The sequence below is a fragment of the Pseudomonas sp. St290 genome, assembly GCF_018325805.1.
GTDB classification, from domain to species: Bacteria; Pseudomonadota; Gammaproteobacteria; order Pseudomonadales; family Pseudomonadaceae; genus Aquipseudomonas; species Aquipseudomonas bijieensis.
The window spans coordinates 6,349,231-6,404,331 of sequence record NZ_AP014703.1; the positions used below are offsets into that span (position 1 = coordinate 6,349,231).

Sequence of the window (55,101 nt, forward strand, 5' to 3'; positions counted from 1 at the left end):
CTGATCCCGTTGCAGGAAAAGTACCGGTTGCAGCAGCACATCGGCGTGGTGTTCCTCAAGGCCAAGGAGCGGGATCCGAACCTCCTGGCGTTGTTGGCCGAATGCCGGATGTATGCCAATCGCCAGGCTTGAAACCGAGTCGCCCCCATCGCGAGCAGGCTCGCTCCCACAAGGGATTTGTGAACACCGATCCAATGTGGGAGCGAGCCTGCTCGCGATAGCGTCAGAACAGGCGATACAAATTCGGAACCTAGCCGACAATCCCGCGCACAATGAAGTACAGCAACGAAGGCCCCAGCAAACAGCCAAGCCCGGTATGGAACGTCGCCGTCAACGCGCCATACGGCACCAACCGCCGGTCCGTCGCGGCCAGGCCGGCAGTCACGCCGCTCACGGTCCCGGCCAGGCCGCCGAAGACCATGGCCGAGCGCGGATTGTCCAGGCCCATCCAGCGCGCCGCCATGGGCGTGCCGACCATCACGATGATCGCCTTGATCAAGCCGGTGGCAATCGACAACGCCATCACATCGGACGTGGCGCCAATCGCCGCCCCGGTCACGGGGCCGACGATATAGGTCACCGCACCCGCGCCAATGGTGGTCATGCTCACCGCATCGCGATAACCGAACACCCAGGCAATGCTCGCACCGACGATGAAGGGCAGGATCGTGCCCAGCAGCAACGCGATGGCGCCAATCATCCCGGCCTTTTTCGCTTCGGTGGCCTGCACCTCGAACGCCGTGGCCACGATGGCGAAGTCACGCAGCATGGCGCCGCCCATCAAACCGATGCCGGAAAACAGCGACAGGTCCGCCAGGCCTTTTTGCCCGCCGGTCATGGTGCCGCCCACCCAGGCCAGCACCAGGCCGATGACGATGGCAATCGCCGAACCGTGGACCCGCCCATAGGTCAGGCGCTTGGACAATATCACCGACACCCACATGATCACGCCGACGAACGCGAACGCCGTGATCAAACCGTTATGTTCCAGGCCTTTCTCGATGAGATCCCACATATCAGCGGCCTCCTACTGGGGTGCCGAGGGGCGTGACTTCCGCCGGCTCATCGGGCAAGGGTTCGCCTTTGTGGGTCCGGCTGATCAGCGTAATGGTGCAGCCGCAGAGCACCACCGAACCAATGGCCGCCAACACCGCCACCGGGCCGCCGTGCAAGGCCGTGACCACGTTCTGTTGCGCGGCCATCGCGACCACCACCGGAATGTACATGGCGCCCCAGAAGCCGACGCCCATTTCGCATTCCTTGGTCATGCCGCCGCGTTTTTGCATCCACAGCCGCGCACAGATCAGCAGGATCATCGCAATGCCGACCCCGCCGACGTTGGATTTGACGCCGAGCAACACGCCGAGCAGGTCGCCCATGATCACCCCTGCCAGCGTACAGATCGCCAACAGCGCCACACCGTAAATAATCATTGTTGTAGTCCTCAAAGTGCATCGTCGAAATTGTTGTTTTTGTAATTCGCAGCCTGAGTCGGGGGTCTAGGGTTGGCGGCTTCCCTCCTCACGTAACAGCGCCTGCAGGGTATCGAGCCGGGCACCGTCGAAGGCCATGACCGTGCCTTGCTCGAACACTCGGCGCGCCAGCCCGGTCAGCACCGCACCGGGCGGCAGTTCGATTTGCAGCCTTACGCCGCGTTCATAGGCGCTTTGCACCGTGCCGCGCCAATCGACGACACGGCACATGTTGAACGCCAGGTCGTCGCGTAGGGCCTCGGGGCTGATCACCGGTCGAGCGCGGCTGCCGCTGAGATAGCCCAGGGTGGGCGCTTTCAACGTCACATCGGCAAACGCTTGGGCCAATGCTTGCGCCGGAGCCTCCAGCAACGGGCAATGGGACGGCACGCTCACCGCCAGCCGACAGGCCTTCCCGGCACCCAGGCTTCGCGCCTGTTTGGCAACGCTGCTCATGGCCTCGTCGCTGCCGGCAATGACCACCTGATTATCGGCATTGATATTGGCCAGGTAGACCGGTGTGCGGTCGCTGTGTACCTGTGCCAGCAACGCTTCCACTGCCGCGAGATCGAGGCCGATGATCGCGGTCATGCCGTAGCCTTGCGGATACGCCCGCTGCATCAACTCGCCGCGCAGGCTGACCAGTCGCAACGCCTCGTCAAACCCCAGCGCACCGGCCACCACCGCCGCCGGGTAGGCACCGATGGATAGTCCTGCCACATAGTCCGGCGCAGGCGCCTGTTCCAGCAAACGACGGGCCGCCGCCACGCCAGCGATCAGCAGGCATAGCTGCACGGCGCGGGTCGATTGCAAGGCCTCGGCGCTGTCCAGTAGCAGGACGTCCTCGCCGAGCACGTCGTTCGCCTCGTCCAGAATGTGCGGCGCAAGGCCATGGAGCATGCCTGCTCGCTGCGCACCCTGGCCGGGAAAGACCAAGAGGCTGCTCACGCGACCTGCTCCACTGAAGATTGCCAAGGATCGCTCACCAACCGGGCCTGAAGATCATCCTTGAGCAAGACCCGGCGCGACAAACCCGCCCATTCGCGCAGGGCCACGGCGCCGCAAGGCGTTTGCAACTGCATGTCCACGGCGCATACCGAAGCATCCAGATGCGCCAGCAACTCCCTGGCCTGGAGACGATCCAGACAGTGCGGCGTGCGCAGGATCAAATCCAGGTCACTGCGTTCATGTAGCGCCTCGATCCCCGTGGCGAGCTCGAACCCGGCGCTACCGCTGACGCCCCAAGTCCAGCCGCTGGCGTCGAGCAGCGGGCGCAGTCGGGACAGCGCTCGCAGGGCTGGCAAGTCGCGAGTCGACGCAACGTGACAAAGGTCTTCTGGCCTGACGCGACGGGCAATCGCCGTGATCGCCATCGACGCTGCATAACGCTGCTCGCGCAAGCGCCCACGCACGCCGACCGCGATTCGATCCGGCGTCGTCAGCGCACGCCGAACCACCACAGGTTGACCGGCGGTGATCGACTCGACCACCCAGGCCGGCGCATCCGCTGGCAACTGCTGCGAGGTCATCCCCCACAGCAGGTCATGGGCCAGAAACGTACTCACCACTGCTCTCTCAGCAGTTGGCGAACCCGGCTCGACGCGATGCGGTTGAACGCACCCAGACGTCCACTCAGATCCCGCGGCCCCGCCTCTACATCGTCAATCGCCTGGAGCAGACACGCCGTCACCCGCTCCAGATCCTCCGCCAACGGCTGTTCAACCTGCTCCACCGACAAGGTTTCCCAAAGCAATCCCAGGCTGGCGAAGCTGTCGATGTCATAGGCCATCGGCGGCACGCTGGCGGCCAGGGCTTCAAGCTCCTCGACGCTGCGCAGGGTCACCCGCGCCGCCGAGGCCTTGCCCATGGCGTGGACCATCACGCCCGGGTCGCGCAGGGCAATCAGTCGGTTGGCCTGGTAGCCGTGGGCCAGAAACGCCCCCGACATGGCCTTGCCCACCAGCAAACCGATCACCGGATGCCCGGCCAACCGCGCCCGGGCATAACTGTCCGCCGCGCCGGCCAAGGCCTGATGAATGCCCAGGGCTTCTTCGCGTCGGCCATAGGCCTGGCTCGGCACATCGACGATGGCTATCAGCGCCCGCTTGTGGGAAGCATCGCGGTCGGCGTCGATCGCATCATCCACGGCTTTGGCCAGGCCCCAACCCTCCAGCAAACCGACTTCGCCGTTGCGCGCCCGGGGGAAACGGTTGTCGGGATCGGCCACCACCGCCAGCAAGCGCACGCTTTGCTCGCCCAGTCTGACGTCGGCGACTTTCAACGAAGCCGGCAAGCCTTCCAGCGGTTTGGCCTCGCCACTCAGGGCCTCGAACCAGCGCAAGCCTCTCAATGAATACGAACTCATGGGCGTTCTCCCTGATACAGCTGACGAACCGCTGCCGGTTCGATTTGCACGTCAGTGTCCAAGCGGGCCAGGCGTTGCAGGAACAACTCGGCTTGGCCGCTGCGGTGTTGCGCGGGCACGCCCAGGTGCAGCAACTGGCTGACTTGTTGACGGATCTGCGCCACATCGTCGGCCGCATAACGATCCACCAATCCCGTGGCAAAACGCTGCTCGCCACCGGTCAGGCTCCAGATAAACGGCCGGTCGCGGGAGTCGTATTCGTCGAGGCCGGCTTCCTGTTCGATCACTTGGGGACCGTTCAGGCCCAGCCGTGCTTCCCGGGTCACCAGCAGATAACTGCACAGCCCGGCGGCAATGGACATGCCGCCAAAGCAACCGACGCTGCCGGCCACCACACCCACCACCGGCTGATACTGACGCAGATCGACTATCGCCGAATGAATCTCGGCAATCGCCGCCAACCCGAGGTTGGCCTCCTGCAAACGCACGCCACCGGTTTCCAGCAGCAATACGGCGCGGGTCGGGATGCCCTTGCGGTTGTCTTCGGCGGCCAGCTCCAAGGCACCGGCAATCTTCGCCCCGCCGACTTCGCCGAGGCTGCCACCCTGAAACGCGCCTTCGATGGCGGCGATCACCACCGACAGGCCATCGAGCGAACCCTTGGCGATCACCACGCCGTCATCGCTTTGCGGCACCACGCCCTGGCGCAACAGCCAGGGCGACATGATTCGCTGGAACGGGTCGAGCAGTTCGCGGAAGGTACCGTCATCGAGCAAGGCCTTGGCCCGTTGCCGGGCGCCGAGTTCGACGAAGCTGTGTTTGTCGAGCAGCGCTGCGCTGTCAGTCATGGCCGATCTCCTCGAAGCCTTGTTCCAGGCGCAGGCGCACCACGCCGGGGGTGGCGCCGAAATCGTGGATGTCGATGGACAGGGCCGGTGGCGTCTGGCCGTCGAACATGCGAGCGAACAGGTGCTGCCAGCGTTGTTCGCTGCCGTTGACCGAGGTCTGCACCTGAATCGTCAGCTTGCCCGCCAGCCCCGGCTCGATCAGCACTTCCAGATCGCCCGAGCCGACGCAGCCCACCAGTGCCCGGCCCCGTGGCGGCTGCCCGGCGGGGAATTCAAAGGATAAGGTTTCCATCAGCACACTCCAGGGAAGAGGCCATCGCCGCGTTCGATACGGTCGAGGAACAGGCAGGCGGCGAGCAAGTCGGCAGCGCCGCCGGGCGAGGCGTTCAAGGCAATCAGTTGTTGGTCGAGCGCGTGCAACTGGCGGCGACCGCCCAGGCTCGCACTGCCACCGGCATCGAGAACCGCTTTGGCGCCGTGCTGCATGGCTTGCAGGCCCTTTTCACCGGCACGGTAGAGCACGCAGGTGTCGGCCAGCGTGGTCATGATCGCCAGCAAGGCATCGAGCCGGGCGTTCTGCTCACCCGCCCCCGCCGCGCGACTGCGCTTGAGTTGCGGCAAGCCCAGACCGGTGACGGCCGGAAACGCCAATTGCGCTTCTTCCCGGGCACCGCGTACGCCGTAGCGTTGGGCGACCTGGGCGCCGTGGCTCAAAGATTGAGGCGCGTAGCGGTCATTGAGCAGGGCCAGGCGGGCGGCCCGTAGCGTAACGGCACTGGCAACGCTGGATTCAGGCTCCAGCGCCGCCGCCGCGACCAGCAAGCCCAGGGCCCAGATCGCACCCCGGTGGGTGTTCACGCCGTTGGTGGTCGCGAGCATCGCCGCTTCACCCTCACGGCCGATCCGCCCAAGGGCTTCACGCAACGGCACGCCGATCTCGCCACAGCCAAGAGCGGCGTCGGCCATTTCCTTGAATGCGGGCCACAGCGACAGCGCCGAGGCATGCATCAGGCCCAGGTGCAGATCGGTGTGGGCGCCATTGCCGCGCCGGTCCACCAAGGCCGGTTTAGGCGACAGGTCGGCTTCGTCGATCAGCGCATCCACCGCCATATCCGCCAGGCGCTCGGCCAAGGAGAGTTTTTTCGGTTGCAGGTTGAAGGCGTGCATTTACCAGCTCCTGAACTTGGCGGGCGGGTTGTAGAGGCCACCGGACCACTCCACCAGATCGGCCACGCTCTTGGCCGCGAGCAGCTCACGAGTGGCGTCGGTGCGGCGGATACCGAGGTCTTCGGGCAAGGCGACCAGCCCTTCGCGGCGCATGCGCGCAGTGTCTTTCGGGTTGTGGCGCAGGCCGATGGCGGTGACCCCGGCCACGGCGGCGATCATCGCCTGGCGCTCCTCAAGGGAGCGGGCCTTGTACAGGTAGGCGATGCCTTCCTCGGTGAGCAGGTGGGTGACGTCGTCGCCATAGATCATGATCGGCGCCAGAGGCATGCCGGCTTTTTTTGCCACGTCCACCGCGTCGAGGGTCTCGACGAACGTCGGTTTGCCGCCCTCCTGGAACGTCTCGACCATCTGCACCACCAGCTTCTTGCCGCGTTCGAGCAACGGCGCCTCGCCGTCGCCGTGACGCATGTCGAGCCAGGCCGGCGTACCGTGACGACGACCGCGCGGGTCGTGGCCCATGTTCGGCGCCCCGCCGAAACCGGCCAGGCGACCACGGGTCACGGTGGAGGAATGACCGTCGCCATCCACTTGCAGAGTGGCGCCGATGAACAGGTCCACCGCGTACTGCCCGGCCAGTTGGCAGACCATGCGGTTGGAGCGCAGCGAGCCGTCGCGTCCGGTGAAGAACACGTCGGGACGGGCGGCGATGTAGTTTTCCATGCCCAACTCAGTGCCGAAGCAATGCACGCTTTCGACCCAGCCGCTTTCGATGGCGGGGATCAGGGTCGGGTGCGGATTGAGGGTCCAGTTGCGACAGATCTTGCCCTTCAGGCCGAGGGACTCGCCGTATGTCGGTAGGATCAGCTCGATGGCGGCGGTATTGAAACCGATGCCGTGATTGAGGGACTGGACGTTGTGTTTTTCGTAGATCCCACGAATCGCCATCATCGCCATCAGCACGTGCACAGGCTTGATGTGGCGCGGGTCGCGGGTGAACAACGGCTCGATGTAGAAGGGCTTGTCGGCCACCACCACGAAATCGACCCAGGAGGCCGGGATATCCACCCGAGGCAGGTCACTGACGTCATCCACCAACTGGTTGACCTGGACAATGACGATACCGTCACTGAAGGCCGCCGGTTCGATCAGCGCCGGCGTGTCTTCGGTGCTGGGGCCGGTGTAGATATTGCCGGCGCGGTCGGCCATGAAACCGGCCGAGAGCACCACGTTGGGGATCAGGTCCACCACCAGTCGGGCATAGAGCTCGATGTAGGTGTGGATCGCGCCGATCTCCAGCAGACCGTCTTCGAGCAACTGGCTGATGCGCAGGCTCTGGGTGCCGGCGAAGGAAAAATCCAGCTTGCGGGCGATGCCGCGTTCGAAAAGATCCAGGTGCTCGGAGCGGCCGACGCTGGGCATGATCATGTGCAGATCGTGCAGCTTCGCAGGGTCGACTTTGGCCAGTGAGCGCGACAGAAAATCCGCCTGCTTCTGGTTGTTCCCCTCCAGCACCACACGGTCGCCAGGCAGGATCAACGCCTCCAACGCCGCAACGATTTTGTCGGTGGGCAACACCACACCGTCGGCAAGCCCCTTCACCAGCTCGAGACGCCGCTGCTTTTCGCCGCGCCGCCGCGTCCAGCGCGAGTCGGGGGATATTGTTGTTGTCATGACCACTCCACGGGTTCGCTGTCGTGGGGGTCACATTAGGAGTGTTGGGGCGAGGGTATCAATCAAGCTTAGCGGCGGATCATTACGGTTGGAGTAATGGTTTGCGATAAACACAAATCAAAATGTGGGAGCTTGCTCGCGATAGCGGTGGGTCAGGCCACATCAACGCTGACTGTTCTGCTTCCATCGCGAGCAGGCTCGCTCCCACAGGGGGTAGGGGTGGATTCGAATTCTGTGGCGAGGGGGTTTGTCCCTTCGCCACAAGAGTGCGCTCGACTTTAGCGCGGGTCGACAATGTCCAGCGCCCGATGGGCCAGCAACTCGCTGAGTTCGATCATCTGCTGGATGCCGGGGCGAACCTTCAAGGTCGAAAGCCAGCTCGTTGAGCATGACATTGGCGGAGGCGAGGGTTTCGCTGAGGTTGGACAGGAGGCATTCGCTGTCGAGGTCATCCACGACAGTGAACAGTTGGCCTGGGGGTTATTTCTTTTTGGTTTGAGGTTTGGGGTCGAGATAGAAACTGAGGGCGCGCTCGGCCGCTTCATCAAGCTTTTGCGAAGCTTGGCCGGCATGGCTGAGGTGGGATCGATTTCGGGAGGATTGGGTGTGGCTTTGAACATAGGGTGACACTCCGTTTACTGGTTGGAGCTGCCACGTTCGTTTCCAAGCGAGGGGGTGGCAGCCGTACGCAGGTTGGAAAACCGGGGTAAACGAGCCCGGCAGACCCGAAGGTCTCCCGCGCACAGCTGCCATAACGAAAGCATGGTCAAAAAACGACCGCAAGCATACGTTATGAAGGGCGCTTTCGCGCCGTCTACTTATCGGATTTCCAAGCCCGGCCGCTGAATTTGCAACGACGGGAAAAGCCTAGCGACAGCCCTTCCCACCCGGCAACCGCCAGAGCTCGTCGGAAAAATCAACCTGAGTCAGGAAGTGTGTCCGACCATTCCCACAACGCTTGGTCGGCTGTCAGGCCGCCATCGCGAGCAGGCTCACTCCCACACTGGTTTCGGTCGTTTATAAGATCAGTGCCCACCGCCAATCTTGTGGGAGCAAAGCTTGCTCGCGATAGCGGTGGGTCTAATTGCATCAATGCTGAATGTGCCGCCGCCTTCGCGAGCAAGCTTTGCTCCCACAGGTCCTGCTCAAACAGGTCTATATGTACTCAGCCAACAAAATCCTGCTCCCACCGGATCGTCGGCTACAGGCCTTCGCCGATCAGCAGGAGATCCATGTCACTGGGATGCGTTGGCCTGGCCTTTGGCAATGGAGCCGTAGACGAACGCCCAGCTCAGTTGTCTGGAAAACGGCTCCAAGGCTTAGCGCTGGTATAGAAGCTTTGATCGGGCTGACCGAAACCGCTTGTCGGTTAACCGCTTCGACCTGTCAACCCTGACAGTAGCCAAGCAGTCCTCCCCGACGCCTACTAAACCCTGCTGCGATTGTTTATGTCCGGTTTCAAGGGCTGGTCGACAGCGCAAATGACCGGAGACATCAATATGAAATTTCCTGATGAAACTGACTTCGAATCGAATGGGCGAAATGGGTGGGAAAATGGCGAAGAAATCACAGGAGAACTTATTACCGTAGATGGGAATACTTTCTGGAAAGGTGAACTGAAGCCCCTAGTCTCCTTTCCGACCTTCAGAGCATCTCTGAAGAAAAAATTCACGTTTCAGACCAAAGAAGAAAGAACCGATTTGTACTGTATATCCTTTAATTATCGTGTCCATAAACTCGAAGATGACGAGGCAAGACTCCTTGTTCTTGCGATCGCCATGGGGAACCCAAGAACCTCCTTCAATTTAGATAACGATTTGGATGAGAACACTGAAGTAGACAAATGGCTGCTGGCGACGACGGAGACGACCCCCAACCAGTGGTTCGCGCGGTCAAACGAAATAATTCAGATTGGCACGCGTGGCGGTATATCCGAGACAAGATCCCGTCGAATAGATATCGATAATATCTATGTTTGGAAACAGACCTAGTGCAGATAAATCTGGGCCCCCCTCAAGGTAACTCGCGATGGCGGCACACTTCGCCTTCGCGAGCAGGCTCGCTCCCGCAAAGCGTCATGTGATTGCATTCGAATGAGCGAAGCGGCCCTCAGGCAGCTCTTCCCATACGCAGCCGTTTGTCGGATTGCAGCTCTAACCTGTCAACCCTGACAGTAGCCAACCCACCGGCCTCAGCGCCGAATAGGTTGCGCCGCGATCTTCAATGCCCGGACTCCTCGGGCAGGATCACAAGCGCTGTGGCGGGAGAAACAGCATGAACCACGACAAGTATGGGCACGACTTTCAAGATGGAAAACGCAACGGCTGGGAAAATGACATTGGGTCCCCGGATGGGGTACTCAAATCGGAAGAAGGCCCAGGGGGCAAGAATACTTTCTGGTCCGGCAAGCTGGAGTACAGGCCTCCAAACATATTCCTGCCCTCTCTCGCCAAGATGTTTACCTTTCCGGGCCCAAGGCAGGATGACCCAAAACCGGAGAAAGGTTTTCTTTTTACCTCCTTCAGATACAGAGTTCACCCACCGGAGGCGGGGGAAGCCACAACGATCAGGGTCATTGTTACAGCGAACGTATCGCTGGGTTATAACGCCTTCTATATAGATCCGAACACGCCAACCGGTGTGTGGCTCCAAACTGATCCCATCGGCGTTCGCTACTCTGGTACCAAGGCCCATATCGTGATCGGTACGAATGCCGCAGAGCCCGGAGTGTCCCGTAAGTTTGACCTCGATAACATCGAGGTTGTGCGAGTTCCCGATAAATAGAAACTCAAGAACGGTCGCCTGGTTTGCGGAGGTTTTTACCCAGCGGAGCCAATTCCCTCGCCGCGGGCTTTCGGCACCCCGAGTTTCAAGTTGAAATACCCTCCCACAGGAGGAACGCGGTCGCCCAAAACCAGGTCGGCTATTAGGCCGCCTCGCAGTGGACATAGATTTTGGCGCTCCATTAACCACGCTGGCCGAACGCAGGCATTGTGGAGTGGGCAACCCGGCATGGATGCCGGGTTAGCCGCGCTGGGCCATGGATGGCCCTTCGCGGCAGCCCACGGAGCAATGCCGGAATGAGGCACACCGAGCCTAGGCGAGGTGCCGAGTGGTGGGGCAAAAGCGCTTTGGTTACTTTCGCCTGGGCCGGCATTCCGGCTTTTCGAAAGTGACCCGCCGTCAGGGCGGCCCCCTAAGTCGCCGTTACCGCAGCAATGGATATGTACTCAATCAACAAAACCCTAGCCGACTGCCAGGCCGCCATCGCGAGCAAGCTCGCTCCCACAGGGGAGATATGCATGGCTCAGGTTGTGTGAGGTTGAATCAAGCCCGCAGCCATCACCAACTCTTCCAACGCCAACAAATCCGGCACTTTCGCCACATGCTCCCCCACTTGCACCGCCGCCTGTTCCAACCCGCACAACGGCACGTCGACGTAGCTCAACTGACTGTCGAGCTTGTAGGAACGCGGGATGCCTTGCACCAACAGCGCAATGAACCGCAACTCCGGGCGCCCGCCGAGGGCGTTGAGCACGACGATGCGTGCTCGCTCGCCCACCACGGTTTTCTGGCCGCAGGCCGACTCGAAGCTCAGCAGCGGGATTTGCCGTTCGCGCCAGCTCACCCAGCCCAGGAACCATGGCGGGGTGTCCATATCGAATGCGCTGCTCTGGTAGTCGATCAGTTCGGCCACGGCCACGTTGGGCAACACCAGGTGCCGGTCGGCCAATGGCAGCAGCAGGCCGGTAAGTGGGCTGGTGCGCTGATGAAGATGCAAATCATGCATGGGTCTTGCTCCAGTGCGCGATGCTGTCGAGCAGCACCGATTCCTGGTACGGCTTGCCCAGGTAGTCGTTGACGCCGATGGCCATGGCGCGATCGCGGTGTTTCTGGCCGGTGCGGGAGGTGATCATGATGATCGGCAGGTGCGCCAGACGCGGGTCGTTGCGTACTTGGGTGGCCACTTCGAAGCCGTCCATGCGCGGCATTTCGATGTCCAGCAGCATCAGGTCCGGGGAGTGTTCGGCCAGCAGCGCCATGGCGTCCACGCCATCCTTGGCGGTGAGCACGTGCATGCCATGACGCTCCAACAAGCGGCTGGTGACCTTGCGTACCGTCACCGAGTCGTCCACCACCAGCACCAGCAACGGTCGCTGATGTTCGCCCTCGCCTTGCGTCGCTGTCGGGCGGCGCGGGACCTGGTGGGGCAAGGCACGGATGGGCGCCAGCAGGTCGAGGATCAATACCACCCGGCCGTCTCCCAGGATCGTCGCCCCGGACAGGCCCTGCACCGCCGAGAATTGCGGACCCAGGCTCTTGACCACGATCTCCCGGGTCCCGGCGGTCGCGTCCACTTGCACGGCGACGTGCCGCTCGTTGCACTGCACCAGCAGCACCGGCAACGGCTGGCTCTGGCCTAACAGTTTCGGGCGGGCGCCGGTTTTCAACAGCTCGCCGAGGTAGCACAACTCATAACGTTGCCCGGCGTAGGTGTAGGTCGGCGAATCGAGCTGGTAATAGCCGTCCAGTTCGGCGGGCAACACCCGGACGATGCTTTCGATGGTGTTCAGCGGAATCGCGTACTGGTCTTCATGGCACTGCACCATCAGCGCCCGGTTGACCGCCACGGTAAACGGCAGGCGAATGCGAAAGTGCACGCCCTGCCCCGGCGTGGAATCGATGCCCATGCTGCCGCCCAGTTGCCGCACCTCTTCGTGGACCACGTCCATGCCAACGCCGCGCCCGGAGATCTGGGTGATTTTTTCCGCGGTGGAAAACCCCGGTTGCAGGATGAACTGCAACACGTCGCGGTCGCTGATGTCACTGTCCGGCGCCAACAGGCCACGCTTGATCGCCTTGCTCCGCACCGCCTCCAGCGGCACGCCGGCGCCATCGTCACGGATGTCGAAAATGATGTCGCCGCCTTCCCGGGACAGGTCGAGGCTGATGCGCCCCCGGGCCGGTTTACCAGCGGCAATGCGCACATCGGCCGGCTCCAGGCCATGGTCGACGGCGTTGCGCAGCATGTGCTCCAAAGGCGCGGCCATGCGCTCCAACACGTTGCGGTCCATCTCGCCATCGGCGTTGCCGACCACGAACTCCACGTCCTTGCCCAGTTCCTGCGCCACTTGCCGCACGATGCGCTTGAGCCGTGGCAACATTCGCTCGAACGGCACCATGCGCGTACGCATCAGGCCTTCCTGGAGTTCGGTGTTGATGCGCCCCTGCTGTTGCAGCAGGACCTCGGCATCGTGATTGCTGCGATCAAGGGTTTCCTTGAGTTCGAGCAAGTCCGAGGCGGACTCGAACAGCGCCCGGGACAGCTGCTGCAACTGGGAATGGCGGTCCATTTCCAGCGGGTCGAATTCTTCGTAGCCCAGGCGCTCGGCCTCCACCTGCTGACGGCTGAGGATTCGCCCCTGGGTTTCGGTATCCAGGCGCCGCAACTGATCGCGCATGCGCTCGATGGTGGTTTCCATTTCGCCGAGGGCCACGCGCGCGTCGTTGACCTGCTGTTCGATGCGCCCACGGAAGATCGACGTTTCGCCGGCCAGGTTCACCAGGTCGTCGAGCAGTTCGGCGGAGACCTTGACCATGTCCGCCCCGTCGCCCGGGGCACCAGGGTCAGGTCTTGCGGGCGCCGCCGGCGGGCTCACGATGGGATTGGAGACGGGGGCCGGCTCCGGCGCCGCGACAGCCTGCGGCGCAGCATTCTCCTGGGGATGATTCACCGCCTGGATCTGCGCGATCAGCCGGTCGGCCAGCGGGCACGGGTGGCCGGCGCGCACCGCGTCGAGCATCTGCGCCAGACGGTCATGGCTGCTCTGCAGCAAGGTGAACAACGCCGGTGTCGGCTGAAGCAGGCCCGCCGACAAGCCTTCGTAGAGGTTTTCCAGCTCGTGGGCCAAGTCGCCGATGGGGACGATTTCCACCATGCGCGCACCGCCCTTGAGGGTGTGCAAGTCCCGCAGCAGGGTTTCCACTGCCTGGCGGTTCGACGGTTCTTCTTGCCAACGCAGCAGCGCCGCGCCTGAGCTGTCGAGGATATCGAAACCTTCTTCAAGGAAGATTTCCAGCAGCTCGGGATCATGACCAGCACCGTCGGCCGGGTTCGCTGCGCTCGTCTCGATGGCGTTAGGCTTGTCCTGGCGGAACCGTCGTATGGCGTCGATCAGCGCCACGGGATCGCCCAACGGCTGGCCCTGCTGCAACTGCCCAAGCAACAGGTCGAGGCGTTCGTGGCTGCTTTCGAGCAGTTGCGCCAGTTCCTCGCTGTAACTGTAACGGCGGTCCACCAGCCCTTCGTAGAGATTTTCCAGTTCCTGGGCCAGGTCGCTCACCGGCCGGATGTCGGCCATGCGCGCACCGCCTTTGAGGGTGTGCAAATCACGTTGCAGCGAGGACAGCGGCGCGCCGTTATCCGGATCGGCCAACCAGCGCTGCAAGGCCTGGGCAGCGCTTTCGAGGATGTCCTGGGCTTCTTCGAGGAAAATCGACGCCAGCTCATCCTCCACCGAGGTATCGGCGGGCGCGGCGCGTTCCATTTCCGCTGTTGCTTGGCCCAGCTCACGGATGCTCAGGGTCCGGCTACCATCGCTACGGATCAGGCCGGTGGCCGACGGGTCGAGGCTCTCCTGGAGCAAGCGGCGCAGGGCTTGGACCCGTTCCGGCTGCGCATGCACATGCTGCCCGGCCGCCAGTTGATCGAGCATGTCGATCAGTGCTTCGTGGGCGAGCTGCGCTTGCCGGAAAAACTCATCGCTGACCGCCAGGCTGCTTTCTTCTACCGCACCATAGAGGTCCAGCAAGGCTTCACAGAGTTCGTCGACCGGACGCAGGTCGGCCAGGTGCGCGCCTTCGCCGAGAGTGGTCAGCTCATCGAGCAGCGCACTCAGCTCCTGGCCCTCGCCAGGGTGCTGCTGCCAGCGCTGCAAGAGGCTTTCGGCATCCAGCAGGATGTCCATGCCCTGGGCGAGGAAGTTGTTGATCAGTTGTGGGTCGCGTTTGGTCCGTAGCGCCTGGTCCGGCGCACTGTTGGCGGCGCGCAAGCGCTCGGCCAGCAGGGCTTGGGCGCGCTGGATCAGATCCGTTGCACCGGGAATCGCCGCCAGCGGCTCGCTGTGCAACTGGCGCAAGCCCCGGCGTAGCAGCCCTTCGGCTTCCATCAGCAACTCGACCTCATCCAGGTCCAGGGCAATCAGGTGCGCCCGGTATTCCCGGGCCAGCTCATCCATCGCACCGGCCAGCTCGGCGATAGGCAGCACGCCGGCCATGGACGCGCTGCCCTTGAGGGTGTGCAAGGCCCGCTGCAATTCATCGCTGGCCTGCAACGGCAAGTGGTCGGCCGCCTGATCGAGAAAGCGATTGAGGCTAGCGAGGTGGCCCTGGGCTTCGTTGTCGAAGATCTTCAACAGCAACGGATCGAGGGCGGCCACGTCCTGCTCGTCTTCATCGTCCTCATCGCCGCCCTTGGCCAGGACATGGGCGCGGGCGGCCAAACGGTCGACATCGTCGCGCTGGCGCTGGCGATTGGCGGCGAATTCGGTCACCAGGTCCGGTAACAATTGCACCGTGGCTTCGATCAACTGACGCACCGAAGCCTGCGGCTCGACGCTGCGCTCCAGCACCCGGTTGAGCAGGTTTTCCACAGCCCAGGCCAGTTCACCGAGCACCAGCGCCCGGACCATCCGGCCACTGCCCTTGAGGGTGTGGAAGGCCCGTCGCAGTTCACCCAGGGCAACAGGGTCGTCGGGATGCGCACTCCAACGCGGCAGGTACTCACGCAGAACATCGAGCACCTCGTCGGCTTCTTCGAGGAAGACCTCGCGCAACTCGTCGTCCACCGGATTTTCATCCATCGGTGGCGGTAACAGGCTGCCCGGGGTGCTCCTGGCCGGCGGATTGACCGCCGAGACCGGGCTGGCCAGCACCTCGGCCAAGGACTGCACAGTCTGCGGGTCATCCAGTTCCTGCAAGTCCTGCATGACCTGGGCTTCGTTGGGGCTCAACACATCATCGAGCACCGGCACCCGTGCTTCGTCAGGGAAATAGCCGAGCGCGGCCAGGCTCCGTTCGACCCCGTCCAGCAAGGGCTCGCCAGGGGTTTCCGGGTCCTCGCTCAAGCGTTCCAGATAGTATTCGAGGCCGGTGATCACGTCGGCCAGGTGGTCGAGTTCTTCCCAGCCCGGCTGGGCCTGCTCCAGCAACAGATGGTCGCGGATGAACGCGTTGCAGGCCTCCACCAGGCTGGCGGCACGGCTCAGGGGAATCATCGCCAGCGCGCCGCGCACCTGGGTCAGCAGCGCCGGCAAGGGCAGTAGTTGCTCGCTGTTCCAGTCCGCGTCGATGTAGTCGACGATCATGTCCTTGGCCTGTTGCAGGCAGGTATGGGCCTCCTTGATGACAATCTGGTGGATCTGGGTCAGGTCGGTGGTGGGCAGGTGCGTGTCTTCGCGGCTCTCGGGTTCGACGGTGCCGACCATGCCGGCCAGGGTCGCCTCGACGTAGAGCAAGGCTCCGGCGACGTCCATGAGGGTCGCGTCATCCGGTTCGCGCTGGCCCTGGGCGAGGCTCAACACCACCGCCAGTTGATCGATGATGACCTTGCGCGGTTGACCGAAACCCAGCACCGCCAGGGTGTCGGCGATCTGCCGCAGCGGCGCCAACAGGCTGTCCAGCTCCGAGGCGTGCTGGCGATCGCTGCGTACGAACAGGTCCAGGCGTTCCTTGACCCGTACCAGTTCTTCGCAGAGCGCGGCGAGCACCGAGCGCATGGCGTCACGGTCGGGCCCGGCCAGACGTGCGCGTTCTTCGTCGACCATGGCGCTGTCGGGTAGCGCGTCGTCCAGTGAGTAGCGTTCTTTCATGATCTGCATCTGCCCGCTGGGATGTTCGGCCTTGGCAATATAGAACAACAAACTCTTGAGCAGGTGGGGCGGTGCCGGCTGATTGATGCCGGGCATGCCTTGCTCCAGCAGGCGCTTGAGTTCCTTGTCGGCTTCCTTGAACAGGCTGCGCAGCGCCGGGCTGTTGGCGATGCGCCCGTCACGCATGCCTTCGACCAGCGCCGAGGCCACCTGCCATAATGCATTGAGCGGCGCCCCGGCACACAATGTTTCCAGGCGATGGAAAACCTTGGCCAGGTAACCGAGGTGGGTCGTGTCGTCCTGTTCGCGCAGCAAGCCCACCAGGGCCATTTGCAGGGTCTGGCGCAATTTGCGCAAGGTGTTTGGCAGGTCAGCGGGCTCGAGACGCTGCAAGGCCTCGTCGCTGAGTGGCGCAATATCGGGCAATTCGGGGCTGAACAGGCTGGTTTCCGACAACAGGCTCTCGCCCCGGGCACTGCGCAGGTCGTTGATCAAGGGCAGAACCACCAGCGGCAGGTCGCGACGGGCACCTTGTACGCGGTCCAGATAGATCGGCAACTGCCCCAGGGCCTGGCTCAACAGGCTGATGGCTTCGTCGCGATGGGTCACGCGGTTGTCCTGCAGGGCGGCGCACAGCTGTTCCATCTCCTCGGCCAGCAACGCCGCACCGTAGAATTCGACCATCTGCAGGCCGCCATGGACCTGGTGAATGCAGGCCAGGCATTGCCCGAGGGCATCCGACGCCTGCGGATCGTCCACCAGGCGGTTAAGGGCCAGATGAGCCTGCTTCAGCGTTTCGGCAATCTCGCCCTTGACCCATTCCAGGGCCACGTAGTCGTGCCGATCACCCATAACCACTCCAAATCAAAGTCGTATGCCGCAGGCGCTTATCAGCCTTTGTGGCGAGGGGATTTATCCCCGCTGGACTGCGGAGCAGTCCCAAAATAGCCAGTCTGGGACACAGGTGTTGGATTCAGCATTGCTGGGGGCCGCTTCGCAGCCCAGCGGGGATAAATCCCCTCGCCACAAAGGCTCATCACCACCAGACAGGTCCAGTCCGTCACGCCTTGTCCTCATCCACCGCAGGCGCTGCCGGCAAGGTAAACCCCGACACCGAACGGCGCAGCTGACTGGCCATTTTCGCCAGGTTGCCGATGCTCTCGGCGGTGGCGGTGGAGCCCGACGAGGTTTGGGTGGTGATCTGCTGGATCACGTTCATGGTCAAGGAAATCTGCCCCGCCGAGGTGGTCTGTTGCTGCGCCGCGTTGGAAATGCTCTGGATCAGCGCCGCCAAGGTCTTGGACACACCCTCGATTTCCTCCAGGGCCACGCCGGCATCCTGGGCCAGTCGCGCGCCGCGCACCACTTCGGTGGTGGTCTGCTCCATGGAAATCACCGCTTCATTGGTATCGGCCTGGATCGCCCGCACCAGGGTCTCGATTTGCCGTGTCGCCGCCGACGAGCGCTCGGCCAGGCGCTGTACCTCATCGGCCACCACCGCGAACCCGCGCCCGGCATCACCGGCCATGGACGCCTGGATGGCGGCGTTGAGGGCCAGGATGTTGGTCTGGTCGGCGATGTCGTCGATCAGGCTGACAATGTCGCCAATCTCCTGGGACGACTCACCCAGGCGCTTGATGCGCTTGGCGGTGTCCTGGATCTGCTCGCGAATGTTGTCCATGCCATGAATGGTGTTGTGCACCACCTCATTACCCTTGTTGGCGATCTCCACCGACCGCTCGGCCACCGCCGACGATTCGGCGGCATTGGCCGATACCTGGTCGATGGACTGGGCCATTTCATTAATTGAAGTCGAAGCTTCGGAGATTTGCTGGGCCTGGTGCTCGGAAGCCTGGGCCAGGTGCATCGCCGTGGCCTGGGTTTCCTGCACGGCGGCGGCGACCTGGCCGGCGGTGAGGTTGATGGTCGCCACCAGGTCGCGCAGTTGGTCCACCGAGTAATTGATGGAGTCGGCGATAGTGCCGGTGAAGTCTTCGGTGACCGAGGCGGTAACGGTCAGGTCACCATCGGCCAGGTCTTCGATTTCATCCAGCAATCGCATGATCGCGTTCTGGTTACGCTCGTTCTTTTCCGCGGTTTCGTGCAACTGGCGATTGGTTTCGCGGACCATCACCAGCCCGATCAGAATGATCGACATCAGCGCCAGCAAACCCAGCACATAGCCGCCGATGGTATTGATGGAACGCCCCCCGGCGAGGTTTTCGAAAGCCGTGGCCAGGTGCGAAGCCTCGTCGAGCAGGGTCTGCGACAGGTTGAAGATGTTGCCGGCCGATTCCCGGACCTTGAACAGCTCCGGGGAGGTTTCGAGGATTTCATCCACCGAGCCCGAGACAAACTCGAACAGCTCGCTGATTTCGCTCAGGCGTGCCCGCGCATCGCGGTCCTGGACCTGGGATATCTTCAGGGCCGGGTCACCTTGCAACATGCCATTGAGCACCTGGCCAAAACGCGCGGCGTCGCGACCGAAGGTGTCGGCGGCCTGGCTGGCGTTTTCGTCCCCTGCCAACACGGTATTCACCGCGCCGAGAATCCGCTCGGCCAGCAGCGACTGGCGCTGGGCCATGGCCACCTGGGCGGCCGGCGCGCCGCGCTGCAACAGGATCTCGACGACTTTTTCGTACTCGACCTGCAACTGCGGCACGGTTTCGGCCAAGGTCGCCGCCACCTGATGCAGCGACAGCACAGTCTGTTCACTGGAGAGGATGGCATCGGTGTTCTTGAGCAGACGCTCCCAGTCCAGCTGCACGGCGCGCATCTGCGGGCGCAGGGTGGCGGGCGCAGGTGGCAGGCCGGTCACCGGGTCGCCCTGCTTCAGGTAGCCCCAGCGCTGGGCGAAATCATTGCGCGCATCGCTCAACAGCTTGAACGCCGCCGCCTTGCCGGCAGCGGCTTCGGTGGCGTTCTTGGCGATGCGCTGGGACAGCACTCGCAATTCACCGGCATGGCCGATGTACTGCTTGTCGTAGGTGGATTGGGTATTGAGGTAAGCGAAGTTGGCGAACAGCAGCATGATGAAGACGATCAGCGCGACGAACAGCACGATGATCTGCGAACGACTGCGCGACGCTTCCAGTGGCTTGCCTGTTTTTGCTTTGATCATCGGTTCTCGCCTGTACTGCCCAATCCAACTTACAGCTATTAACTGTAAGCAAGCCTTTGTCGTGCAGCCTGCTCAACCAGTGCTGCTCTGTGGGAGCAAGGCTTGCCCGCGATGAGAACGACACAGTTTTCTCGCCAACCGAGACACTGCCATCGCGAGCAAGCTTTGCTCCCACCGGCTCGCTCCCACAAGGGGCCTGCGTTGCATCTCGTTAAATCGCCACATCCATGAACCCTGGCGAGCGCGCCAGGGCAAACGGGCTGAACACTTGCCACTCGCGCTCGCCGCAAAACCGCCCCCTGACGAAAACCGATTCGGGGCCATCGAGATCATCCACCAGCGTCGGTTCCAGACTGTCCTGGGCGAAATGCTGCAGCCCGAGAACTTCGTCCACCAGCAATCCGGCGAACACTTCGTCGTGATCCACCACCAGTACCCGACGCTGCTTACGCACCGGCGACAGCTCATGACCGAAGAAACCGCACAGGTCCATCAACGGCAACAATCGCCCGCGCAGGTTAGCCACCCCACGAACCCACGGCTTGACCCCGGGCAAATGTGTGTGACGTGGTTCGTGCAGCACTTCGCTGACTTCGCCCATCGGCGCCACGTACCAATGCTCGCCCAACCGAAAGCCGATGCCGCTCCAGCCGGCGCGATGGGTCGGCTGGGAGGGCAGGTCCGCCCCCAGCAACCGGCAACGCCGATCGATCTGCAGCAGCAGTTCGAATGCAGTCAGCGATTGGCTCATGGCTGCGCCGTCAACCCGCCAGCACTTTGTTCAGGGTCGCGATCAGGGTTTCTTCGTCCACCGGCTTGGTCAGGTAGTCCTTCGCGCCTTGACGCGTACCCCAGACCTTGTCGGTGTCCTGGTCCTTGGTGGTGATGATGATCACCGGGATGTGGCCGGTGTCCGGGTCCTTGGTCAACTGGCGCGTGGCCTGGAAACCGTTGAGGCCGGGCATGACGATGTCCATCAGCACCGCATCGGGTTTTTCCTGGCGGGCCAGGGCCACGCCATCGGCGCCGTTCTCGGCCTTCAGGACCTGATGGCCGTGCTTTTCCAGCATGCCGGTCAGTTTGTACATTTCAGTCGGCGAATCATCGACGATCAGAATTCGTGCCATGGTGTTCCCCATTTTCTTGTCGACCCCAGGCCCGATGGCCGAGTGTCATTAATGTGCCTGGTGCGGCTGGACAGCGGCAAAGCCCGGGACATGGGCCTGTATCGCGCCCAGCAGTTCTTCCTTGCTGAACGGCTTGGTCAAAAACTGATCGGAACCGACGATGCGCCCCTTGGCCTTGTCGAACAACCCGTCCCGGGACGACAGCATGATCACCGGCGTGGCCTTGAACGCGCTGTTGTTCTTGATCAGGGCACAGGTCTGGTAGCCATCGAGGCGCGGCATCATGATGTCGACAAAAATGATGCCCGGATGATGGTCGGCGATCTTGGCCAGGGCATCGAAGCCGTCGATAGCCGTGATCACCTCGCAGCCCACGTTGCGCAGCAAGGTTTCGGCGGTGCGGCGGATGGTCTTCGAGTCGTCGATGACCATGACCTTCAAGGCGCTGGGTTGCTGCGTGAGATGCTCTGCCATTGCCACTGCGAACCGATTTTTAACGCGTAAGTGTGATCGACAGCGCAAACCCTTGATGTTCAAGGCCCGCACGTCACATGGCAGCCTTTTTAGCACAGTCTCCATCGCCGATCTATCGGCCGCTCGGCGCGGTGGTTTTTCCTTGACCGCCAATCTTCCGGGCGCCACTCTGACGCCACTTTTTCACGCCATATGTGCCCAATCAAATTTCGAGGAACCAAGCCATGAGCGTACGCGTCGGCATTGTCATGGACCCTATCGCCAGCATTTCCTATAAAAAGGATAGCTCGCTGGCCATGCTGCTGGCCGCTCAAAAGCGCGGCTGGGAACTGTTCTACATGGAGCAGCGCGACCTCTACCAGGCCGAAGGCCAGGCGCGGGCGCGGATGAAACCGCTGAAAGTCTTCGCCAACCCGCAAAAGTGGTTCGAACTGGGCGAAGAAAGCGACGCACTGCTGAGTGACCTGGACGTGATCCTGATGCGCAAGGATCCGCCGTTCGACATGGAGTTCGTGTATTCCACCTACCTGCTGGAACAGGCTGAAAACGCCGGCGTGCTGGTGGTCAACAAGCCCCAGAGCCTGCGCGACTGCAACGAAAAGCTGTTCGCCACGCTGTTCCCGCAATGCACGCCGCCGACCATCGTCAGCCGGCGCCCGGACGTATTGCGCGAATTTGCCGACCATCACGGCGACGTGATCCTCAAGCCCCTGGACGGCATGGGCGGTTCCTCGATCTTCCGGCACACCGCCGGCCACCCGAACCTGTCGGTGATCCTGGAAACCCTGACCTTGCACGGCAAGCAGCAGATCATGATCCAGGGCTACCTGCCGGCCATCGTCGATGGTGACAAACGCATCCTGATGATCGACGGCGAGCCGGTGGACTATTGCCTGGCGCGTATTCCGGCAGCCGGCGAAACCCGCGGCAACCTGGCGGCCGGCGGGCGTGGCGAAGCCCGTCCGTTGACCGAGAAGGATCGCTGGATCGCCGCCCAGGTCGGCCCGACCCTGCGCGAGAAAGGCCTGCTGTTCGTGGGCCTGGACGTGATCGGCGAGCACCTGACGGAAATCAACGTCACCAGCCCGACGTGCATTCGCGAGATCGACAACGCCTTTGGCACGGACATCGGCGGCATGCTGATGGATGCCATCGATCAGAAGCTCAAGGCTCGTTGATCCAGATCTGCTGAAGGAAACCCACATTGCGTTATCATGCCCGGCCTGAAAAAAACGCGATGTTGGTTTCCTTGTCATGACACTTCCGTCCGATCTGCCCCTAGAGCTCGCCCATCGTGGCGTGCGCCCGGCTGATCGCCTCGGTTTTACCCTGTTCCTGGCGGCGCTGATCCACCTGGCCCTGCTGCTGGGCGTCGGGTTTGCCACGGTCGAGCCCAAGCAGATCAGCCAGACCCTGGAAATCACCCTGGCCACCTTCAAGAGCGAGACCAAGCCCAAGAAGGCCGATTTCCTCGCCCAGGAAAACCAGCAAGGCAGCGGCACCCTGGAAAAAAAGGCGATTCCCAAGACCACCGAGATCGCGCCGTTCCAGGACACCACGGTGCAGAAAGTCACCCCACCGCCAGCGGCCAAGCCCGAAGTGCAGGAGACCGCGCCCAAGGCCGCCGTGACCACCGTGGCACCAAAGCCGAAAAAAGCCCCGGCCAAGGAAGAGGTCAAGCCTGATCCCAAGCCCCAGGCCCCGGCACCGACTTTCGACAGCTCCCAGCTGTCCAGCGACATCGCCAGCCTGGAAGCCGAACTGGCCCAGGAGCAACAGCTGTACGCCAAGCGCCCGCGCATCCACCGCCTGAGCGCCGCCTCGACCATGCGCGACAAGGGCGCCTGGTACAAGGACGAATGGCGCAAGAAGGTCGAGCGCATCGGCAACCTCAACTACCCTGACGAAGCCCGGCGCAAACAGATCTATGGCAACCTGCGGCTAATGGTCTCGATCAACCGCGACGGCTCGTTGTATGAAGTGCTGGTGCTCGAATCCTCCGGCCAACCACTGCTGGACCAGGCCGCCCAGCGGATCGTGCGCCTGGCCGCGCCGTTCGCACCGTTTACCGGCGATCTGTCGGACATCGACCGGCTGGAAATCATCCGCACCTGGAAATTCGCCCGGGGCGATCGCCTTTCCAGTAACTGACCCACCGTCAATCCCCTTGTGGGAGCGGGCTTTGTGGGAGCAAGGCTTGCCCGCGATGAAAACGCCGCGGTCTCTTGAGGACCGCAGCGCCTGGATCGCGAGCAAGCTTTGCTCCCACACAGCCCACATTTGATCGGTGTCGCCTTCCAGATCGAGGCATTTCCTGCACATCCCCAGCTTGTCAGTTCGGCCCTGCGCCGCCACACTAGCGCCTATGAAAAACGTCAGCCCCACCTACCTCAAGCATCACTTCCTGATCGCCATGCCGCACATGGCCGATCCGAACTTTGCCCATACCTTGACGTACATCGTCGAGCACACGGCCAATGGGGCCATGGGGCTGGTGATCAATCGCCCGCAGGAACTGAACCTGGCGGACATTCTTGAGCAGTTGCGCCCCGACGTTGAACCGCCGCTCTTGTGCCAGCACGTGCCGATTTTCATCGGCGGCCCGGTGCAGACCGACCGCGGCTTCGTACTCCACCCGTCGGGCCCCAAATACCAGGCCACCGTGGATCTGGACGGTGTGTCACTGTCCACCTCCCAGGACGTGCTGTTCGCCATCGCCGACGGCGTCGGCCCGGAAAAAAGCCTGATCGCCCTCGGCTATGCCGGCTGGGAACCCGGGCAACTGGAAGCCGAACTGGCCGATAACGCCTGGCTGACCTGCCCGTTCGACGCCGACATCCTGTTCAACACCAGCAGCGAACTGCGCCTGGAAGCGGCGGCCAGCCGGTTGGGGGTCAACCTCAGCCTGCTCACCAGCCAGGCAGGACACGCCTGATGGCCCTGCGCTTGTTGCTGGGCTTCGATTACGGCACCAAACAGATCGGCGTGGCGGTCGGCCAGGTCATCACCGGCCAGGCCCGCGAGTTGTGTACATTGAAGGCGCAGAACGGTGTTCCAGACTGGAACCAGGTCGAAGCGCTGATCAAGGAATGGAAACCCGATGCCGTGGTGGTCGGCCTGCCGCTGAACATGGACGGCACGCCCAGCGATATGTGCCTGCGCGCCGAAAAGTTCGCCCGCCGGCTCAATGGCCGCTTCAACCTGCCCTTCTATACCCATGACGAGCGCCTGACCACTTTCGAGGCCAAGGGCGAGCGCCTGGTGCGCGGTGGGCAGAAAGGCAGTTACCGCGACAACCCGGTGGACGCCATTGCCGCCGCCCTGCTGCTGCAAGGCTGGCTCGACGCGAACGCCGCCCTGTTCGAAACCTGATTTTTTACAAAGCGCCGCCAAGGCGCTTTCTTTTAGCGACAAACCGCGCCACCCACCACCGGCCCGGGAACCTGAAGGAGCCAGCATGAGCCTGCCCAATCCTGCCGAACTGATCAGCCAGATGGCGATTCGTCTCACGGCGCACCTGGAACAACGCGGCATCAGCGAACCGCGCTATATCGGCATTCGCACCGGTGGCGTCTGGGTCGCCCAGGCCTTGCTCGATGAACTGGGCAGCCAAGCGCCCCTGGGCACCCTGGACGTGTCGTTCTACCGCGACGACTTCAGCCAGAACGGCCTGCACCCACAAGTGCGCCCCTCGGCCCTGCCGTTCGAGATCGAAGGCCAGCACCTGGTCTTGATCGATGATGTACTGATGAGCGGCCGGACCATCCGCGCCGCCATGAACGAACTGTTCGACTACGGCCGCCCGGCCAGCGTGACGCTGGTGTGCCTGCTGGACCTGGACGCCGCCGAGCTGCCGATCCGGCCAAACGTGGTCGGTGCGACGCTGACGCTGGCCGCCCATGAGCGGGTCAAGCTCTCCGGCCCGTCGCCGCTGCAACTCGAACTGCAAGACCTTGCCCTTTAACTGCCCTTGTAAGAGTCCATCGCGATGACGCCTCTCGAAACCAAGCGCCCGCTGCAGCTCAACGATCAGGGCCAGCTGCGGCACTTCCTGTCCCTCGACGGCCTGCGCCGCGAGCTGCTGACGGAAATCCTCGACACTGCCGACTCATTCCTCGAAGTCGGTGCCCGGGCAGTGAAGAAAGTCCCGTTGCTGCGCGGCAAGACCGTGTGCAACGTGTTCTTCGAAAACTCCACCCGCACCCGCACCACCTTCGAACTGGCGGCCCAACGGCTGTCGGCGGACGTGATTACCCTGAACGTGTCCACGTCCTCGGCGAGCAAGGGCGAAACCCTGCTCGACACCCTGCGCAACCTTGAAGCCATGGCTGCCGACATGTTCGTCGTGCGCCACGGCGATTCCGGCGCGGCGCACTTCATTGCCGAACACGTGTGCCCGCAAGTGGCGATCATCAATGGCGGCGACGGCCGTCATGCCCACCCGACCCAGGGCATGCTGGACATGCTGACCATCCGTCGGCACAAGGGCAGTTTCGAGAACCTGTCGGTGGCCATCGTCGGCGACATCCTGCACTCGCGAGTGGCCCGCTCGAACATGCTGGCCCTCAAGACCCTCGGCTGCCCGGACATCCGCGTGATCGCGCCGAAAACCCTGCTGCCCATCGGCGTCGAGCAGTACGGCGTGAAGGTCTACACCGACATGACCGAAGGCCTCAAGGATGTGGACGTGGTGATCATGCTGCGCCTGCAACGTGAGCGCATGACCGGCGGCCTGCTGCCTAGCGAAGGCGAGTTCTACCGCCTGTTCGGCCTGACCACCGCCCGCCTGGCCGGGGCCAAGCCGGATGCCATCGTCATGCACCCGGGGCCGATCAACCGCGGCGTGGAGATCGAGTCGGCGGTGGCCGACGGGCCGCACTCGGTGATTCTCAACCAGGTGACCTACGGCATCGCCATCCGCATGGCCGTGCTGTCCATGGCCATGAGCGGGCAAACGGCCCAGCGCCAATTCGACCAGGAGAACGCCCAGTGAAGCTCAGCATTCTCGGCGCACGCGTGATCGATCCAGCCAGCGGCCTGGATCAAGTGACTGATATCCATATCGATGCCTGCAAGATCGTCGCCCTGGGCGCCGCGCCGGCCGGTTTCGTCGCGGTCGAGACCGTCGACGCCCAAGGCCTGGTGGCCGCCCCCGGCCTGGTGGACCTGAACGTCGCCCTGCGCGAACCGGGCTACAGCCGCAAAGGCAGCATCGTCAGCGAAACCCGTGCCGCTGCCGCCGGTGGCGTGACCAGCCTGTGCTGCCCGCCGCAGACCAAACCGGTGATGGACACCTCGGCCGTGGCCGAACTGATCCTCGACCGCGCCCGCGAGGCCGGCAACACCAAGGTCTTCCCGATTGGCGCACTGAGCAAGGGCCTGGACGGCGAGCAACTGGCCGAGCTCATCGCCCTGCGCGACGCCGGTTGCGTGGCGTTTGGCAACGGCCTGAACAGTTTCCGCAATACCCGTACCCTGTGCCGCGCCCTGGAATACGCGGCGACCTTCGGCCTGACGGTGATCTTCAACTCCCAGGACCACGACCTGGCCGAAGGCGGCCTGGCCCACGAGGGCCCGACCGCCAGCTTCCTCGGCCTGCCGGGCATTCCGGAAACCGCCGAGACCGTAGCCTTGGCCCGGGATCTGCTGTTGGTGGAACAAAGCGGCGTGCGCGCCCACTTCAGCCAGTTGACCAGTGCTCGCGGCGCGGCGCTGATCGCCCAGGCCCAGGCCCGTGGCCTGCCGGTGACCGCCGATGTGGCGCTGTACCAATTGATCCTGACCGACGAAGCGCTGATCGACTTCAACAGCGTCTACCACGTCCAGCCGCCGCTGCGCACCCGCGCCGACCGCGAGGGCTTGCGCGAGGCGGTGAAATCCGGGGTGATCTCGGCCATTTCCAGCCACCACCAGCCCCATGAGCGCGATGCCAAGCTGGCACCGTTCGGCGCCACCGAGCCGGGTATCAGCAGCGTCGAACTGCTGCTGCCGCTGGCCCTGACACTGGTGGAAGACGGCTTACTCGACCTGCCGACCTTGCTCGCACGCCTGAGCGCCGGCCCGGCCCAGGCGCTGCAATTGCCGGCAGGGAAACTGGCGGTTGGCGCGGCGGCGGACCTGGTGCTGTTCGACCCAGCCGCGTCCACCGTGGCCGGCGAAGCCTGGCGTTCCAAGGGTGACAACTGTCCGTTCCTGGGCCACAGCTTACCGGGTGTGGTGCGCTACACCTTGATGGATGGGCGGATCACCCACCAGGCCTGATACCGCGTCGCTCCTATCGCGAGCAGGCTCGCTCCCACAGAGGGATCTTCGGTGAACACATGATGTGTGAACACCTCGATCCAATGTGGGAGCGAGCCTGCTCGCGATGCAAGCGACTCGGTCTTACTGGAAAGCCCCCCGCTTCTGCGCATTCCGAATCGAAACCTGATCATTCAGGGTCCAGAAGTCATACAGCACCCCCAGGAAAAACACCCCACCCGTCAGCAGGTAGATAATCCCGCTGAGCCACTTGCCCTGATACATCCGGTGTACGCCAAGCACCCCGAGAAACGTCAGCAGGATCCACGCCACGCTGTATTCGATAGGCCCTGGGGTGAAACGCAGGTCCGCTTCGCGATCCATGGCCGGGATCAGGAACAGGTCGATCAACCAACCAATGCCCAGCAGGCCGAAGGTGAAGAACCAGATCGTGCCCGTGACCGGCTTGCCGTAATAGAAACGGTGGGCCCCGGTGAAACCGAAAATCCACAGCAGATACCCGATGACTTTGCTGTGGGTATCGCGGATCGCATCCTGCTGATAGCTGTTCATGAATGGCCTCTTTTGCCTCGATAGATAAATTTTTTCGGATTTTTTGTGACTTTTTTGTGTCTCGCCGACAAGCGGTCCTGAGCAACTTTGAACCAAGGAAACCCCCGTGGTGTCGGGGTTCTGTCGGACAATCGGGTCAATTTGTCACAATCATGCGGGGTTGGCGCCAAGTTTCGAATCGACAAACGGCCTCGGAACAGCGAAAAAAGCTGTTATAAAGTTGCGCGCTAACCTTTAAGAGCCCTGCCTAATGCGTCCATTTTTCAAGACATGGCTAACCATTTGCCTATTATTGCCACTGGCCGCCCACGCCACCAATCGTGAGCAACGTCTTCCCAACGTCAACGGCTACACCCCGAAATCCCATGTTTCTGCTTCCTTGAGCAAGAACAAGCCAAGCGCCCAGCGCTTGAGCACGGCCAACAGCAAGCTGGTTCCGCCGATGGCGACCAAAGCAAGCAGCAACGTGCTGAGTCGCGCCGTGAATGTACTCGGCACACCTTATCGTTGGGGCGGCAGTAGCCCAAGTAAAGGCTTCGATTGCAGCGGCTTGGTGAAATACGCCTTCAACGACGCCACCTTCGACCTGCCACGCACCTCCAATGCGATGGCTGCCGGTCATGGCGAGAAAGTCGAACGCAAGGACCTCAAGCCCGGCGACCTGATTTTCTTCAAGCTCAAGAGCCGCCGAGTCAATCACGTGGCCATCTACCTGGGCAACGACCGTTTCATCCACGCTCCGCGCCGTGGCAAGTCGGTGACTATCGACACGCTGAACAAGCCGTACTGGGACACCCATTACGTGGTGGCCAAGCGGGTTCTGCCGAAGGAGCCGGGGGCGATGCGCGTGGTTCAGCGCTGATCTGAAGCCTACATGGCTCTTTTGTGGCGAGGGAGCTTGCTCCCGCTGGGCCGCGAAGCGGACCCAAAATGATGAGGCCCACAGAGATCATTGGTCAGTTTGGGGCGGCTGCGCCACCCAGCGGGAGCAAGCTCCCTCGCCACAGGGCTACACCACCTCCCCCGCTAGAAGTTATCCGGCGAACGCGCCCGTTCCCGCGCATGTTCGCGGCTGATCAAGCCTTTGTTCACCAAATCCTTCAAACACATATCCAGCGTCTGCATCCCCAGTGAACCACCGGTCTGGATGGCCGAGTACATCTGCGCCACCTTGTCCTCGCGGATCAGGTTCCGGATGGCCGAGGTGCCCAGCATGATTTCATGCGCCGCGATCCGGCCGCCGCCGATCTTCTTGACCAGCGTCTGGGAAATCACCGCCTGCAACGATTCCGACAACATCGAGCGAACCATGGACTTCTCGTCACCGGGGAACACGTCCACCACTCGGTCAATGGTCTTGGCCGCCGATGTGGTGTGCAGTGTGCCGAACACCAGATGCCCGGTTTCCGCGGCGGTCAGCGCCAGGCGGATGGTCTCCAGGTCACGCATCTCCCCTACCAGGATCACGTCCGGATCCTCCCGCAGGGCCGATCGCAGGGCCGTGGAGAACCCCTGAGTGTCGCGGTGCACCTCGCGCTGGTTGATCAGGCACTTGCGCGGTTCGTGAACGAACTCGATAGGGTCTTCAATGGTGAGGATGTGATGGTGCTTGTGGCTGTTCAAATGGTCGATCATGGCCGCCAGGGTGGTGGACTTGCCCGAACCGGTCGGCCCGGTCACCAACACCAGCCCGCGCGGCGCCTCGGTCACTTTGCGAAACACCTCGCCCATCCCCAGGTCTTCCATGGTCAGGACTTTCGACGGAATGGTCCGGAATACCGCCCCCGCGCCGCGATTCTGGTTGAAGGCGTTGACCCGGAACCGCGCCACACCCGGCACGTCGAAGGAAAAGTCGGTCTCCAGAAACTTTTCGTAATCTACTCGTTGCCGGTCGTTCATGATGTCGTAGATCAGTTCATGGACCTGCTTGTGGTCCAGCGCCGGCAGGTTGATGCGCCGCACATCGCCATCGACGCGGATCATCGGCGGCAACCCGGCGGACAGGTGCAGGTCCGACGCCCCCTGTTTGGCGCTGAACGCCAGCAGTTCAGTGATATCCATAGCGCTCCTCAATTCCAGTAGAATGCCGCGAACCTCAGACCCGCTGGCGCTTCTTTATGTCCACGATAGCAGACAACATCGCTCAGGTTAGATCGCGTATCCGCGCTGCGGAGCAGGCCGCCCAACGTGCTGAACACAGTGTCCAGCTGCTGGCCGTAAGCAAGACCAAGCCCGCCCAGGCCCTGCGCGAAGCCTATGCCGCCGGCCTGCGGGACTTCGGCGAGAATTATCTGCAAGAGGCCCTGGGCAAACAGGTCGAACTGACCGACCTGCCCTTGATCTGGCACTTCATCGGCCCCATTCAATCGAACAAGACGCGTGCTATCGCCGAACACTTCGACTGGGTGCATTCCGTGGATCGCTTGAAAATTGCACAGCGCCTGTCCGAGCAACGCCCGGCCGAGTTGCCGCCGCTGAACATCTGCATCCAGGTCAATGTCAGCGGTGAAGCCAGCAAGTCCGGCTGCACCCCGGCAGACCTGCCCGCCCTGGCCAGCGCCATCAGCGCCTTGCCGCGCTTGAAGCTGCGTGGGCTGATGGCGATTCCCGAGCCCACCGAAGAGCGCGCCGCCCAGGACGCAGCCTTCGCCGCCGTTCAAAACTTGCAAACCAGCCTGGAGCTGCCGCTGGACACCCTTTCCATGGGCATGAGCCACGACCTTGAGTCGGCCATCGCCCAGGGCGCCACCTGGGTGCGCATCGGAACCGCCCTGTTCGGCGCCCGCGACTACGGTCAATCCTGAACCATGGCCGACTCATCTCTTTATAAGGACCTGTCATGAGCAACACGCGTATTGCCTTCATCGGCGCCGGCAACATGGCCGCCAGCCTGATCGGCGGCCTGCGGGCCAAGGGCCTGGACGCTTCCCTGATCCGCGCCAGCGATCCGGGTGAAGAGACCCGCAACCGAGTGAGCACCGAACACGGCATCGAAACCTTCGCCGACAACGCCCAGGCCGTCGACGGTGCGGACGTCGTCGTGCTGGCGGTCAAGCCACAGGCGATGAAAACCGTGTGCGAGGCCCTGCGCCCCAGCCTCAAGCCCCAGCAACTGGTGGTGTCGATTGCCGCCGGCATCACCTGCGCCAGTATGAACAACTGGCTCGGCGAACAGCCGATCGTACGCTGCATGCCCAACACCCCGGCGCTGCTGCGCCAGGGCGTCAGCGGCCTGTTCGCCACGGCCCAGGTGTCCACCGCACAACGGCAACAGGCCGAGGAGCTGCTGTCAGCCGTCGGCCTGGCGCTGTGGCTGGACACCGAACAGCAACTGGACGCCGTCACCGCCGTCTCCGGCTCGGGCCCGGCGTACTTCTTCCTGCTGATCGAAGCCATGACCGCCGCCGGCGAGAAACTCGGCCTGCCCCGGGATATCGCCGCGCAGTTGACCTTGCAGACCGCATTGGGGGCCGCGCACATGGCCGTGTCCAGCGACGTCGATGCGGCCGAGCTGCGCCGCCGCGTGACCTCGCCGGCCGGCACCACCGAAGCGGCCATCAAATCATTCCAGGCCGGGGGCTTCGAAGCCCTGGTGGAAAAAGCACTCGGCGCCGCCGCGCACCGCTCGGCCGAGATGGCCGAACAACTGGGCCAATAAGGAGCCATTCATGATTGGATTGAACACCGCAGCGGTCTATGTGCTGCAAACCCTCGGCAGCCTGTATCTGCTGATCGTGCTGATGCGTTTCGTACTGCAACTGGTGCGCGCCAACTTCTACAACCCGCTGTGCCAGTTCGTCGTCAAGGCTACCCAGCCGCTGCTCAAGCCTTTGCGCCGGATCATCCCCAGCCTGTTCGGCCTGGACATGTCGTCGCTGGTGCTGGCGATCCTCGTGCAACTGGCGCTGATGGCCCTGACCCTGCTGCTGACCTACGGCACCACCGGCAACCCACTGCAACTGCTGATCTGGTCGATCATTGGCGTGACCGCGCTGTTCCTGAAGATCTTCTTCTTCGCCATGATCATCAGCGTGATCCTGTCGTGGGTCGCTCCGGGCAGCCACAATCCGGGCGCCGAGCTGGTCAACCAGATCTGCGAGCCGGCCCTGGCGCCGTTCCGTCGTATCGTGCCGAACCTTGGCGGCCTGGATATTTCGCCGATCCTGGCGTTCATGGTGCTCAAGCTGATCGACATGCTGGTGATCAACAACCTGGCAGCGATGACCATGATGCCGGAAATCCTGCGCCTGCTGATCTGACCCGGTGAGCTACTTTCGCTGGGACGGCGACGATCTGATCCTGGAATGTCACCTGCAACCGGCAGCCCGCAGCGATGACTTCGCCGGGCTGCACGGTGACCGCCTGAAGATCCGCCTCACCGCCCCGCCGGTCGAGGGCAAGGCCAATGCCTACCTGATGGCATTCCTGGCCAAGGCGTTTGGCGTGTCCAAGAGCCAGGTCAGCCTGATCAGCGGCGAATTGAACCGACAGAAACGGGTGCGGATTCATTCGCCGAAGAAGCTGCCGGAGCTGCCAGGCCTGACACGGGCCTGATCGGTTAGCGCCGATCTTGTGGCGAGGGGACTTATCCCCGCTGGGCTATCCGTCGCCTCGGCGTGTCTGGCGGATCGCATTAGCTGTGTTGGGGCTGCTACGCAGCCCAACGGGGATAAATCCCCTCGCCACAGTTAAATCGCCCAGCCGCGCCTTTGCTTGCCGCCTGCCACAGCGGTCTTTAGACTTACGCCTCATTTCAACGCGAGCAGGGTCGATGCCAACTGCCTTTCCCCCCGATTCCGTTGGTCTGGTGACGCCGCAAATGGCGCATTTCAGCGAGCCCCTGGCCCTGGCCTGCGGCCGTTCGTTGCCGGCCTATGACCTGATCTACGAAACCTACGGCACCCTCAATGCCACGGCGAGCAATGCCGTGCTGATTTGCCACGCCTTGTCGGGGCATCACCACGCCGCCGGCTACCACAGCGTCGACGACCGCAAACCCGGCTGGTGGGACAGTTGCATCGGCCCGGGCAAGCCCATCGACACCAACAAGTTCTTCGTAGTCAGCCTGAACAACCTCGGCGGCTGCAACGGCTCCACCGGCCCCAGCAGCCTCAACCCGGACACCGGCAAGCCCTTCGGCGCCGATTTTCCAGTGCTGACGGTGGAAGACTGGGTCCACAGCCAGGCGCGCCTGGCCGATCGCCTCGGCATCGCCCAGTGGGCAGCCGTGATCGGCGGCAGCCTGGGGGGCATGCAGGCCTTGCAGTGGACCATCACCTACCCGGACCGCGTGCGCCATTGCCTGGCAATCGCCTCGGCACCCAAGCTGTCGGCGCAGAACATCGCCTTCAACGAAGTGGCGCGCCAGGCGATCCTCACCGACCCTGAATTCCACGGCGGCTCGTTCCAGGAACACGGCGTGATCCCCAAGCGCGGGTTGATGCTGGCGCGGATGGTCGGGCACATCACCTACCTGTCCGACGACTCCATGGGCGAAAAATTCGGCCGTGGCCTCAAGAGCGAAAAGCTCAACTACGACTTCCACAGCGTCGAGTTCCAGGTCGAGAGCTACCTGCGCTATCAGGGTGAAGAGTTCTCCGGGCGCTTCGACGCCAACACCTACCTGTTGATGACCAAGGCACTGGACTACTTCGATCCGGCAGCGAACTTCGACGATAACCTGGCAAAAACCTTCGCCAATGCCACCGCCAAGTTCTGCGTGATGTCGTTCACCACTGACTGGCGCTTCTCCCCGGCGCGCTCCCGGGAGCTGGTGGACGCGCTGATGGCCGCGCGCAAGGACGTCTGCTACCTGGAAATCGACGCGCCCCAGGGCCACGACGCCTTTTTGATCCCGATCCCGCGCTACCTGCAGGCGTTCGGCAACTACATGAACCGTATAACGCTGTGAGGACGCCATGAGAGCCGATCTGGAAATCATCCAGGAATGGATCCCCGCCGGCAGCCGCGTGCTTGACCTGGGCTGCGGCAACGGCGAACTGCTGACCTGGCTGCGGGACAACAAGCAAGTCAGCGGCTACGGCCTGGAAAACGACCCGGACAACATCGCCGAGTGCGTCGCCAAGGGCATCAACGTCATCGAGCAGGACCTGGACAAGGGCCTGGGCAACTTCGCCAGCAACAGCTTCGACATCGTGGTCATGACCCAGGCCCTGCAAGCAGTGCACTACCCGGACAAGATCCTCGACGAAATGCTGCGGGTCGGGCGCCAGTGCATCATCACCTTCCCCAACTTCGGGCATTGGCGTTGCCGCTGGTACCTGGCGAGCAAGGGCCGCATGCCGGTCTCGGAGTTCCTGCCCTACACCTGGTACAACACGCCGAACATCCACTTCTGCACTTTCGCCGACTTCGAGGCGCTGTGCCGCGAACGCGAAGCCAAGGTCATCGATCGCCTGGCCGTGGACCAGCAGCACCGCCACGGGTGGGCCAGCAAGCTATGGCCTAATCTGTTAGGTGAGATAGGCATCTATCGGGTCAGCAGCCCGGGCCTTACCGATTACCAGGTCGCGGTGTGAGCCCCGGCCTCACCAGGAGCACGACATGAAACGTCTAGGGTTGTTTCTCATCACCGTTTGCCTGAGCGCTGGCGCCATGGCCGCCGACGTTATCAAGGGCGAGCGCAAGGAAGTGTTCGGTGACGTCACCGTGCACTACAACACGTTCAATTCCACCTTCCTGACGCCGGACATTGCCAAGGCCGCAGAGCTGATCCGCAGCAAGGAACAGGGCGTGATCAACGTCTCGGTGCTCAAGGCCGGCGTGCCCTTGAGCGCCCAGGTCAGTGGCACGGTGAAAGACCTCACCAGCCAGAGCATCCCGCTGAAGTTCAAGCAGGTGACCGAACAAGGCGCGATCTACTACATCGCCCAGTACCCGGTGCCCCAGCAGGAAACCCGCACCTTCGAGATCAAGGTGCAAACCGGCGACAAGATCAACACCATCAACTTCAACCAGGAACTGTTCCCGGGCCAATGATCAACTTCACCCAACTCGTACTGGCCAGCCACAACGCCGGCAAACTCAAGGAACTGCAGGCCATGCTCGGCGGCTCGGTGCAGTTGCGCTCGATTGGCGAGTTCAGCCAGGTGGAACCGGAAGAGACCGGTCTGTCGTTCGTCGAGAACGCCATCCTCAAGGCCCGCAATGCCGCCCGCATCTCGGGCCTGCCGGCGCTGGCCGACGATTCCGGGCTGGCAGTGGACTTCCTCGGCGGCGCGCCGGGCATTTATTCGGCCCGTTACGCGGACGGCAAAGGGGACGCGGCGAACAACGCCAAGCTGCTCGAAGCCCTCAAGGACGTGCCCGAAGCCGAGCGCGGCGCGCAGTTCGTGTGCGTGCTGGCCTTGGTGCGCCATGCCGATGACCCGTTGCCGATCCTCTGCGAAGGCTTGTGGCACGGGCGCATTCTCACCGAAGCCAGCGGCGAGCACGGTTTTGGCTATGACCCGTTGTTCTGGGTGCCGGAGCGTAATTGCTCCAGCGCCGAACTGGGGCCCGTGGAAAAGAACCAACTGAGCCACCGCGCCCGCGCCATGGCCCTGCTGCGTCAGCGCCTGGGCCTGCGATGATCGATGATGCTCCGGCACCGCTGATTCACGGCGGTGCACAAACGCCTCGGGCGCCGCTGCCGGTGCTGCCGCCCCTGGCGTTGTACGTACACATCCCGTGGTGCGTGCGCAAATGTCCGTATTGCGACTTCAACTCCCACACCGCCAGCCCGCAATTGCCGGAAGAAGAGTACGTCGACGCCCTGCTGGCCGACCTCGACCAGGATCGGCATGCGGTCTATGGTCGACCGTTGAGCTCGATCTTTTTCGGTGGCGGCACCCCGAGCCTGTTCAGTGCCCAGGCCCTGGGCCGGTTGCTCAAGGGCGTCGAAGCACGCATTCCCTTCGCCCAGGACATTGAAATCACCCTGGAAGCCAATCCCGGCACCTTCGAGCAGGAAAAATTCGTCGCTTACCGGGCCTTGGGCATCAATCGCCTGTCCATCGGCATCCAGAGCTTCCAGCAGGCCAAGCTCGAGGCCTTGGGCCGGATCCACAACGGTGACGAGGCGGTGCGCGCCGCCGGCATGGCTCGCCAGGCCGGTTTCGACAACTTCAACCTCGACCTGATGCACGGCTTGCCCGACCAATCCCTCGACGACGCCTTGAGCGACCTGCGCCAGGCCATCGCCTTGAAGCCGACTCACCTGTCCTGGTACCAGTTGACGCTGGAGCCGAACACGGTGTTCTGGAACCAGCCGCCAACATTGCCCGAAGACGACACGTTGTGGGACATCCAGGAAGCCGGACAAGCCCTGCTGGCCGAGCACGGCTACGCCCAGTACGAAGTCTCGGCCTACGCCCAACCCGGTCGGGCGGCGCGGCATAACCTCAATTACTGGAGCTTCGGCGACTTCATTGGCATCGGCGCCGGCGCCCATGGCAAGCTCAGCCATCCGGACGGGCGCATCGTACGCACCTGGAAGACGCGCCTGCCCAAGGATTACCTCAACCCGGCCAAACGCTTCCTGGCGGGCGAGAAAACCCTGGCCAACGAAGAGCTGCCATTCGAGTTCCTGATGAACGCCCTGCGCTTGACCGCAGGCGTGGAATCGCGGCTGTACCCGGAGCGCACCGGGCTGTCCCTGCAAAGCCTGGCCGAAGGCCGGCGCGAGGCCGAACAAAGCGGGTTGTTGCAGGTCGAACCGGAACGTCTGGCGGCCACCGAGCGCGGACAGCTGTTTCTCAATGACTTGCTGCAGAAATTTCTGAGCTGATCAACACAAGGAAATCGAATGGATCTGGTACTCGACCTGCTGGCCACCGTGTCCCGCTGGAGCCGCAGCAACCTGTCGGAAATCTCCCTGGCATTGGTAGGCTGCCTGCTGGTGCTGTTTGGTGCCGACATCAAGGGCTGGGTCGAACAACGCCTGGGCAGCATCGCCGGCGCCTTGCGCGTTCCACTGATCGCCCTGCTGTGCATGATCGGCAGCGGCGCGGCACTGATCTACGCCACGCCATGGGTCGTCCGAGGTTTGAGCCAGTTCAACAACTACAGCCTGGCGCCGGTGTTGTTGGTGGTGCTGGTGTTGATTGGTGTCGTGGCGGATCGGCGCTGACCCTACAGACACCAGAAAACAAATGTGGGAGCGGGCTTCTGTGGGAGCAAAGCTTGCTCGCGATGCAGGCAACTCGGGGTTGAAGTGGGTACCGAGGTGCTGCTATCGCGGGCAAGCCTTGCTCCCACAAAGCCTTGCTCCCACAGTTTTTACCGCGTGATGCTTACGCCACCTTCTCGAACTTCAAATCCCAAACCCCATGCCCAAGGCGTTCGCCACGGCGCTCGAACTTGGTGATCGGCCGTTCGGCCGGGCGTGGCACGCACTTGCCGTCTTCGGCCAGGTTGCGGTAGCCCGGGGCGACATTCATCACTTCCAGCATGTATTCGGCATAGGGTTCCCAGTCGGTGGCCATGTGCAGCACACCGCCGACCTTCAACTTGCTGCGCACCAGTTCAGCGAACGATGCCTGGACGATACGACGCTTGTGATGGCGACTCTTGTGCCATGGGTCCGGGAAGAACAGCATCAGCCGATCGAGGCTGTTGTCAGCCACGCAGCGGTTGAGCACTTCGATGGCGTCGCAATCGTAGACCCGCAGGTTGGTCAGCCCTTGGGTCAGCACGCCATTGAGCAGCGCACCGACGCCGGGGCGGTGGACTTCCACACCAATGAAATCCTGTTCAGGCGAAGCTGCGGCCATTTCCAGCAACGAATGGCCCATGCCGAAGCCGATTTCCAGCGAGCGCGGGGCCGAGCGGCCGAACACCTGGTCAAAATCCACCGGGGCATCGGCAAGCGGCAGGACAAACAGCGGCGCGCCCTGCTCCAGGCCGCGCTGCTGGCCCTCGGTCATGCGCCCGGCGCGCATCACAAAACTCTTGATGCGCCGGTGTTGGCGCTCTTCGCCTTCTTCCGGCAGGACCGGCGTGTCGTTCGATTCAGTCATCAATGGCTCTTACTTGATCAGACCATCCAGCGGCGAGGAGGCGCTGGCGTAGAGTTTTTTCGGCATGCGACCGGCCAGGTACGCCAGGCGCCCGGCGACAATCGCGTGTTTCATGGCTTCGGCCATCAGGATCGGTTGCTGGGCGTGGGCGATGGCGGAGTTCATCAGCACCGCTTCGCAACCCAGCTCCATGGCGATGGTGGCATCGGAAGCGGTACCGACACCGGCATCCACCAACACCGGGATCTTCGCTTCTTCAAGGATGATCTGCAGGTTGTACGGGTTGCAGATCCCCAGGCCCGTGCCGATCAGGCCGGCCAGCGGCATGACCGCGATGCAGCCGATTTCCGCCAGTTGACGGGCGATGATCGGGTCATCGCTGGTGTAGACCATCACGTCGAAACCTTCCTTGACCAGGGTTTCGGCGGCCTTGAGGGTCTCGATCACGTTGGGGAACAGGGTTTTCTGGTCCGCCAGCACTTCCAGTTTCACCAGGTTGTGGCCATCGAGCAGCTCACGGGCCAGGCGACAGGTGCGCACGGCCTCGATGGCGTCGAAGCAACCGGCGGTGTTCGGCAGGATGGTGTAGCGATCCGGCGGCAGGATATCCAGCAGGTTCGGTTCGCCCGGGTTCTGGCCGATGTTGGTGCGGCGCACGGCGACGGTTACGATTTCGGCGCCCGAGGCCTCGATAGCCAGGCGGGTTTCTTCCATGTCACGGTATTTGCCGGTGCCTACCAGCAAGCGCGACTGGTAGGTACGACCGGCCAGGACGAAGGGCTTGTCGCTACGAACGATGCTCATGGGAAATCCTCTGTTGGGGTGAGGTTCTTGCGAAATGCTGCGAAACCGAAGCGACTAGCCGCCGCCGATGGCATGGACCACTTCGACCGAATCGCCATCGTTCAACGTGGTTTCGGCGTGCTGGCTGCGCGGGACGATATCCAGATTGAGCTCCACCGCGACGCGACGTCCGGCAAGTTCCAGACGGGTCAGCAGGGCCGCGACGGTCTCACCGTCGGGCAGATCAAGGGGTTCGCCGTTCAACTGAATGCGCATGCCGGATGCCGCCATCATTTTTAGGGGCTGGCATTCTAGCCCGATCAGTCTGGGTGACCCAAGCCATTCGTCATGAAATGGACTGCCCGGTCAGCCCAGCCGCCAGGCGGCAAGCCCCAGGCACAGCCAGCCGATCAGGAACGCCACGCCGCCAAACGGCGTGATGATGCCCAGCTTGCTGATGCCTGTGAGGGTCAACAGGTACAGGCTACCGGAGAACAACAGGATGCCCACCACAAAGGAAACCCCGGCCCAGGTGACGATGCGCCCGGGGATGTGCGTGGCCAGCAGCGCGACGCCCAGCAGGGCCAGGGTGTGCACCAGTTGATAGGTGACGCCCGTGTGGAAAATCGCCAGGTAATCGGCGCTCAGGCGATTTTTCAGGCCGTGGGCGGCAAACGCCCCCAGTGCCACGCCTGTGAAGCCGAAAAAAGCAGCCAGCATCAGAAAGCTACGCAGCATGAGAACTCCAATCAGACTCGGGGGACAGGGTCTGTATAATGGCCCGCTCGACGGGTTCGGCCAAGCCATCTCTATGCTGCGTTTATTGTTTCGACGATTCCTTAAAGCCCTGCTCTGGTTCGCCGTCGGCAGCGTTGTGCTCGTGCTGCTGTTTCGCGTGGTGCCGCCACCGTTCACCGCGCTGATGATCGAGCGCAAGGTCGAATCCTGGTTCGGTGGCGAACCGATTGACCTGCAACGCACCTGGCAGCCTTGGGACCGGATCTCCGATAGCCTGAAGGTCGCGGTGATTGCCGGTGAAGACCAGAAATTCCCCGAGCACTGGGGGTTCGACATCGGCGCGATCCAGGCCGCGTTCGCCCACAATGGGCGTGGCGGTTCGATTCGCGGTGCCAGCACCCTCAGCCAGCAAGTGTCCAAGAACCTGTTCCTGTGGTCGGGTCGCAGTTGGCTGCGCAAAGGGCTGGAGGCCTGGTTCACTGGGCTGATCGAAGTGTTCTGGCCCAAGCAGCGGATCCTCGAGGTGTATCTCAACAGCGTCGAGTGGGATGACGGTGTGTTCGGGGCCGAAGCGGCAGCACGACATCATTTTCGCGTAAGCGCCGACGCCTTGTCCCGGCAACAGGCAAGCCTGCTGGCGGCGGTATTGCCCAACCCGCGGGTGTGGAACGCCAGCCGGCCGAGCCCTTATGTACTGCGGCGCGCGAGCTGGATTCGCCAGCAGATGAGCCAGTTGGGGGGCGACAGCTATTTGCTGGAGCTCAATAATTCGCGGCGAGCGCCTTGGACCCAATAACCAAGACACTGGAGACCCCTTGTGGGAGCGAGCCTGCTCGCGATGACAATAGCTCATTCGACATCTTCATCGACCGAGCCAACGCAATCGCGAGCAGGCTCGCTCCCACAAGGAGACCTGCGTCGGGTCCGAGAGTGAGCACAAACAAAAACGCCCCAATCATCTCTGATCGGGGCGTTTTTTATGGCCGCTATCGCAGTCAGGCGGCGATCGACACCTTGAGCTTGTTCATCGCGCTTTTCTCAAGCTGGCGAATCCGCTCGGCCGATACGTTGTACTTCTGCGCCAGGTCGTGCAGCGTGGCTTTTTCCTCGGCCAGCCAACGCTGGTAAAGGATGTCGCGACTGCGTTCGTCCAGCACTTCCAGGGCTTCGTGCAGGTTGGTGTTGGAGTTGTCGCTCCAGTCGGCGTCTTCCAGTTGACGCGCCGGGTCGTACCGGTGGTCTTCCAGGTAGTTGGCCGGCGATTGGAAAGCGCTGTCGTCGTCCGCTTCGGCGGCCGGGTCGAAGGCCATGTCATGGCCGGTCAGGCGGCTTTCCATCTCGCGTACTTCCCGAGGCTCTACGCCCAGGCTTTCGGCTACACGGTGGACTTCTTCGTTGTTCAGCCAGGCCAGGCGTTTCTTCTGGCTGCGCAGGTTGAAGAACAGCTTGCGCTGGGCCTTGGTGGTCGCGACTTTCACGATGCGCCAGTTGCGCAGGATGAACTCGTGGATTTCCGCCTTGATCCAGTGCACGGCAAACGACACCAGGCGCACACCCATTTCCGGGTTGAAACGCTTGACCGCCTTCATCAGGCCAACGTTGCCTTCCTGGATCAGGTCGGCCTGGGCCAGCCCGTAGCCGGAATAGCTGCGGGCGATATGTACGACAAAACGCAGGTGGGCGAGCACCATCTGCCGAGCCGCCTCAAGATCCTGCTCATAATAGAGACTCTCGGCCAGTTCACGCTCCTGCTCGGGCGTCAGCAAAGGAATGCTGTTCACCGTGTGCACATAAGCCTCCAGGTTCGCACCCGGGACCAGAGCATAAGCAGGTTGCAAAGAAGTGGTCATACGAAAAAACCTCCGACTCACATAACTCGTGCAGTTCAGCACTGCGAAAATTGACCGGGAACCATAGGACAAGTTCCCACAAAAACTGAAAGGTCAATACGCGCAAAAAACCCTATTTTGGCGCAAGCTCACGCAAGTGGCGTGCTACCGCAATCCATGCACCGATATAACCCAACAGCACCGCGCCAAGCAAGAGCGACAGACCGTCGGCGACTGGCACTCCGGCCAGCGAAAAATCACTGCCGTACAAACCGGCCAGCCCCACTACCGCGTCATTCAGCCAATCCAGGCCGAACGCCAATACACCCCAGGACAGAATCCCGGCACCGAAGCCATACAACGCGCCCATATAAAGGAAGGGCCTGCGTACATAACTGTCCGTACCGCCGACGAGTTTAATCACTTCTATCTCGGTGCGGCGGTTTTCAATATGAAGACGAATGGTATTGCCTATCACCAAAAGTAATGCAGAAACCAGCAGCACCGTCAGACCGAAGACAAACCGGTCGCCGAGCTTGAGGATCGCCGCAAGACGCTCGACCCAGACTAGATCAAGTTGCGCCTGTTGTACCTTCGGCAACTCGGAAAGTCTTTGTCTTAATGCTTCAAGAGTCGACTTGTCGACCTCGTTCGGCGTCACCAGCACCACGCCCGGCAGCGGGTTCTCCGGCAGTTCCTTGAGGGCTTCGCCCAGGCCGGACTGCTGCTGGAATTCTTCAAGCGCCTGTTCGCGTCCGATGTATTCGGCATCGGCCACGCCCGGCATGGCCTTGATCTGTTCACGCAACGCCTGGCCTTCGCCGGGACTCGCGTCCATCTGCAGGTACAGGGAAATCTGCGCCGCACGCTGCCAGGAACCGCCCAGACGCTCCACATTACTGAGCAATAATGACAGGCCCATGGGCAGGCTCAGGGCCACCGCCATCACCATGCAGGTAAAGAAGCTGCCAATGGGCTGCTTGCCCAGACGCCGCAGGCTGTCCAGCAGGCTGGCGCGATGGCTTTCGATCCAGGCGCGCAGCAGCGTGGCGAAGTCCGGGCCGTCGTCATCGTCGCGTTTTTTCTTCTGCGGCTGCGGATCGGAAGCTTTCGGGGCTACGCGTTCGGCCACTTTCGGGCTGCGAGTCGCACTCATACGCCAGCCTCCCCGTCACCGATCAATCGACCGCGCTGCAAGGTAAGCATGCGGTGACGCATGCGCGCGATCAACGCCAGGTCGTGACTGGCGATCAGCACACTGGTGCCCAGGCGGTTGATGTCTTCGAATACGCCCATGATCTCCGCCGCCAGGCGCGGGTCGAGGTTACCGGTGGGTTCGTCCGCCAGCAGCAAGGCCGGCCGATGGACGATGGCGCGGGCGATGCCTACGCGCTGTTGCTGGCCGGTGGACAGGTCGCCCGGGTACAGGTCGGTCTTGTCCGACAGGGCCACACGCTCCAGGGCCGAGTCCACGCGCTTGATGATCTCGGCCTTGGACAGGCCCAGGATCTGCAATGGCAACGCCACGTTGTTGAACACGGTGCGATCGAACAGCAACTGGTGATTCTGGAATACCACGCCGATCTGCCGGCGCAGGTAGGGGATCTGGGCATTGCTGATGGTGCTCAGGTCCTGGCCGGCCAGCAGCAGTTTGCCGGTGGAGGGCCGCTCCATCGCCAGCAGCAGGCGCAGCAAGGTGCTTTTACCGGCGCCGGAATGGCCGGTGACAAACAGAAACTCGCCGCGACGGACCCGAAAGCTCAACTCATGCAAGCCGACGTGACCGTTCGGATAGCGTTTACCGACCTGTTCGAAACGAATCATGAATGCTCCCGCTCGGCAAACAGCGCCTGGACAAAGGGCTCGGCTTCAAAAGTGCGCAAATCGTCGATGCCTTCACCCACGCCAATGTAGCGAATTGGCAGGCCAAACTGCTTGGCCAGGGCGAAAATGACCCCGCCCTTGGCGGTGCCGTCGAGTTTGGTCAGGGCCAGCCCGGTCAGTTCGACAGTCTGGTTGAACTGCTTGGCCTGGTTGATGGCGTTCTGGCCGGTACCGGCGTCCAGCACCAGCAACACTTCGTGGGGTGCGTCGGCGTCGAGCTTGCCGATCACCCGGCGAACCTTCTTCAGTTCTTCCATCAGGTTGTCTTTGGTGTGCAGGCGACCGGCCGTGTCGGCGATCAGCACATCGATGCCACGGGCCTTGGCCGCTTGCACGGCGTCGAAGATCACCGAAGCGGAGTCGGCGCCGGTGTGCTGGGCGATCACCGGGATCTTGTTGCGTTCGCCCCACACTTGCAGCTGTTCGACCGCGGCGGCGCGGAAGGTGTCGCCGGCGGCGAGCATGACTTTCTTGCCTTCGAGCTGCAGCTTCTTGGCCAGTTTGCCGATGGTGGTGGTCTTGCCGGCACCGTTGACGCCGACGACCAGGATCACGAACGGCTTGTTCTGCGAGGCAATCACCAGCGGCTTTTCCACCGGTTGGAGCAGGCTGGTCAGCTCACCTTGCAGGGACTTATACAGCGCATCGGCGTCGGTCAGCTGTTTACGCGCGACCTTCTGGGTCAGGCTCTGGATGATCACCGAGGTGGCCTCGACACCGACATCGGCGGTCAGCAGGCGGGTCTCGATGTCTTCGAGCAATTCGTCATCGATGACTTTCTTGCCCAGGAACAGGCTGGCCATGCCTTCGCCGATGCTGGCGCTGGTCTTGGACAGGCCCTGCTTGAGACGGGCGAAGAAGCCAACCTTGCTTTCCTCGGCAGCACGGACGGGCTCGGCTGGAGCAGGCGGTTGCGGCTCAGGCGCAGCGGGCGTAACCACAGGCACAATGGCTGCGACCGTCGGCTCGACGACTGGCGCCTCGACAGCCTGTGTCGGGGCCGGAATCGGCGGGGTGACGTGGGGGGCCTGCGCGTCTTCGACCAGCGCAACCGGCTCTTCGGCCACTGGCAAGGTCAGCCAGGGGGTGTGCCCGGCAGGCGGGGTGAGCGGCTGTTCGGTCACCGGTTCAGGCGCGAGTTCAGGTTCAGGCTCGACCGGTTGCAGCACCGGCTCGGCAATCGGCAGGACAATGGGCGCGGCCTCTTCGGCCACTGCCTCGGCGGCGGGCTCAGCCAGCGCTTGTGGCTGCTCGACGACGGTTTCCTGCGGCTTCTTGCGCAGCCATCCGAACAGGCCTTTTTTCTCGCCAGCCTCAGCTGGGGTCTTCTTGTCGTCGTTGGAACCAAACATGGAGGACGGCTATCTCACGGTAGCGACGCGCCACGAAGGCGCCTCGGTGATAAATATTCAATGCTGAACAGACTGCGTTTCATCCAGCTTGTTCACGCGCAACATTTTGTCGAAGCGTCCCGAGGACACCTCAAAGTCGATTTTTTCGAAGGACTGGTACGGCATCATCGGCGAAAACGCCGGGATCAACAGGCAATCCCGAGGCTTCTCCGAGGAACCCAAACAGCCAGGGGTCGATAAAAGACCCGATAGGCGTGGCCGCCAGTAAAACGGATCAGTATCCTAGCACCTCCTCGCCCGCTGAGGCTAAGGCCAAGCGGGCAACCCAACAGGTTTAAACACGAATGAATGCTCTTGCCCGCCGCGCCGCAGGCCTGCTGCTCAGCACAGTTTGTCTGCCCTTTTCAGCCTTGGCTGCCGACCCACAACCCACCCATGAATTCACCCTCGACAACGGCCTGAAGGTCGTCGTGCGCGAAGACCATCGCGCGCCGGTGGTGGTGTCCCAGGTCTGGTACAAGGTTGGTTCCAGCTACGAAACGCCAGGCCAGACCGGTTTGTCCCACGCCCTCGAGCACATGATGTTCAAGGGCAGTGAAAAAGTCGGCCCCGGTGAAGCGTCGCTGATCCTGCGCGACCTTGGTGCCGAAGAGAACGCCTTCACCAGCGATGACTTCACCGCCTACTACCAGGTGCTGGCCCGTGATCGCCTGGGCGTGGCCTTCGAACTGGAAGCCGACCGCATGGCCAGCCTGCGCCTGCCGCCGGAGGAGTTCAGCCGCGAGATCGAGGTAATCAAGGAAGAGCGCCGTATGCGCACCGACGACAAACCCATGTCCAAGGCCTACGAACGCTTCAAGGCCATGGCCTACCCGGCCAGCGGCTATCACACGCCGACCATCGGCTGGATGGCCGACCTGGACCGGATGACCGTCGAGGAGCTGCGCCACTGGTACGAATCCTGGTACACCCCGAACAACGCGACCCTGGTGGTGGTCGGCGACGTGACGCCAGACGAGGTCAAGTCCCTGGCCCAGCGTTATTTCGGCCCGATCGCCCGGCGCGCGGTGCCAGTGGCGAAAATCCCCCTGGAGCTGGCCGAACCCGGCGAGCGCCAGATCACCTTGCATGTGCAGACCCAACTCCCCAGCGTGATGCTGGCCTTCAATGTACCGAGCATCGCCACCGCGACAGACAAGGGTTCGGTCAACGCACTGCGGCTGATCTCGGCCCTGTTGGACGGCGGTTACAGCGGCCGCATCCCGACCCAACTGGAGCGCGGCGAAGAGCTGGTGTCCGGCGGCTCGTCAAGCTACGACGCCTTCACCCGCGGCGACTCGCTGTTCACGTTGTCGGCGACGCCCAACACGCAGAAAAACAAAACCCTCGCCCAGGCCGAAGCGGGCCTGTGGCGCTTGCTCGAGCAGTTGAAAACCACTGCCCCGACCGCCGACGAACTGGAACGCGTGCGCGCCCAGGTCATCGCTGGCCTGGTGTATGAACGCGACTCGATCACCAGCCAGGCCACCGCCATTGGCCAATTGGAGACCGTCGGCCTGTCCTGGAAGCTGATGGACAGCGAACTCGCCGAACTGCAAAGCGTGACCCCACAAGACATCCAGAAGGCAGCCCAGTTGTATTTCACCCGCTCGCGCCTGAGCGTTGCGCATGTCCTGCCCGAGGAGAAAGCTCATGAGTGAGCGTCAATCATCGCGCCGGGTGCTGATCGGCCTGGTATCGATCGCCCTGGTCGGCGCGCTGGCCTTTTACCTGTCGCCTTCGAGCAGTTCCAACGCTAGCCAGGCATTGGACAAGGCCAAGTCCGGCAACAAACTGCAATCTTTGCTCGAACTGAACGACAAGGCGCCCAGTCGGCGCCAGCTCGATGTGCAAACCTGGAAAACCGCTGACGGCGCCAAGGTGTTGTTCGTCGAAGCCCGGGAGCTGCCAATGTTCGACCTGCGCCTGACCTTCGCCGCCGGTAGCAGCCAGGACGGCGACGCCCCCGGCCTCGCGCTGCTGACCAACGCCATGCTCAACGAAGGCGTGGCCGGCAAGGACGTCAGTGCCATTGCCCAAGGCTTCGAAAGCCTCGGCGCGGACTTCGGCAACGGCGCCTACCGGGACATGGCCGTGGCATCCCTGCGCAGCCTCAGCGCAGCCGACAAGCGTGAACCGGCGCTGAAGCTGTTCGCCGAAGTCGTCGGCAAGCCAACCTTCCCCGCCGACTCCTTCGCCCGAATCAAGAACCAGATGCTCGACGGTTTCGAATACCAGAAGCAGAACCCGGGCAAACTGGCCGGCCTGGAACTGATGAAGCGCCTGTATGGCGAGCATCCTTATGCCCACTCCAGCGATGGCACCGCCGACAGCATTCCCCCGATCACCCTGGCCCAGGCCCGGGCGTTCCACGCCAAGGCCTATGCCGCCGGCAACGCCGTGATTGCGCTGGTCGGGGATTTGTCCCGTGCCGAAGCCGAAACAGTGGCCAGCCAGGTCTCCGCCGCACTGCCCAAAGGCCCGGCCCTGGCGAAAACCCCGCCACCGGTGGAGCCGAAGGCGAGCATCGGCCACATCGAATTCCCGTCCAAGCAGACCAACCTGATGCTCGCGCAGTTAGGCATCGACCGCGACGACCCGGACTATGCCGCAGTGTCCCTGGGCAACCAGATCCTCGGCGGCGGTGGTTTCGGCACGCGGCTGATGACCGAGGTGCGGGAAAAGCGCGGCCTGACCTACGGCGTGTACTCCGGTTTCACGGCGATGCAGGCCCGCGGCCCGTTCATGATCAACCTGCAGACCCGTGCCGAAATGAGCGAAGGCACCTTGAAACTGGTGCAGGACGTATTCGCCGACTACCTCAAGAACGGTCCCACCCAAAAAGAACTCGATGACGCCAAGCGTGAGTTGGCGGGCAGCTTCCCGCTGTCCACCGCCAGCAATGCCGACATCGTCGGCCAGCTCGGAGCCATGGGTTTCTATGATTTGCCGCTGAGCTACCTGGAAGACTTCATGCGCCAGTCCCAGGAACTGACGGTCGAGCAGGTCAAGGCCGCACTGAACAAGCACCTGAGCACCGACAAGATGGTCATCGTCACCGCTGGCCCGAGCGTGCCGCAAAAGCCGCTGCCGCCCCCCACTGACAAACCTGCCGAGCAGCCGCTCGGGGTTCCGGAGCACTAATGGCCCGTCCATCGAATTCAAGCAAGAAACCCGTGCACAACGGTGTGAACCAGTTGCGCATCATCGGCGGCGAATGGCGCAGCCGGCGCCTGAGTTTCCCGGACGCCCCGGGCCTGCGCCCCACTCCCGACCGCGTGCGGGAAACCCTGTTCAACTGGCTCGCCCCCTATGTGGCCGGTGCCCGGGTGCTCGACCCGTTCGCTGGCAGCGGCGCGCTGTTTCTCGAAGCGCTGTCCCGTGGCGCCGCCATGGGCCAGGCGCTGGACGCCAGCAACCTGGCAGTCTCCAGCCTGAAAGAACACCTGGGCACCCTGCGCTGTACCGTAGGCCAGGTGCAGACCGCCGACGCACTGCGCTACCTGGACAGCCAACCGGCGACGCCTTTCGACCTGGTGTTCCTGGACCCACCGTTCAACCAGAATCTGTTGCCGACGGTCTGCACCCTGCTCGAGGAACGTCAGTGGCTGGCCGACGATGCCTGGGTCTACACTGAAAGCGAGACTGCCCCGTCCACCCTGGGCTTGCCGGGCAATTGGCGCTTGCATCGCGAGCAGAAATCCGGACGGGTGTATTACGCGTTGTGGCAGCGTTTGGCAAAGGACATTGGCTGAACGGCTGACCAGTGCATCGAGAACAAGAATGATGTCCGCCGCATCCGAACGTTTCGTCCCCGCCCCGGGCCTTGGCAACCCGCACCTGCAAACCCTGTGGGGCCCGTTATGGCGCAAGACCACTCACATCGATCGCCAACGCGAGCGCCTGTGGCTGGAAGACGGTGATTTCCTCGACCTCGACTGGCACGGCCCCCACAGCGCCGAGGCACCACTGGTGCTGGTGCTGCACGGGCTGACCGGCTCTTCCAACTCACCTTACGTGGCCGGGTTGCAACAGGCCCTTGGCCGCCAGGGCTGGGCCAGTGTGGCCTTGAACTGGCGTGGCTGCTCGGGCGAACCGAACCTGCTGCCCCGCAGCTACCACTCGGGCGTCAGCGAAGACCTGGCCGCCGCCATCGCCCATTTGCGCACCCGACGGCCCTTGGCGCCACTGTTTGCCGTGGGTTATTCATTGGGCGGCAATGTGTTGCTCAAGCACCTGGGGGAAACCGGCCGCGACAGCCAGTTGCAAGGAGCAGTGGCGGTCTCGGTACCGTTTCGCCTGGACCAGTGCGCCGATCGCATCGGCCAGGGATTTTCCAAGTTCTACCAGGCGCATTTCATGCGGCAGTTGGTGGCCTATGTGCGCAGCAAGCAACGCCAGTTCCAGCACGACGGACGCCACGAAGGCCTGGCGACCCTGGCGGCGCTTGGCCCGCTGGAGAACATGCGCACGTTCTGGGATTTTGACGGCCGGGTGACGGCGCCGCTGCACGGGTTCTCCGATGCGGCGGACTACTACCGTCGCGCCTCCAGCCGTTATTTCATGGCGGGGATCAGCACGCCGACCCTGGTCATCCAGGCCGCCGACGATCCTTTTGTATTCCCCCACAGCCTGCCCGAACCGGACGAGTTATCCGCCTCGACCCGGCTCGAACTTCACGCCCAGGGCGGGCATGTTGGGTTTGTCGACGGGACCCTGCGGCGCCCGGCGTACTACCTGGAGCGGCGGATTCCCGATTGGCTGGCCAGCCTGGGGCGTGGCTGACCATGGCAAGATTTACAGCCCAAACAAATCCCTTGTGGGAGCTCGCTCGCGATAGCAGTGGATCAGCGGCATTGATGTTGACTGATCCACCGCTATCGCGAGCAGGCTCGCTCCCACAATTTTTTCCGGGGTGTTCGCGAAATGGGTGTTCACCAAGAATCCCTGTGGGAGCGAACCTGCTCGCGATAGCGGTGGATCAGCGACATAGAGGTTGACTGACATACCGTCATCGCGAGCAGGCTCGCTCCCACAGGGGTTTGGGGTGTGAGCTTATTCGCCCGTCGCCACGCCCCGCTGGGGATCGTTGATCCATTCACTCCACGAGCCAGCGTACAGTTTCCCCAAGGGATACCCTGCCAGGCACAAGGCAAACAGGTTATGACACGCCGTCACGCCGGAGCCGCAATAGGCCACCAGCTCGGTGGGCGAGCGCTCACCCAGTTTTTCGGCGAAGCGCTGCTTGAGCTGGTCGGCCGGCAAGAAGCGGCCATCGGCGCCCAGGTTGTCGGTGAACGCAGCGCACTGGGCGCCCGGGATATGTCCAGCCACCGGGTCGATCGGCTCGACTTCACCTTTGAAACGCGGCAGCGCCCGGGCATCGAGCAGGGTCATTTCCGATTGGCCGAGGCGTTGTTGCAGTGCTTGGGCACTGAGTAGCAGGCTCGCATCCGGCGCACCGCTGAGATTCCCGCGATGGTTCTGCGGCGGATCCAGGCTCAAAGGCAAGCCGGCGGCGTGCCAGGCCTTGAGCCCGCCATCGAGGATGTACACGCCATCGCGCTTGCCCAGCCACACCAGCAACCACCAGGCCCGCGCGGCATAGGCACCGGGACCGTCGTCATACAGCACGACATCGCTATCGTTATCGATCCCCCAGGCCTTGAATCTCTCTATCAAGGCCCCGGGCTCCGGCAGCGGATGACGCCCGGTCACGCCTTTGGTCACCGACCCGCTCAGGTCGCGCTCAAGGTCCGCGAACGACGCACCGGCAATGTGCCCCTCGGCATAACTGCGCTGACCGTAATCCGGGTCTTCCAGGGCAAAACGGCAATCGAGGATGACCAGCCCGGGCTGTGATCGCCGCTGTTCGAGGGCTTGAGGACTGATGAGTTGCGCAATGGGCATGGTGAGCTCCTGTGGCTAAGTCGGGATCGGTCCTACTGCCCTTCCTCCAGGGTCTGGGCCAGGGGGACGTAGAATTCTTTGAACAGCGCATCCACCGCGTCGCGCGCCTGGTCGGTCACGAAACCGGCTTCCAGCACCAGGACCTGATAGACGCCGCGCTTGATGGCCTGCTCACTCAGGTGGCTGAAATTTTCCCGCGTGGTGCACAGAAACCGCACCCAGGATGTGAGGATGATCCAGGCATTGAGGGTCAGGGACTCGATCTGCACCCGGTCCATCTTCAGGATGCCGGCGGCAACGAAGCCTTCATAGATAGCGGTACCGTGGATCAGGCTGCGCTGGGAAAACCGTCGATAGCGCGCCGCGAGGTCCGGATCACTGTCGAGCAAATGCTCCAGGTCCCGGTGCAGGAAACGATAGCGCCACATGGCCGACAGCAGCTCCTGCAGGTAGAAACGCTTGTCCTCCACCGTGGCCGCACGGCCCTGGGGCGGGCGCAGGAAACTGTCCACCAGGTTCTCGTATTCACTGAACAACACGGCAATGATCGCCTGCTTGTTGGGGAAGTGGTAGTAGAGGTTGCCTGGGGACATGTCCATGTGGGCGGCGATGTGGTTGGTGCTGACGCTGCGCTCGCCCTGCTGGTTGAACAGCTCGAGGCTGTTTTGCACGATGCGCTCGCTGGTTTTCATTCGTGGGGCCATGGTTTGGGCTTTAATTCGACGAAGGCATTGATCGGCATCTTACGACCTATCGGTCACAGGAAAAACCCACAGCCGTCACGGATGCCATTGACTTTCTAGAGTATAAGCTCTAGAAAACACCCACTCTAATAATATCCGGTGCCCGACGATGCCCGCCGACATTGCCTACCTGCACGAGTCTCAACAACAACTGGACGAGCTGCGGTCGCTCTTCGATGCCCAGCGCCAGGCCTATGCCGCCCATCCGATGCCACCGGCCGAACAGCGCCGACAATGGCTCAAGGCTTTGCGCGAGGTGTTGAGCAACGAACGCCAAGCCTTGATCGATGCCATCAGCCAGGATTTCAGCCACCGCAGCGCCGACGAAACACTGCTGGCCGAGCTGATGCCGAGCCTGCATGGCATCCATTACGCCAGCCGGCATCTCCGGGGTTGGATGAAGCCCTCCCGGCGCAAGGTCGGCATGGCCTTCCAACCGGCGTCAGCCAAGGTGGTGTATCAGCCGTTGGGTGTGGTCGGGGTCATCGTGCCGTGGAACTACCCGCTGTTCCTGGCCATCGGGCCGCTGGTAGGGGCGTTGGCGGCGGGAAACCGGGTGATGCTCAAGCTCAGCGAGTCGACACCGGCGACCGGCCTGCTGCTCAAGCAATTGCTGGCCCGGGTGTTCCCCCAGGACCTGGTATGCGTGGTGCTTGGCGAGGCCGAGATCGGCATGGCGTTTTCCAAGCTGCCCTTCGACCACCTGTTGTTCACCGGTGCCACCAGCATCGGTAAGCATGTCATGCGCGCCGCTGCCGAAAACCTGACCCCGGTCACCCTCGAGCTGGGTGGGAAATCGCCGGCCATCGTGTCGGTCGATGTACCTCTCAAGGACGCCGCCGAACGCATCGCCTTCGGCAAGACCCTGAATGCCGGGCAAACCTGTGTCGCCCCGGATTACGTGCTGGTGCCACAGAGCCGCGTCGGCGAATTCGTCGAGGCCTATCGCAAGGCGGTTCGCGGGTTTTATCCGACCCTGACGGACAACCCGGACTACACCGCAATCATCAACGAACGACAGCTGGCGCGGCTCAACGGATACATCAGCGACGCCACCAGCAAGGGCGCGCTGCTGATCGAGCTGTTCGAGCAAGGCCAAGGGCGGCGCATGGCCCACAGTCTGTTGCTCAACGTCAGCGACGACATGACCGTGATGCAGGATGAAATCTTCGGCCCGCTGCTGCCCATCGTGCCCTATGAACATCTGGACCAGGCGTTCGCCTACATCAATCAGCGACCTCGCCCGCTGGCGCTCTATTACTTCGGCTACAACAAGGCCGAACAGCATCGCGTGCTCCACGAAACCCATTCCGGCGGTGTCTGCCTGAACGACACGCTGCTGCACGTCGCCCAGGACGACATGCCGTTCGGCGGCATCGGCCCCTCGGGAATGGGGCATTACCACGGGCATGAGGGCTTCCTGACCTTCAGCAAGGCCAAGGGTGTGCTGACCAAGCAGCGATTCAACGCGGCGAAGCTGATTTATCCACCCTACGGCAAGCCTTTGCAGAAACTGATCCAGAAGCTGTTTGTCCGCTGACGCGTCTCTTCCCGGGTAATAACAATAATGAACCCAAGCCTCATCGATACACCCACGCTGTCACGACGCGGCCTGCTGAAATTCAGCCTCGGCGCCAGCGCCTTCCTGACCACTGTCGGCCTGGGCGCCAGCCTGAGCGGTTGTTCGCCAAGCCAACCGGCCAACGGCCTGACGGTCCTGCGCGACAGCGACCTGCCATTTTTACGCAGCATCATCCCCGTGCTGCTGGACGGCGCAGTGGCCGTCGGACAAATCCCAACCGCCACTGACGCGACCCTGCGAAGCCTGGACAGCGGCCTGGCTCACTTGTCCCCCGCGATGCTCAAGCTCACGCACCAGCTGTTCGACGTGCTCACGCTGGGCATCACCCGCGGGCCACTGACCGGGGTCTGGGTTTCGTGGGAAAACGCCAGCAGCGACGCCATCCGCCAGTTCCTCGGGCGGTGGGAAAACAGTTCGCTGGACCTGCTGCGCCAAGGCCACAGTTCGTTGCTGCAACTGGTAATGATGGCCTGGTACAGCCGACCCGAGGCCTGGGCGCATTGCGGGTATCCAGGGCCGCCAACGGTTTAACAGTCACATCCAAACCCTGTGGGAGCGAGCCTGCTCGCGATTGCGGTGTGTCAGTCAATACAGACGCAACTGATCCGACGCCATCGCGAGCAGGCTCGCTCCCACAGGGATCTTCATCGCTAAACTTATAACAATAAGAGGCCCCAAACATGTCCGTACCCGATCCCTTCCGCGAAGGCCTGGCCCGTGGCTGGACCACCTACAACGGCGCGCAGTTGACCCAGGACCTGAGCCTGGAAGCGGACGTGGCAATCGTCGGTAGCGGTGCCGGTGGCGGCACCACGGCGGAAATCCTCAGCGCCGCCGGCTACCGGGTATTGCTGATCGAGGAAGGTCCACTCAAGACCAGCCATGACTTCAAGCTGCTCGAAGACCAGGCCTATGGCAGCCTGTATCAGGAAGGCCTCGGGCGCATGAGCAAGGACGGTGCTATCACCATTCTCCAGGGCCGTGCCGTCGGTGGCACGACGCTGATCAATTGGACCTCCAGCTTCCGCACGCCCGACCAGACCCTCGACCACTGGGCTGCCGAGCACAACGTCAAGGGCCACGGCCCCGCCGAGATGGCGCCCTGGTTCGAGCAGATGGAACAACGCCTGGGCGTGGCACCGTGGCTCGTTCCGCCCAACGCCAACAACGACGTGATCCGCAAAGGCTGTGAACAATTGGGCTACGCCTGGCACGTTATCCCACGCAACGTACGCGGTTGCTGGAACCTGGGCTATTGCGGCATGGGCTGCCCGACCAACGCCAAGCAGTCGATGCTGGTCACCACCATCCCGGCCACGCTGGACAAGGGCGGCGCGCTGCTTTACCTGGCGCGGGCCGAACGCCTGACGATCCAAAACGATGCCGTCATCGGCCTCGAGTGCCAAGCCATGGACGAACGTTGCGTAGCACCGACCGGGCGGCGCATCACCGTCAAGGCGCGGCACTACGTGCTGGCGGGCGGCGGCATCAACAGCCCGGGCCTGCTGTTGCGCTCCGATGCGCCGGACCCGCATGAACGCTTGGGCAAGCGCACGTTCCTGCACTTAGTGAACATGTCCGCCGGGCAATTCGACGAGGTCATCAACCCGTTCTACGGTGCGCCGCAATCGATTTATTCGGATCATTTCCAATGGCAGGACGGAACCACCGGCAAAATGTCCTACAAGCTCGAAGTCCCGCCCTTGCACCCGGCCCTCGCCGCCACACTATTGGGCGGGTACGGCCCCGAGAACGCCTTGCACATGTCCCGGCTGCCCCATACCCACGCCATGCTGGCGCTGTTGCGCGACGGTTTTCATCCGGATAGCCCAGGCGGCAGCGTCGAGTTGCGCAGCGATGACACGCCGGTGCTCGACTACTCCGTTTCACCGTATGCCTGGGATGGCTTGCGTCGGGCCTTCCATAGCATGGCCGAGATCCAGTTTGCCGGCGGCGCCAAGACCGTCATGCCCTTGCACAGCGATGCTCGCTACGTAAAGACCCTGGCCGAAGCCCGCACGCTGATCGACGGGCTCGACCTGGCCTTGTATCGCACGCGCCTGGGCAGTGCCCACGTGATGGGTGGCTGCGCCATGGGTGAAGACCCGCAAAGCGCCGTCGCCGACAGCCTGGGCCGCCATCACCAACTGGCCAACCTGTCGATCCATGACGGCTCGTTGTTCCCCACCAGCATCGGCGCCAACCCACAATTATCGGTGTACGGGCTGACCGCGCAATTGGCGACGGCCCTGGCCGAACGCCTGAAGAACCCATGACTATCCGGATTATTCGCA

At 62.7% G+C, this 55,101-nt stretch carries 56 protein-coding genes and 2 pseudogenes (1 of these 58 only partly in view); 29 read left to right on the forward strand and 29 right to left on the reverse strand.

Translation table 11 applies throughout. From position 1 onward, the window contains the following. A protein-coding gene (locus tag PBDP_RS27855; RefSeq protein WP_109755107.1) for a LysR family transcriptional regulator crosses the window boundary here: on the forward strand, positions 1–132 show its final stretch. Its footprint begins 783 nt before the window's first position; the window shows 132 of its 915 coding nt (coding positions 784–915); the start codon falls outside the window, past its left edge; the stop codon is at positions 130–132. Positions 133–250: 118 nt separating this feature from the next. Here the strand turns inward: PBDP_RS27855 and madM are convergent, their stop codons facing one another. From madM to PBDP_RS30075, 11 genes and pseudogenes are all read right to left on the reverse strand, one after another. Then, the gene (madM, locus tag PBDP_RS27860) at positions 251–1,015 is read right to left on the reverse strand and encodes a malonate transporter subunit MadM (RefSeq protein ID WP_109755108.1); all 765 of its coding nucleotides are present in this window, start codon (positions 1,013–1,015) and stop codon (positions 251–253) included. 1 nt (position 1,016) lies between these two features. Next, entirely contained in the window at positions 1,017–1,433 is a 417-nt protein-coding gene (madL, locus tag PBDP_RS27865; protein ID WP_109755109.1) for a malonate transporter subunit MadL, read from the reverse strand. A gap of 66 nt (positions 1,434–1,499) precedes the next feature. Further along, positions 1,500–2,420, reverse strand: a complete 921-nt coding sequence (gene mdcH, locus PBDP_RS27870) for a malonate decarboxylase subunit epsilon (RefSeq protein ID WP_109755110.1) — start codon at positions 2,418–2,420, stop codon at positions 1,500–1,502. Next, a complete protein-coding gene (locus PBDP_RS27875) occupies positions 2,417–3,037 on the reverse strand; it encodes a malonate decarboxylase holo-ACP synthase (RefSeq protein WP_109755123.1) in 621 nt (206 codons plus the stop codon). Before PBDP_RS27875 ends, mdcH begins: the two co-directional genes overlap by 4 nt. Beyond that, positions 3,034–3,837 (reverse strand): biotin-independent malonate decarboxylase subunit gamma, encoded by an 804-nt coding sequence (gene mdcE / locus PBDP_RS27880; protein WP_212801572.1) that lies wholly within the window; start codon positions 3,835–3,837, stop codon positions 3,034–3,036. Before mdcE ends, PBDP_RS27875 begins: the two co-directional genes overlap by 4 nt. Further along, complete coding sequence (locus PBDP_RS27885) at positions 3,834–4,685, reverse strand: biotin-independent malonate decarboxylase subunit beta (protein ID WP_163856296.1); 852 nt, start codon at positions 4,683–4,685, stop codon at positions 3,834–3,836. Before PBDP_RS27885 ends, mdcE begins: the two co-directional genes overlap by 4 nt. Continuing rightward, positions 4,678–4,977, reverse strand: coding sequence for a malonate decarboxylase subunit delta (locus tag PBDP_RS27890; RefSeq protein WP_003206454.1), 300 nt, complete (start codon positions 4,975–4,977; stop codon positions 4,678–4,680). The genes PBDP_RS27885 and PBDP_RS27890 overlap by 8 nt, the downstream gene beginning before the upstream one ends. Continuing rightward, positions 4,977–5,852: a triphosphoribosyl-dephospho-CoA synthase gene (locus PBDP_RS27895; RefSeq protein WP_109755113.1), complete on the reverse strand. Its 876-nt coding sequence runs from the start codon at positions 5,850–5,852 to the stop codon at positions 4,977–4,979. Before PBDP_RS27895 ends, PBDP_RS27890 begins: the two co-directional genes overlap by 1 nt. Next, a complete protein-coding gene (gene mdcA / locus PBDP_RS27900; RefSeq protein WP_109755114.1) occupies positions 5,853–7,523 on the reverse strand; it encodes a malonate decarboxylase subunit alpha in 1,671 nt (556 codons plus the stop codon). It lies immediately after the preceding gene. 278 nt (positions 7,524–7,801) lie between these two features. Continuing rightward, positions 7,802–8,143, reverse strand: a pseudogene (locus PBDP_RS30070) (DUF6124 family protein). A gap of 584 nt (positions 8,144–8,727) precedes the next feature. Continuing rightward, a pseudogene (locus tag PBDP_RS30075) lies at positions 8,728–8,842 on the reverse strand (nucleotidyltransferase domain-containing protein); the annotation flags it as partial. 180 nt (positions 8,843–9,022) lie between these two features. Here PBDP_RS30075 and PBDP_RS27910 point away from each other — a divergent pair. Next, complete coding sequence (locus tag PBDP_RS27910) at positions 9,023–9,514, forward strand: hypothetical protein (RefSeq protein ID WP_109755115.1); 492 nt, start codon at positions 9,023–9,025, stop codon at positions 9,512–9,514. 283 nt (positions 9,515–9,797) lie between these two features. Further along, positions 9,798–10,307 (forward strand): hypothetical protein, encoded by a 510-nt coding sequence (locus PBDP_RS27915; RefSeq protein WP_109755116.1) that lies wholly within the window; start codon positions 9,798–9,800, stop codon positions 10,305–10,307. Between the two features lie 523 nt (positions 10,308–10,830). Here PBDP_RS27915 and PBDP_RS27920 read toward each other — a convergent pair. The 6 genes from PBDP_RS27920 to pilG form a co-directional block, all read right to left on the reverse strand. Next, the gene (locus PBDP_RS27920) at positions 10,831–11,313 is read right to left on the reverse strand and encodes a chemotaxis protein CheW (protein ID WP_109752372.1); all 483 of its coding nucleotides are present in this window, start codon (positions 11,311–11,313) and stop codon (positions 10,831–10,833) included. Continuing rightward, positions 11,306–17,245: an Hpt domain-containing protein gene (locus PBDP_RS27925; protein ID WP_212801574.1), complete on the reverse strand. Its 5,940-nt coding sequence runs from the start codon at positions 17,243–17,245 to the stop codon at positions 11,306–11,308. The genes PBDP_RS27920 and PBDP_RS27925 overlap by 8 nt, the downstream gene beginning before the upstream one ends. A 208-nt stretch (positions 17,246–17,453) precedes the next feature. Beyond that, a complete protein-coding gene (locus PBDP_RS27930; RefSeq protein WP_109752376.1) occupies positions 17,454–19,514 on the reverse strand; it encodes a methyl-accepting chemotaxis protein in 2,061 nt (686 codons plus the stop codon). A 211-nt stretch (positions 19,515–19,725) separates the two neighbouring features. Beyond that, complete coding sequence (locus tag PBDP_RS27935; RefSeq protein ID WP_109752378.1) at positions 19,726–20,265, reverse strand: chemotaxis protein CheW; 540 nt, start codon at positions 20,263–20,265, stop codon at positions 19,726–19,728. 10 nt (positions 20,266–20,275) lie between these two features. Next, positions 20,276–20,641 (reverse strand): twitching motility response regulator PilH, encoded by a 366-nt coding sequence (gene pilH / locus PBDP_RS27940; protein ID WP_058544375.1) that lies wholly within the window; start codon positions 20,639–20,641, stop codon positions 20,276–20,278. Between the two features lie 48 nt (positions 20,642–20,689). After that, positions 20,690–21,115, reverse strand: coding sequence for a twitching motility response regulator PilG (pilG, locus tag PBDP_RS27945; RefSeq protein WP_109752380.1), 426 nt, complete (start codon positions 21,113–21,115; stop codon positions 20,690–20,692). A 224-nt stretch (positions 21,116–21,339) separates the two neighbouring features. On the opposite strand from pilG, the gene gshB reads away from it, so the two are divergent. From gshB to PBDP_RS27980, 7 genes are all read left to right on the forward strand, one after another. After that, on the forward strand, positions 21,340–22,293 hold the full coding sequence (gene gshB / locus PBDP_RS27950; RefSeq protein ID WP_116833657.1) for a glutathione synthase: 954 nt from the start codon (positions 21,340–21,342) through the stop codon (positions 22,291–22,293). 76 nt (positions 22,294–22,369) lie between these two features. Further along, positions 22,370–23,266 carry an energy transducer TonB gene (locus tag PBDP_RS27955; protein WP_109752384.1) on the forward strand — a complete coding sequence of 299 codons (897 nt, stop codon included), beginning with the start codon at positions 22,370–22,372 and terminating at the stop codon, positions 23,264–23,266. 214 nt (positions 23,267–23,480) lie between these two features. Then, positions 23,481–24,050 carry a YqgE/AlgH family protein gene (locus tag PBDP_RS27960; RefSeq protein WP_018609528.1) on the forward strand — a complete coding sequence of 190 codons (570 nt, stop codon included), beginning with the start codon at positions 23,481–23,483 and terminating at the stop codon, positions 24,048–24,050. After that, on the forward strand, positions 24,050–24,487 hold the full coding sequence (gene ruvX, locus PBDP_RS27965; protein ID WP_109752386.1) for a Holliday junction resolvase RuvX: 438 nt from the start codon (positions 24,050–24,052) through the stop codon (positions 24,485–24,487). Before PBDP_RS27960 ends, ruvX begins: the two co-directional genes overlap by 1 nt. A gap of 85 nt (positions 24,488–24,572) precedes the next feature. Continuing rightward, positions 24,573–25,079: a bifunctional pyr operon transcriptional regulator/uracil phosphoribosyltransferase PyrR gene (gene pyrR / locus PBDP_RS27970; protein ID WP_109752388.1), complete on the forward strand. Its 507-nt coding sequence runs from the start codon at positions 24,573–24,575 to the stop codon at positions 25,077–25,079. Between the two features lie 24 nt (positions 25,080–25,103). After that, positions 25,104–26,108: an aspartate carbamoyltransferase catalytic subunit gene (locus tag PBDP_RS27975; RefSeq protein ID WP_003177495.1), complete on the forward strand. Its 1,005-nt coding sequence runs from the start codon at positions 25,104–25,106 to the stop codon at positions 26,106–26,108. After that, positions 26,105–27,376: a dihydroorotase gene (locus PBDP_RS27980; protein WP_212801575.1), complete on the forward strand. Its 1,272-nt coding sequence runs from the start codon at positions 26,105–26,107 to the stop codon at positions 27,374–27,376. The genes PBDP_RS27975 and PBDP_RS27980 overlap by 4 nt, the downstream gene beginning before the upstream one ends. 123 nt (positions 27,377–27,499) lie before the next feature. Here the strand turns inward: PBDP_RS27980 and PBDP_RS27985 are convergent, their stop codons facing one another. Next, positions 27,500–27,928 carry an NINE protein gene (locus tag PBDP_RS27985; protein WP_053188929.1) on the reverse strand — a complete coding sequence of 143 codons (429 nt, stop codon included), beginning with the start codon at positions 27,926–27,928 and terminating at the stop codon, positions 27,500–27,502. A 250-nt stretch (positions 27,929–28,178) separates the two neighbouring features. On the opposite strand from PBDP_RS27985, the gene PBDP_RS27990 reads away from it, so the two are divergent. Further along, complete coding sequence (locus PBDP_RS27990) at positions 28,179–28,790, forward strand: C40 family peptidase (RefSeq protein WP_109752391.1); 612 nt, start codon at positions 28,179–28,181, stop codon at positions 28,788–28,790. A 164-nt stretch (positions 28,791–28,954) separates the two neighbouring features. Here the strand turns inward: PBDP_RS27990 and PBDP_RS27995 are convergent, their stop codons facing one another. After that, positions 28,955–29,989 carry a type IV pilus twitching motility protein PilT gene (locus PBDP_RS27995; RefSeq protein ID WP_109752393.1) on the reverse strand — a complete coding sequence of 345 codons (1,035 nt, stop codon included), beginning with the start codon at positions 29,987–29,989 and terminating at the stop codon, positions 28,955–28,957. A gap of 56 nt (positions 29,990–30,045) precedes the next feature. Between PBDP_RS27995 and PBDP_RS28000 the strand changes: the two genes are divergently transcribed. The 10 genes from PBDP_RS28000 to PBDP_RS28045 all read left to right on the forward strand — a co-directional run bounded on the left by PBDP_RS28000 (position 30,046) and on the right by PBDP_RS28045 (position 37,058). After that, on the forward strand, positions 30,046–30,732 hold the full coding sequence (locus PBDP_RS28000; RefSeq protein ID WP_109752395.1) for a YggS family pyridoxal phosphate-dependent enzyme: 687 nt from the start codon (positions 30,046–30,048) through the stop codon (positions 30,730–30,732). A 35-nt stretch (positions 30,733–30,767) separates the two neighbouring features. After that, on the forward strand, positions 30,768–31,586 hold the full coding sequence (proC, locus tag PBDP_RS28005) for a pyrroline-5-carboxylate reductase (protein WP_109752397.1): 819 nt from the start codon (positions 30,768–30,770) through the stop codon (positions 31,584–31,586). Positions 31,587–31,596: 10 nt separating this feature from the next. After that, positions 31,597–32,187 carry a YggT family protein gene (locus PBDP_RS28010; RefSeq protein WP_109752399.1) on the forward strand — a complete coding sequence of 197 codons (591 nt, stop codon included), beginning with the start codon at positions 31,597–31,599 and terminating at the stop codon, positions 32,185–32,187. A gap of 4 nt (positions 32,188–32,191) precedes the next feature. Continuing rightward, positions 32,192–32,482, forward strand: a complete 291-nt coding sequence (locus PBDP_RS28015) for a DUF167 domain-containing protein (protein ID WP_116833661.1) — start codon at positions 32,192–32,194, stop codon at positions 32,480–32,482. 217 nt (positions 32,483–32,699) lie between these two features. After that, positions 32,700–33,839, forward strand: coding sequence for a homoserine O-succinyltransferase MetX (gene metX / locus PBDP_RS28020; protein ID WP_134926229.1), 1,140 nt, complete (start codon positions 32,700–32,702; stop codon positions 33,837–33,839). Between the two features lie 7 nt (positions 33,840–33,846). After that, positions 33,847–34,467 carry a methionine biosynthesis protein MetW gene (metW, locus tag PBDP_RS28025; protein ID WP_109752405.1) on the forward strand — a complete coding sequence of 207 codons (621 nt, stop codon included), beginning with the start codon at positions 33,847–33,849 and terminating at the stop codon, positions 34,465–34,467. Positions 34,468–34,492: 25 nt separating this feature from the next. Continuing rightward, a complete protein-coding gene (locus PBDP_RS28030) occupies positions 34,493–34,927 on the forward strand; it encodes a DUF4426 domain-containing protein (protein ID WP_212801576.1) in 435 nt (144 codons plus the stop codon). Continuing rightward, positions 34,924–35,520: an RdgB/HAM1 family non-canonical purine NTP pyrophosphatase gene (gene rdgB, locus PBDP_RS28035; RefSeq protein ID WP_109752409.1), complete on the forward strand. Its 597-nt coding sequence runs from the start codon at positions 34,924–34,926 to the stop codon at positions 35,518–35,520. Before PBDP_RS28030 ends, rdgB begins: the two co-directional genes overlap by 4 nt. Then, positions 35,517–36,716 carry a radical SAM family heme chaperone HemW gene (gene hemW, locus PBDP_RS28040; protein ID WP_249015671.1) on the forward strand — a complete coding sequence of 400 codons (1,200 nt, stop codon included), beginning with the start codon at positions 35,517–35,519 and terminating at the stop codon, positions 36,714–36,716. The genes rdgB and hemW overlap by 4 nt, the downstream gene beginning before the upstream one ends. Positions 36,717–36,734: 18 nt before the next feature. Then, positions 36,735–37,058, forward strand: a complete 324-nt coding sequence (locus PBDP_RS28045; protein WP_003177482.1) for a DUF3392 domain-containing protein — start codon at positions 36,735–36,737, stop codon at positions 37,056–37,058. 163 nt (positions 37,059–37,221) lie between these two features. Here PBDP_RS28045 and trmB read toward each other — a convergent pair whose 3' ends face one another. The 4 genes from trmB to PBDP_RS28065 all read right to left on the reverse strand — a co-directional run bounded on the left by trmB (position 37,222) and on the right by PBDP_RS28065 (position 39,468). Further along, positions 37,222–37,947 carry a tRNA (guanosine(46)-N7)-methyltransferase TrmB gene (trmB, locus tag PBDP_RS28050; protein WP_014340682.1) on the reverse strand — a complete coding sequence of 242 codons (726 nt, stop codon included), beginning with the start codon at positions 37,945–37,947 and terminating at the stop codon, positions 37,222–37,224. Between the two features lie 9 nt (positions 37,948–37,956). Beyond that, positions 37,957–38,751, reverse strand: coding sequence for a thiazole synthase (locus tag PBDP_RS28055; RefSeq protein ID WP_003177480.1), 795 nt, complete (start codon positions 38,749–38,751; stop codon positions 37,957–37,959). Positions 38,752–38,805: 54 nt separating this feature from the next. After that, on the reverse strand, positions 38,806–39,006 hold the full coding sequence (gene thiS, locus PBDP_RS28060; RefSeq protein ID WP_162893874.1) for a sulfur carrier protein ThiS: 201 nt from the start codon (positions 39,004–39,006) through the stop codon (positions 38,806–38,808). Positions 39,007–39,096: 90 nt separating this feature from the next. Then, positions 39,097–39,468, reverse strand: coding sequence for a DUF423 domain-containing protein (locus tag PBDP_RS28065; RefSeq protein ID WP_109752415.1), 372 nt, complete (start codon positions 39,466–39,468; stop codon positions 39,097–39,099). 73 nt (positions 39,469–39,541) lie between these two features. Between PBDP_RS28065 and mtgA the strand changes: the two genes are divergently transcribed. Beyond that, on the forward strand, positions 39,542–40,264 hold the full coding sequence (gene mtgA, locus PBDP_RS28070) for a monofunctional biosynthetic peptidoglycan transglycosylase (RefSeq protein ID WP_109752416.1): 723 nt from the start codon (positions 39,542–39,544) through the stop codon (positions 40,262–40,264). Between the two features lie 199 nt (positions 40,265–40,463). Here mtgA and rpoH read toward each other — a convergent pair whose 3' ends face one another. The 4 genes from rpoH to ftsY form a co-directional block, all read right to left on the reverse strand. Then, positions 40,464–41,318, reverse strand: coding sequence for an RNA polymerase sigma factor RpoH (gene rpoH, locus PBDP_RS28075; protein ID WP_003177476.1), 855 nt, complete (start codon positions 41,316–41,318; stop codon positions 40,464–40,466). Between the two features lie 112 nt (positions 41,319–41,430). After that, positions 41,431–42,453, reverse strand: a complete 1,023-nt coding sequence (ftsX, locus tag PBDP_RS28080; RefSeq protein ID WP_109752418.1) for a permease-like cell division protein FtsX — start codon at positions 42,451–42,453, stop codon at positions 41,431–41,433. Continuing rightward, positions 42,450–43,121 (reverse strand): cell division ATP-binding protein FtsE, encoded by a 672-nt coding sequence (ftsE, locus tag PBDP_RS28085; protein ID WP_003177474.1) that lies wholly within the window; start codon positions 43,119–43,121, stop codon positions 42,450–42,452. The genes ftsX and ftsE overlap by 4 nt, the downstream gene beginning before the upstream one ends. Further along, a complete protein-coding gene (gene ftsY / locus PBDP_RS28090) occupies positions 43,118–44,533 on the reverse strand; it encodes a signal recognition particle-docking protein FtsY (protein ID WP_109752420.1) in 1,416 nt (471 codons plus the stop codon). The genes ftsE and ftsY overlap by 4 nt, the downstream gene beginning before the upstream one ends. Positions 44,534–44,877: 344 nt before the next feature. Between ftsY and PBDP_RS28095 the strand changes: the two genes are divergently transcribed. Genes PBDP_RS28095 through PBDP_RS28110 form a run of 4 tightly spaced genes read left to right on the forward strand, consistent with a single transcriptional unit; the run spans position 44,878 to position 49,357 of the window. After that, on the forward strand, positions 44,878–46,233 hold the full coding sequence (locus tag PBDP_RS28095; RefSeq protein WP_212801577.1) for a M16 family metallopeptidase: 1,356 nt from the start codon (positions 44,878–44,880) through the stop codon (positions 46,231–46,233). Beyond that, a complete protein-coding gene (locus PBDP_RS28100; protein ID WP_109752424.1) occupies positions 46,226–47,716 on the forward strand; it encodes a M16 family metallopeptidase in 1,491 nt (496 codons plus the stop codon). The genes PBDP_RS28095 and PBDP_RS28100 overlap by 8 nt, the downstream gene beginning before the upstream one ends. Further along, positions 47,716–48,327 (forward strand): 16S rRNA (guanine(966)-N(2))-methyltransferase RsmD, encoded by a 612-nt coding sequence (gene rsmD / locus PBDP_RS28105; RefSeq protein ID WP_116833669.1) that lies wholly within the window; start codon positions 47,716–47,718, stop codon positions 48,325–48,327. Before PBDP_RS28100 ends, rsmD begins: the two co-directional genes overlap by 1 nt. Before the next feature lie 31 nt (positions 48,328–48,358). Further along, entirely contained in the window at positions 48,359–49,357 is a 999-nt protein-coding gene (locus PBDP_RS28110) for a hydrolase (RefSeq protein ID WP_212801578.1), read from the forward strand. 270 nt (positions 49,358–49,627) lie between these two features. Here the strand turns inward: PBDP_RS28110 and PBDP_RS28115 are convergent, their stop codons facing one another. Both PBDP_RS28115 and PBDP_RS28120 read right to left on the reverse strand, forming a co-directional pair. Next, the gene (locus PBDP_RS28115; protein WP_109752428.1) at positions 49,628–50,482 is read right to left on the reverse strand and encodes a sulfurtransferase; all 855 of its coding nucleotides are present in this window, start codon (positions 50,480–50,482) and stop codon (positions 49,628–49,630) included. 32 nt (positions 50,483–50,514) lie between these two features. Further along, positions 50,515–51,186, reverse strand: coding sequence for a TetR/AcrR family transcriptional regulator (locus PBDP_RS28120; RefSeq protein WP_109752430.1), 672 nt, complete (start codon positions 51,184–51,186; stop codon positions 50,515–50,517). A gap of 148 nt (positions 51,187–51,334) precedes the next feature. On the opposite strand from PBDP_RS28120, the gene PBDP_RS28125 reads away from it, so the two are divergent. The 3 genes from PBDP_RS28125 to PBDP_RS28135 all read left to right on the forward strand — a co-directional run bounded on the left by PBDP_RS28125 (position 51,335) and on the right by PBDP_RS28135 (position 55,083). After that, entirely contained in the window at positions 51,335–52,765 is a 1,431-nt protein-coding gene (locus tag PBDP_RS28125) for a coniferyl aldehyde dehydrogenase (RefSeq protein ID WP_109752432.1), read from the forward strand. 27 nt (positions 52,766–52,792) lie between these two features. Beyond that, positions 52,793–53,338 carry a twin-arginine translocation pathway signal protein gene (locus tag PBDP_RS28130; RefSeq protein WP_109752434.1) on the forward strand — a complete coding sequence of 182 codons (546 nt, stop codon included), beginning with the start codon at positions 52,793–52,795 and terminating at the stop codon, positions 53,336–53,338. A gap of 149 nt (positions 53,339–53,487) precedes the next feature. Then, complete coding sequence (locus PBDP_RS28135; protein WP_212801579.1) at positions 53,488–55,083, forward strand: GMC family oxidoreductase; 1,596 nt, start codon at positions 53,488–53,490, stop codon at positions 55,081–55,083. Positions 55,084–55,101 lie beyond the last annotated feature (18 nt).

Bases quoted from the DNA above. Each gene is read 5' to 3' on its own strand.
- PBDP_RS28045 (WP_003177482.1), top strand. From the start codon at position 36,735: ATGGATCTGGTACTCGACCTGCTGGCCACCGTGTCCCGCTGGAGCCGC.
- ftsE (WP_003177474.1), bottom strand. From the start codon at position 43,121: ATGATTCGTTTCGAACAGGTCGGTAAACGCTATCCGAACGGTCACGTC.
- thiS (WP_162893874.1), bottom strand. From the start codon at position 39,006: ATGCGCATTCAGTTGAACGGCGAACCCCTTGATCTGCCCGACGGTGAG.
- PBDP_RS28000 (WP_109752395.1), top strand. From the start codon at position 30,046: ATGTCCACGATAGCAGACAACATCGCTCAGGTTAGATCGCGTATCCGC.
- ftsY (WP_109752420.1), bottom strand. From the start codon at position 44,533: ATGTTTGGTTCCAACGACGACAAGAAGACCCCAGCTGAGGCTGGCGAG.
- metX (WP_134926229.1), top strand. From the start codon at position 32,700: ATGCCAACTGCCTTTCCCCCCGATTCCGTTGGTCTGGTGACGCCGCAA.
- PBDP_RS28120 (WP_109752430.1), bottom strand. From the start codon at position 51,186: ATGGCCCCACGAATGAAAACCAGCGAGCGCATCGTGCAAAACAGCCTC.
- PBDP_RS28095 (WP_212801577.1), top strand. From the start codon at position 44,878: ATGAATGCTCTTGCCCGCCGCGCCGCAGGCCTGCTGCTCAGCACAGTT.
- pilG (WP_109752380.1), bottom strand. From the start codon at position 21,115: ATGGCAGAGCATCTCACGCAGCAACCCAGCGCCTTGAAGGTCATGGTC.
- PBDP_RS27930 (WP_109752376.1), bottom strand. From the start codon at position 19,514: ATGATCAAAGCAAAAACAGGCAAGCCACTGGAAGCGTCGCGCAGTCGT.
- PBDP_RS27915 (WP_109755116.1), top strand. From the start codon at position 9,798: ATGAACCACGACAAGTATGGGCACGACTTTCAAGATGGAAAACGCAAC.
- proC (WP_109752397.1), top strand. From the start codon at position 30,768: ATGAGCAACACGCGTATTGCCTTCATCGGCGCCGGCAACATGGCCGCC.
- PBDP_RS27890 (WP_003206454.1), bottom strand. From the start codon at position 4,977: ATGGAAACCTTATCCTTTGAATTCCCCGCCGGGCAGCCGCCACGGGGC.
- PBDP_RS28010 (WP_109752399.1), top strand. From the start codon at position 31,597: ATGATTGGATTGAACACCGCAGCGGTCTATGTGCTGCAAACCCTCGGC.
- madM (WP_109755108.1), bottom strand. From the start codon at position 1,015: ATGTGGGATCTCATCGAGAAAGGCCTGGAACATAACGGTTTGATCACG.
- pyrR (WP_109752388.1), top strand. From the start codon at position 24,573: ATGAGCCTGCCCAATCCTGCCGAACTGATCAGCCAGATGGCGATTCGT.
- hemW (WP_249015671.1), top strand. From the start codon at position 35,517: ATGATCGATGATGCTCCGGCACCGCTGATTCACGGCGGTGCACAAACG.
- PBDP_RS27920 (WP_109752372.1), bottom strand. From the start codon at position 11,313: ATGCATGATTTGCATCTTCATCAGCGCACCAGCCCACTTACCGGCCTG.
- PBDP_RS27910 (WP_109755115.1), top strand. From the start codon at position 9,023: ATGAAATTTCCTGATGAAACTGACTTCGAATCGAATGGGCGAAATGGG.
- pilH (WP_058544375.1), bottom strand. From the start codon at position 20,641: ATGGCACGAATTCTGATCGTCGATGATTCGCCGACTGAAATGTACAAA.
- trmB (WP_014340682.1), bottom strand. From the start codon at position 37,947: ATGACTGAATCGAACGACACGCCGGTCCTGCCGGAAGAAGGCGAAGAG.
- rsmD (WP_116833669.1), top strand. From the start codon at position 47,716: ATGGCCCGTCCATCGAATTCAAGCAAGAAACCCGTGCACAACGGTGTG.
- PBDP_RS27885 (WP_163856296.1), bottom strand. From the start codon at position 4,685: ATGACTGACAGCGCAGCGCTGCTCGACAAACACAGCTTCGTCGAACTC.
- PBDP_RS27985 (WP_053188929.1), bottom strand. From the start codon at position 27,928: ATGAACAGCTATCAGCAGGATGCGATCCGCGATACCCACAGCAAAGTC.
- PBDP_RS27925 (WP_212801574.1), bottom strand. From the start codon at position 17,245: ATGGGTGATCGGCACGACTACGTGGCCCTGGAATGGGTCAAGGGCGAG.
- PBDP_RS27960 (WP_018609528.1), top strand. From the start codon at position 23,481: ATGAAAAACGTCAGCCCCACCTACCTCAAGCATCACTTCCTGATCGCC.
- mdcA (WP_109755114.1), bottom strand. From the start codon at position 7,523: ATGACAACAACAATATCCCCCGACTCGCGCTGGACGCGGCGGCGCGGC.
- PBDP_RS28100 (WP_109752424.1), top strand. From the start codon at position 46,226: ATGAGTGAGCGTCAATCATCGCGCCGGGTGCTGATCGGCCTGGTATCG.
- gshB (WP_116833657.1), top strand. From the start codon at position 21,340: ATGAGCGTACGCGTCGGCATTGTCATGGACCCTATCGCCAGCATTTCC.
- PBDP_RS28065 (WP_109752415.1), bottom strand. From the start codon at position 39,468: ATGCTGCGTAGCTTTCTGATGCTGGCTGCTTTTTTCGGCTTCACAGGC.
- metW (WP_109752405.1), top strand. From the start codon at position 33,847: ATGAGAGCCGATCTGGAAATCATCCAGGAATGGATCCCCGCCGGCAGC.
- PBDP_RS27895 (WP_109755113.1), bottom strand. From the start codon at position 5,852: ATGCACGCCTTCAACCTGCAACCGAAAAAACTCTCCTTGGCCGAGCGC.
- madL (WP_109755109.1), bottom strand. From the start codon at position 1,433: ATGATTATTTACGGTGTGGCGCTGTTGGCGATCTGTACGCTGGCAGGG.
- rpoH (WP_003177476.1), bottom strand. From the start codon at position 41,318: ATGACCACTTCTTTGCAACCTGCTTATGCTCTGGTCCCGGGTGCGAAC.
- PBDP_RS28115 (WP_109752428.1), bottom strand. From the start codon at position 50,482: ATGCCCATTGCGCAACTCATCAGTCCTCAAGCCCTCGAACAGCGGCGA.
- ftsX (WP_109752418.1), bottom strand. From the start codon at position 42,453: ATGAGTGCGACTCGCAGCCCGAAAGTGGCCGAACGCGTAGCCCCGAAA.
- PBDP_RS27995 (WP_109752393.1), bottom strand. From the start codon at position 29,989: ATGGATATCACTGAACTGCTGGCGTTCAGCGCCAAACAGGGGGCGTCG.
- PBDP_RS28110 (WP_212801578.1), top strand. From the start codon at position 48,359: ATGTCCGCCGCATCCGAACGTTTCGTCCCCGCCCCGGGCCTTGGCAAC.
- PBDP_RS27955 (WP_109752384.1), top strand. From the start codon at position 22,370: ATGACACTTCCGTCCGATCTGCCCCTAGAGCTCGCCCATCGTGGCGTG.
- PBDP_RS27935 (WP_109752378.1), bottom strand. From the start codon at position 20,265: ATGAGCCAATCGCTGACTGCATTCGAACTGCTGCTGCAGATCGATCGG.
- mdcE (WP_212801572.1), bottom strand. From the start codon at position 3,837: ATGAGTTCGTATTCATTGAGAGGCTTGCGCTGGTTCGAGGCCCTGAGT.
- PBDP_RS27990 (WP_109752391.1), top strand. From the start codon at position 28,179: ATGCGTCCATTTTTCAAGACATGGCTAACCATTTGCCTATTATTGCCA.
- mtgA (WP_109752416.1), top strand. From the start codon at position 39,542: ATGCTGCGTTTATTGTTTCGACGATTCCTTAAAGCCCTGCTCTGGTTC.
- ruvX (WP_109752386.1), top strand. From the start codon at position 24,050: ATGGCCCTGCGCTTGTTGCTGGGCTTCGATTACGGCACCAAACAGATC.
- PBDP_RS28125 (WP_109752432.1), top strand. From the start codon at position 51,335: ATGCCCGCCGACATTGCCTACCTGCACGAGTCTCAACAACAACTGGAC.
- PBDP_RS28135 (WP_212801579.1), top strand. From the start codon at position 53,488: ATGTCCGTACCCGATCCCTTCCGCGAAGGCCTGGCCCGTGGCTGGACC.
- PBDP_RS27975 (WP_003177495.1), top strand. From the start codon at position 25,104: ATGACGCCTCTCGAAACCAAGCGCCCGCTGCAGCTCAACGATCAGGGC.
- PBDP_RS28055 (WP_003177480.1), bottom strand. From the start codon at position 38,751: ATGAGCATCGTTCGTAGCGACAAGCCCTTCGTCCTGGCCGGTCGTACC.
- rdgB (WP_109752409.1), top strand. From the start codon at position 34,924: ATGATCAACTTCACCCAACTCGTACTGGCCAGCCACAACGCCGGCAAA.
- PBDP_RS28130 (WP_109752434.1), top strand. From the start codon at position 52,793: ATGAACCCAAGCCTCATCGATACACCCACGCTGTCACGACGCGGCCTG.
- PBDP_RS28030 (WP_212801576.1), top strand. From the start codon at position 34,493: ATGAAACGTCTAGGGTTGTTTCTCATCACCGTTTGCCTGAGCGCTGGC.